The sequence below is a fragment of the Snodgrassella gandavensis genome, assembly GCF_914768025.1.
GTDB classification, from domain to species: Bacteria; Pseudomonadota; Gammaproteobacteria; order Burkholderiales; family Neisseriaceae; genus Snodgrassella; species Snodgrassella gandavensis.
In genome coordinates this window covers 1-40,522 of record NZ_CAJZCE010000019.1, presented here as the reverse complement: position 1 = coordinate 40,522, position 40,522 = coordinate 1, and the positions used below count along the sequence as shown (strand labels likewise).

The window sequence follows — 40,522 nt, the reverse complement described above, 5'->3', positions numbered from 1 at the left end:
TGCCGTCGTCGTCAGGCAGTTTGCCGTCGTCGTCAGGTTGTTTGCCGTCGTCGTCAGGTTGTTTGCCGTCGTCGTCAGGTTGTTTGCCGTCGTCGTCAGGCAGTTTGCCGTTGTCGTCAGGCAGTTTGCTGTCGTCATCAGGCAGTTTGCCGTCGTCGTCAGGCAGTTTGCCGTCGTCGTCAGGTTGTTTGCCGTCGTCGTCAGGCAGTTTGCCGTCGTCGTCAGGCAGTTTGCCGTCGTCGTCAGGTTGTTTGCCGTCGTCGTCAGGTTGTTTGCCGTCGTCGTCAGGCAGTTTGCCGTCGTCGTCAGGTTGTTTGCCGTCGTCGTCAGGCAGTTTGCCGTTGTCGTCAGGCAGTTTGCCGTCGTCGTCAGGTTGTTTGCCGTCGTCGTCAGGTTGTTTGCCGTCGTCGTCAGGCAGTTTGCCGTCGTCGTCAGGCAGTTTGCCGTCGTCGTCAGGTTGTTTGCTGTCGTCATCAGGCAGTTTGCCGTCATCAGGCAGTTTGCCGTCGTCACTGTCCTCAGAGCCGTTGTTGGTTTCGTTTATAATGTCATCACCTGCATCTGCAAGAGTAATTATGGCAGCAGGTATGATTTGGTTTTCAAATATTGCAGATGACTCAGTACACGACGAGCATTCAGCATATGCCATATTAGACGATAACATGGCTGCACCGATTGCCACCGCCAATTTTGTCCCAGTAACTTTACCTCGTTTCCGTACTAGTTCTGATGTGACGGTATAAGCCTGTTCTTTTCTATTCCAAATGAGCTTATATATTTTGTTCATAAGGGCGTCTTTGTGATAAATAAGTTTTAAGTAAAATTGTTAAAATAAGTTAATATTAATTTAATAAAATTAACTTAAAAACATACTATATTTTTGTATGTAATTTTGTCAATTTAGTATGTAATCATTAATCAATTCATGTATAAGCATAAAATGCTTATGACATTTTATTTTTAAAACAAATAGTTGTATTTGATTTATTGTGCGCTTTTGAGTTATTTATCTTTGAAAAACAAAATTTTATACTGAAATTTTTATTTGAATTGATTTTTATTTGATGTAAGTCAAAAAAATATCCTAATTAGGGTTGCACTTATAATACAAAATTGAATAATTATTTCAGCTTCTTGGCATAATTAAAATTGGTTATATGTTAATGTACTTGAGGGTTGATTTGTTTATGCTAAAAAATAAGTAGTAGCAGCTTATGAAACAATCAGACTAATGTGAACGTAAAGTACAGTGAGTCATACGGATTACATTTTATGATTATGCCTTTGCTAATATATGGATGATTGGTTTTACTCTTTTAAACCTTTATATTAATCTGTTACAGATTGTTGATCTGGCTTAGGGTAATGATTATGACGATGGTCAATATATTGGTGGTGGAAGATGAGGATGCAATTTCCACTCTGATTCAATTTACTTTAGAGCAAGCCGGTTTTACGGTGCAAAGTATATCCAGTGTAGAAGAGGCATTGCCGCTATTGCAGTCGCAGTTACCAGATGTGATTTTGTTAGACTGGATGTTGCCAGGAGTTTCTGGTTTACAGTTTGTAAAGTATTTGCGTGATACAGATAGGACTCGTGATTTACCGATTATTCTTCTGACGGCACGGGGTGAAGAAATGGACAAGGAACAGGGACTGAATCTAGGCGCCGACGACTATATTACCAAACCTTTTTCCCCACGAGAGTTGATTGCGCGTATTAATGCACTCCTGCGCCGGCGTGCCCCACAAAAAACCAGTACACCACTGTATATCCATGATTTGGAACTGAATCCACAGCAGCAGCGGGTTCAGGTAAACGGACAAATCATCGCTCTGGGACCAAGCGAATTCAAATTATTACATTTTTTTATGACTCATCCCGACCGGATATACACCCGTCGCCAGCTTCTGGATCTGGTGTGGGGTGATCATGTGTTTATTGAGGAACGGACGGTAGATGTTCATATCCGTCGCTTAAGACGCGGGCTTGAAACCGTTGGTTATGATTACCTGATACAGACTGTGCGTGGCAGTGGTTATCGTTTTGCGTGTAATCAGTAATAATAACTAAATTTATATCGGGCCGGAATATGCATCCTTATGTCTGAACTACGCTGTCATCTGTATTTAATACTGGCTACCCTAATAGTGGTCGTTGTGCTGTCACTGCTGATTGGTGGCGTGCAATTAATGCTGGTAGGGCTGTGTTGCCTATCTTTTATATGGCTGGTAGGTTACTGGTATCATTTAATCAAACTGGTACGTTGGCTGGAGCGGCCAAAGCTGCGCAATGTGCCATATGGAGTTGGTATCTGGAACAATATTTTCAATACGCTGATGTTACAGGCTAAAAGTCGCAAAAAGCGCAAACAGAAATTGGGCGTGGCATTACTGCGTTTTAACCGGATTGCCGAGACTATACCGGAAGGTGTACTGATTCTGGGGCTGGATGGACGCATACAGTGGCTGAACCATATGGCTGCCACGCATTTAAACCTGAATCCAGAGCGCGATAGTAATGGCATACTGGCTGAACTGATTGGAAATGCCCAATTTCAGCAATTTCTGAATGAACAGGCGCCGGAGTCAGTGGATATGAAGCTTACTCTTGATAATAGTGGTAGTGGATTACCCCGAATATTAAATATTATTCGCACGCCGTTTGACGAACAGGCAACACTGATTATTACTCAGGATATTACTGCTGCTGAACAGTTAAATGCTACCCGCACTGCCTTTGTGGCCAATGTTTCACATGAACTGAGGACACCATTGACTGTCATCAATGGTTTTCTGGAAACATTGACTGATATGCCGGAACTACCTCAGGAGCAGCGCCAGTCATTTATTGCCCTGATGAGTAAAGAAGGCGCACGTATGCGTAATCTGCTGGCCGATCTGTTGACCTTATCTCGTCTGGAAAACCAAACCGATATCTCTATGCACAGACAGCCAGTATATCTAACTGCTCTGGCAGAACAGGTGGTGCATGAAGCCAGAATTCTGTCAGCGGGTAAACATTCTTTTGTCTGTGAGCTGGCTACAGACATTTGGGTAAATGGTATTCAGCAAGATTTGTATAATGCTTTCAGCAATCTATTGTTTAATGCTGTACGCTATACGCCGCCACAGGGAACTATTGCCATCCAGTTAAGGAGTGAGCAGTGTCAGCATGATTCCTGGCAGGCAATTTTTCAGGTTAGCGATACCGGATCGGGCATTGCTGCTGAACACATTCCGCACCTGACGGAGCGTTTTTATCGGGTGGATTCCGGCCGCTCACGCCAGAGCGGTGGTACTGGGCTTGGTCTGGCGATTGTCAAACATGCACTGGCTGAACATAACGGTAAATTACAGATTGAAAGTGTGGTTGGCAGTGGCAGTACTTTTAGCGCCATATTGCCACAGATGAAAAACGACAAAGGACTTGACAGCATCGCCACTCATGTCTAAAATGCGCGCTCTCGGGTCGTTAGCTCAGTCGGTAGAGCAGCGGACTTTTAATCCGTTGGTCGAGCGTTCGAATCGCTCACGACCCACCATCTTTCTTTCGTATCTTTCAGTGTTTTACGCATCGTATCTACTGTTATTACTTCCTCCTAAGGTTTGTTTACTGTGCCTAAATTGTGACAATTATCTGTCATAATGTTAGCAACCCACATTGTGTACATTACATTAACCTAATACACAATACCCATGGAGAGTCTGTACTATTTTCGGGCATGTTGATTCAATAATCTGAATTCTGCCTAGCCGTAAGGCTATTATAAAAATAAATGGTTTTATTTAAGAATTGATACTATCTATTATACAAACATTTTTAATGCCAATTTAATATTTGTCATAAAATTATTTGATATTGATAGATGCAGTTTTTACTGCATAAAATCTTTATTATTATGACTAGTAATGGGATTGGTGAGGCCGTTGTGTCATCTTTTCGCTGATATTGAATGCCAGCTTATTTTGGTTTCTTGAACTACAGATAGATTGCAATCAATTCAGCAATCGTTATCTGCTAAAAGAGCAAAAATCAATATATAACTACCCCCTAAAATTGTACAGCCCCACTTAACCGCCAATTTCGAGAATTATGTTTTCAACCAGACAAAGATGTGGACATTTTCAGTGTGGTAATTTTTATTATCAAAGTAACCAAATACACTTATTCCAAAAATAGAAGTAATTCAACAGGGCGCATATTTTTATATTAAGCCAATAGGGTTTTTAAACATTTTTCTCAAGTTAAATAATTAAACTATCAAACTGATAAATCACTTTGATATCTGGATAGTCCACAAAAGCCTGAGGAAACAGATATTCACCTTTAAAAAACGGTACAGATATATAGTTCCATTTAGGCTTAAATGATGGATGAAATTGAGCAATTGAATCAGATAATAATGTTGTGCAATACAGGTGCGGTTCATCTTTACTATTTAAGATAAAAGGTTTTCCACGCTGATTCAAAACAAAAGCAGCAATCTGTTGCTTTTCTTGCTGATTCAGAAACATAGGTCGGATTATAGCACCTTTCTGTGCTAACTCCGGACTCAAAAAATGATCCAGCTCGGAAACAATTACCTGATTTGAGGCAGATTCGCCATCATCTGTCGTTGCATGTACAACCAAAATTTTAGGATGTAATTGGACAATCATACCTATATGTGAATACTCACTTTTACCCAGATAGCTGATCCAACGACTGTCATTGATAGTACCCAATCGCACCACCCAATCACCAATCTTCAGTGAAGGCAAATTCTGAAGCTTACCATATTGAGAAGGTCGATGCCGTTCATAAAAAAATGTAACAGCACCACCCACCAGAATGAGAATAATCAGTAAAAAGCAAATAAAATATTTATGATGTTTACACATATATTAAAAAACCTGCTTAGAGCAGGTGTTCATTATTTAAATTTTCAGTTTCCAGCCATCATCTGTTTTAATTAAACGTATATGTTCTTCTTCGGGTTTTTCTGACTTTTTGAAAGTGACAGTTACCGGAACATCAGCAAATTTTTTATCATTATCGTATTGCGGTTCTCCCACAGATATTTCTTTTACACCGCCATTCTTATTGGCAAATTCTTTTCTATGGGCAATTTCAGCTTTAATTTTACCGGATAGCATCTCCGGCAATCCAGCTTCTTTTTTATCGTTCTCACTAAGATAAATCATAGAAATAGCTGTTTCACTGTCGCCAGCATATACCGCTTCAGTATATTTTTTGGCGGCTGCTTCCGGTGTAGAAGCACCACCGCAAGCAGCAAGTGCTAGGGTAATGCATAAGCCTGTCAGTAAATTAAATATTTTTCTCATACTATGAATACCTATGTATGTTAATAAATGATAATTTAGAATAATGTTAACTCTATATTGATAATTAATCAATATAAATGTATGGGAAATACATAATAATATGAATAGTCAGATACCGTCTTCTATGTACATAGCTTATATACATTTTGTTTTAGGGTTTTATATTCAATCAGCATTATGTTATTTAGTGCTTTATGGGGTCTTTCGGTGTTATAAATTGTTAGCCATTCTTTGGTTACTTTCCTTGCTTGTTCCAGATTATAAAAAGATATAAATCCAGTACCTCCGTACGGTACTAACGGTTAAATCGTTCAATATATCCATTCTGGTATGGGTTGTCTGGTTGAATATAATCTATGGTTATGCCATTATTATTACATTGAAAATTCTAAAACGCCGTTGATTGCGGCTGCTGTCATTCATAAAGTCTATTGACCAGCATTCACCTTGTTTATTGGATACTGATAGTTTTCTGTGCTTTGTGGTGGATGTTTTTTACGCTTTATCCTGAGATTAAGCTTTAATTGACAATTCATCCGATAAACACGTTTATGATTTGATTTATAGCCGAGCTTGCTGATGTGCTTAAAACACTTGGGAAAGCCCCAGCTTAAATGCTTGTCGGTGATCGCACTTGGCACCGAAATAGCTATGGAATCATTCTGTAACTTAGGTTGATAATAGTAAGTATTTCGGCTTAAACCAGCAACAGAGCCGCTCATTACAATAGTGACAGGGTGTTTGCCTGTAGTTGCATAACCCTAGCTTTATGTGTCTTAGTGGGCACTAGCGCTTTTTGATGATTTCTTCCTGAAGCTGAGATTTTAAACTTAGCTCAGCAAATATCTGCTTAAGCTTGCGGTTTTCAGCTTCCAGTTCTTTAAAACGTTTGATATCTGATGTTTCTATATCACTGTATTTTTCCAGCTATTTATAAAAAGTTGAATTACTCATGCCATATCTATGGCAAAGTTCTTTGACAGGGCCGGCTTCAGCTTCTTTTGAATAGATACGGTTTGATGTTCGGCCATTTTTTTGATGTTTAAATCCTCTTGTGGATTTATAGAAAGAATTTTCTACTTTAGGGCTGTACTATTTTAGGGGGAGTTGCAATGAGATATTTACATTATTATTCGTAACTTAAATGACAAAAGCATATGTAATTACCAAGCTGTATAGAAATATTTTCATTAACATAAATTAACTAATTATGTTAATATGATGTAGTGTATGTATATTAAGGTTAATTAGTGATGAAATCAGTTTATCCTCCATTGAAACTTAAAGCTTTAATGCTGGTGGTGCTAGGATGTTTGTCGGCTTATAGTATGGCTGATACTATTTGCCCTGCTTTGGATTCGTGTGAAGTTAATCCAGATGTGAATAATGGTAATAAGGTCATTGTTGCATCTGGGAAATATCGAAATGGAATACCCACTGTAGAGGAATTCAAGAGTTTATTCGAGGACGACGATATCCCGGAAAATACTTATATTCGCGGTTTTACAATATTTAATATTTATGATTTGCCCGGTTCTACTGAACCGCCACGGGTGGAGTTTTCTCCGAATACTGAAATCACGGTAGATACATCGTATCTAAATAATGCTGCGTATGGGCCATTCAGGCAGGATGTAGCACATACCGGCGTGAGTTTTCACACAGAGAGAGCAGATGCACAGTTTGTGCTACCTAAAAATGTTCATTTTAGCTTGCAAGGCCAGCCGAAAGAATTTGATTGGGGTATTACCGGAGTAGAGCTTAGTGGCGGCAATCTGAATTCTCAGGCTGATTTTTCTATTACTGCACCTAATTCACTTGCATATTACATTTCACTTGGTGTGGCCGATATTCATGATTCTGTTATAAATTTAAGTAAGAATGCTGATTATTCATCTGCGATCCGCGTCGAAAGTGTGGAGGAAGATCAAGATGCTATAGTTAATATAAATAACATGAAAATACAAGGAAATGGGTATGGGAATGTTGGTATTGATGTAGCAAATCACAATCTGAAAAATCACAGTATTGCCAATGTTACCAATACGGAAATAAATTTTACCAACCCATTCAGCGCTGGTTTTTTTCTGAATAATGGGAGTGCAGTTAATATTGATGGCAGTACCATAAATTCCGGTATTGGTATCATGTTAGCTACTAATCAGGAAGTAGCTGCTCCACACGTCTTTAATATTAAAAATAGCAGTTTGATTGGGCAGGATGCTTTATTGGGTATTAATGACCATCGCACTTATATAGAAGGTGCTGAGGATGATGATGCAATAGGTGATGAAACAGTTGCGGCGCAACAACCACTTACTTTAACTGCAGATAACTCGCAATTGGCTGGGCGCATTTATATTGATCAGAATCCAAAGCTGGCACCAAAAGTAACGTTTAATCTGAAGAATGGTTCTTCCTGGCTGATTAATGGTAATAGTGAGCTGGATGAGCTGAATATTCACGATTCTAGTATTTCTTTTAGTAAAGGTGGTCAATTCAAGACGCTGACGATTCATGGTGATCTGAGCGGTAGTAATGGTTTGTTTAATCTGAATACCAGTCTGGCTGATCGGCAGGCGGATAAGATTGTGATTGAAGGTAAGGTACATGGTGAGCATAAGATCAGTGTATCTGATAGCCGTAAACGACCAAAAACACCGAATGGTCAGGTAACGCTGGTTGAGTCCAAGGGTGGTGGTGATGGTTCGTTCACTATGGTGCAGGATTATGTAGATGCGGGTAAATACCGTTATTTCTTCCATCAGGAAGATGATAATAAATGGGTTTTAAGCAATGATAAGGGCGCAGCGTCTTCTGGTGGCAGTCATCATGGTGCTGATTATGAAATCAGTGATTTTGCCAATTCGCTGATCAGTATGCGTCAGGCCGCCAATCAGTTTGTGTATCAGCTACAGGAACCGCTGAATGCGCGTCTGGCTAGTCTGAAATCGCAGTCTCGGGGTAATAATAATCTGTGGCTGGACAGTAATTATGCTCATGATCATTTTGATAGTACGGGCACCAGCGATGGTTTGGCTACGGCAGGCTTCAAGCAGAAGTCTTATAGTCTGCAATTAGGTTATGATCATGTTCTGCCATTGGGTGATGGTGAGAATAATCAGACGTATCTGGGTGCTTTTGTGGGACAAGGGCATTCAAGTGTGGACTTTAATGGCAATTATAAAGATGGTAATCTGAAGGCGATAACTACTGGTATTTATGTTGGTTGGCAAAATGCCGGTGGTTGGTTCGCAGATGCGGCTTACCGATACAGCCATCTGAAAACGTCTGCCAGTAAGATGGATAATTCTACATGGCATGCGAATAGTCTGAATGCTCAGTTGGGCAAGGATTTCAATCTGGCTGATAAGTGGGTGGTTACGCCGAAGCTCGGGATGACGGTAGGCCGGTTATCTGGTGATGAGTATACCAACAGTACTACTTTTTATCGCAGTAAGCTGGGAGCCGCAGTTAAAACTTCATTTGCTTTGAATAAGGTAAGTTTGAATCCTTATGTCGGTGCATATTGGCTGCATGATAAAAGTGGGCTGGGTCATGCTGTTGTTGATGATGAAAATCTGCGTATTGCCGGTGCTGGTAACAGTGGTTTGTATGAAGCTGGTCTGGGGGTGGATTTTGATCACAATAATCATGCTGACTTTAAGCTTAATTATGCCAATGGTCAGAAAACCGAACAGAAATTCGGGGTTAATCTGAATTACCGTTATTCGTGGTAAGAGGGGATTTGATTTTAGGTATTGCGCCAGCTTTGCTGGCGCATTTTTATTGTGCCAGATAAATCTGTATTTTTGGTTGCTGCTGTAATACAGCTCGGATGGGCATTTGGTCTGTATCGTTGCCAGCTAATGCCTGCTGAAATACCTGTTGCTGTTTTTTTCCTACTAGCTGGAGATATAGATGACGACTATTGAGAATAACCGGCAGGGTTAATGAAATACGTTTATGTGGGGCAGTGAGAGGCTGCATATCAATAACCATTCTGTTGGAATGCATATCCAGTCCTTTGCTGAGGTTTTCTGCATGGGGGAATAGTGATGCTGTGTGGCCATCTTCACCCATTCCTAATACCAGTACGTCTATTGGTAAGGGCAGGGCTTGCTGTAATCGGGTGTGGATTTCATCAATGCTGTCACCGGGAGCGTCGGCTATGGTTTTCAGGCTGATGAAATGTGCATTTTTGGCCTGATTCTGTAATAAATGGGTACGCATTAAACGCTCGTTGCTGTCTTCATGCACTTTGTCTACCCAACGCTCATCTACTAAGGTGATATGGATTTTTTCCCAAGGTAGGGGGGTGCGGCTTAGTATCTGGAGCAGCTCTATAACGGCAGGTCCGCCGGAAAGTGCCAGTGATGCTTGAGAGCGCTGGGCAACTGCTTGTTGTAGGTTATTGCTGATGGCAGTAGCAAGAGCTGTGTTCATTGCGGTGCGTGTTGGGTATTCATGGGGCTGATACATGGTTATTTCCTCTGTTTGTTTCAATGTGTTTTTACGCAGAAGATGGCAAGCTGTAATGATGGGTTGTGTTCGGTATTTTCTGTTTGTGATTTAAAATTTGTTTTGGGGTATTTAAGCTAGTTCAATTATTCTCGGATAGCGGGTTAATATGCTTTTTAACAGGGTAATTGTTGTTAAATAATTCAATATGTTTGATATTTTTGTTGTCCGGGTGAGCAGGTCAAGGTCAAATCCTTGTGAGGGATTTGACCTTGACGATGATGCATCTGGTTATTTGTTTGGTTACCAGTTAACTTTCAATCCTAGAGAACCGCTTAGCGGTGCTTTTATTCGTGCATTACCGCCGTTGGACCAGGTATGGCCGATTTCGCTGTATATTTTTATGCTCTCATTAATATCGTAGGTGGCACCTATGGCCAGTTCTGTGCTGGTATGCGCAGCACCGGAATGCAATGTCGTTGCTGCGATATTGGCGCTGTAGGTGGTTCGATCTGCTCCATCAGGTGAGTAGAATACGTTAACACGGGTATAAGGGTGCAGGGTACCTTTGCCAAGTTGATAGCTGCCTTGCATGCGTCCGCCTAATCTGAACAGCCATGCATTATTATGATTGTGGCTGACGCTGGTGCGGCCGCTGATATTAGTGTCGTTTAAATCTAGCCACTGATGCATTATTTGTACTTGTGGTTCTATTTTCCAGTTGCTGTTGCTAAGGGTAAATGGTTTACCTGTTTCGATTGATGCGGTGAAACCATGGCCTTTCTGGGTGCTATCGTTATTACCATTGGGTTTGATGTCGACATGATGGTGTGCGCCTTGCAGGACGATATCAAGATAGGCACCGTTAGCATAAACATAATTACTATAGGCTCCGAGGAAGTAGGATTTTGATGTGTTTTTGCCTACTTTGCCATATATGCCGCTGGCAAAGCCATCAACATTCATATCACTATAGATATAACCTAAATAACCACCAATCCGCCAGCCTTGATTGTGCCAGATGTCACTACCAAGTTGCACTCCGACATAGTTGCCGGTGGAGTGGACATCAGAAACACCATCTTGCCGAATATCGGTTCGACCAGAAATGATGCGTCCCCAGCTCATGCGTTCATCTGGTGTTGGTGTGGTGCCAATTCTTTGATGCATATTGCTCAGCATGATGATATCAGTTTGCCGGAGTTGGGCAGCAACAGCAGCATACAGAGGGACTTCTTTTCGGTAAGTAGGTTTTAGTTTTGATGAGCTATTACCTTTTTCTGGTTGAGTCGGGTTATTGGGGTTATTGGGGTTATTGGGGTTATTGGGGTTATTGGGGTTATTGGGGTTGTTCGGGTTGTTCGGGTTGTTTGGGTTGTTCGGGTTGTTTGGGTTGTTTGGGTTATTCGGGTTATTCGGGTTATTCGGGTTATTGGGGTTATTGGGGTTATTGGGGTTATTGGGGTTATTGGGGTTATTGGGGTTATTGGGGTTATTGGGGTTATTGGGGTTGTTCGGGTTGTTCGGGTTGTTCGGGTTATTCGGGTTGTTCGGGTTGTTCGGGTTGTTCGGGTTGTTCGGGTTGTTCGGGTTGTTCGGGTTGTTCGGGTTGTTCGGGTTGTTCGGGTTATTCGGGTTATTCGGGTTATTCGGGTTGTTCGGGTTATTCGGGTTGTTCGGGTTATTGGGGTTGTTCGGGTTGTTCGGATCGTCAGGTTTTGCTAGTTGAGAGCGTAAATACCAGTTGCTGTTCTGACCATTAATATTGCCTTTGTATAAATGATATTCGTAAGCACCGGCATCAATATGATCATTTTGCAGATTAAAGGCGTTGTTGGTGCTGTTACCTGTGATATTGATAATTTCAATACCATCGGTGGTGCCGGTATCAGCACCCAGTCCGTTTGTGTTATTCATTTGTACTATGGTTCGACCGGAGGCATTACCATTAATAAACAATTTATCGGTTGCGCTGTTATTATCCTGTGATATGGTATCTAGGGTAATTGTGCCATTGTTGCCGATATAGTTGCCATTGATGGTTAAGTGGTCACCTGCTTGATTATTACTTAAGATTAGATTACCGGAATTTGTGATATTGCCATTTATTACGGCCTGATGTAGGGATGGGATAAGATTTAATGTTGCAGCAGGGTCGATATTAAGGTTGCTGGTATTTAAGTCACCGGTCAGGGTGAGTGTACTTTGTTGTAGGAGGTTGATATTTTCCCAGTTGCGGATGCCTATATTTCCAGTTGTGCCATTGCTGCTAGATGAACCAGTCAGTGACTGGCTGATATTGAGTGTATCAATCATCCCATCACTATCGCTGGTGTCATCGCCACCATCAAGTACGCTAATAGCTGATGTATCTGCTCCGCTATTGATGTTTAAGGTATCGCTGCCATTACCCAGAATAATTGAGCCGCTTACTTTGGCTCCATTGTTGATGGTGACAATGGAGTTGTCATCAGCGTCGCGAATCGCTGTACCTGAGGTGGCATCGACATTGGCGCCGCTATTAAGGGTGATTATTGTGGTAGTTCCGGGGCTGCCGCTGGTATAAATACCTGCGCCCGTGCCGCCAGTGACTTTCCCTGTTACGGTGACGGTGTTGTTTCCATGTGGGGTGCGGTTGAGTACATCAATGCCGTCTAACGCGCCGGTAATGGAACCACTGGTCTGGTTAATGCTGATATCTGTGCCTGTTTGGTTATTTTCTGCGTGGATGCCATATTGGTGCAGGCCTTGTATGGTGCCAGCAGTGGCGATTGAGGTTGAGCCGGTTCCATTATTGATGACGTATATACCGTTTAGGTTGGCGTTGATATTCTTTGCGTTGATGTTTAGGTTGCCTGCTGTATTTAAGTTTTGTGCAAATATACCGGTGCCATTGGCGGCGATAATGTCGTTGCTGACAGTTATGGAGGTAATGCCTGTACCGTTGTTGGTGGTATATATGCCGTTCATTTTGGCGTTTACGTTATCTGTTTTGATAATTAGGTCTTTGGTATTGCTTTTATTCTCAATATGAATGGCATCGCTGTTGGTTGCGGTGATGTTGCCTTTGGCTGTTATTGAGGTGGAACCGCTACCTTCATTAGTTGCATAAATTCCGCTTTGGGAACCCTGTACATTGTGTGTGTTGATGGTTAGATGCTGGCCATGATTGAATGCGTATATGCCGTTTTGATTGGTGGCGGTGATGTTGCCTTCTGCTGTCACTGTTGTTGAACCTGTGCCGAAATTGGCGGCGTAGATACCATTATTTTTGCCGTTAATGGTTTTGGTATTGATGGTTAGATCTGTTGCGGCGGGGTCGTTTTCTGCATAGATGGCATCACTATTGGCGGAGGTGACATCTCCGTTGATGGTGATAGAGGTGACACCGGTACCACTGTTTTTGAGGTAAAGGCCATCTTGATTGGCATTGATTGTTCCGGTTGTGACGGTCAGGTCTGTGGTGTTATTGTTATTTTGTGCATAGATGCCATTGCTGCCGCTGGAGGTGATGTCTGCTGTGGTGATAGAGGTGGCACCGGTACCATAGTTTACAGCATAGATTGCGTTTGTCTGGCTGTTAATGTTTTTGGTGTTGAGGGTGAGGTTTGTGCCGGCGTTGCTCACGGAGATGCCAAAACCATTGGGTGTTGTCATGTCTGCGGTTGTGGTTATTGATATTGCTGCTTTTCCTGAGTTGTTAAGGGAATATATATTTTTTATATTTGTATTTTTTACGGTGACATTCAAATCGCTGGCGCCAGCATTGTTTATGATGGTTAGTGAATTATTTAATGGTTTGTCGCTGGTGGAGATATTGACTGGGTCTGTGTTGTCGTTTGCGATATAGCCATCAAAATTGGTGGTGTTTCCGCTGTATGTGGATGGCGATGAGTTTGTTTCTTTGGTAATACAATTTTTGTTAGATGAATCAGAGCAGTTGGCATATGCTTCGCTGGTAGTGAAAGCGATAATGCCGATAACTGCCATTAGTTGAACCAGTGTTTTTTTTCTGAAATCTGGCTTTGGTGCGGATGCACTAATATATGCTTTTGTTCTGATTCGCCATGTTGGTTGGTAAGTTTTATTCATTTGGGTTTCCTGATTCTGTATGCTGTAGTGGTGCTGCTGAGGAATACTTGCCTGATATAAATCAATGTAAATGTTTATAAAATAAATCTGCTTGTTGTATTCGACTACAAAGCTAGTTATTAGTCAAAATGTAATTTATTGAATTATTTTAAGAAAATTTTATTTTTATTAAACTGGGTTTTGGGGTGTTATTTTTGGTAGGTTTTAATTTTTATATTTGTATATGGTTTTTATTGGGTAATTGCTGGATGTGGTTAGGTTAATTATTACTGTATATAAGCTGAATTGATTTGGTGGAAATGGGGTAATTTAATTTTGATTTATTTTTTTAGTAATTTTTTACTTTCTTGGTAGTGGTATAGACGCTGCTATCTGGTTTGTTTTCTTTCGGATTTGGTAGGTAATGGTTGCTGTGATTGTGTTATTTGAAAGTGAATATATTTGCAGTGGGGTGTTGTAAGTAAGAATATATAACTGGATTTTATTATGTGTTTGTGTGAGATTTAATCGTTAAAAGATATATGGTGTGTGTCAGTTAATTGTTTATTGTGCAGTTTTTGTGGATATGGGTTGATGATGCTGTTTTTTTAACGGTACGTTGTTTGGCTATCAGATAAGAGGCTGGTGCTTTGCGTGTTAAAATGGCTATTTTGGATTAGAATAAGTAGTTATTTTCTGGTTGATTAATGCCACAGTTGGGTTGATGTTTTTGTCTGGTGGTCACAGGAAAGAACTAGATATTATGGTATGGGAATACATATGAGTGAACAGCATAATGCGTCAGTTGGTGGCGCACACGAAGAGCAACTGGATGAAAATCAGATTATGGCAAATCGTCGCGAGAAGTTGACGGCGATTCGGACGCAGGGTATTGCGTTTCCGAATGATTTTAAGCGCGATGCTTTTGCCGGTGATCTGCATGAGCAGTATGAGCAGTTTGATAAAGATGTTCTGGCGGAAAAGGCTATTCCAGTGAAGGTTGCGGGACGTATTATGCTGAAGCGTCATATGGGTAAAGCCAGCTTTGCTACAATTCAGGATATGACCGGGCGTATTCAGCTGTATATTAATAATCAGGGAGTAGGTGAGCAGTTACATGATGCGTTCAAGCACTGGGATCTGGGTGATATTGTTGGTGCTGAAGGTGAGCTGATGAGAACGAATCATGGTGAGCTGACAGTGCGGGTATCCACTCTTCGTCTGCTTACTAAATCGTTACGTCCATTACCGGATAAGTTCCATGGATTGGCTGATCAGGAGCAGAAATACCGTCAGCGTTATGTGGATTTGATTACTAATGAGCAGACGCGGGATACTTTTGTGAAACGCAGCCGGATTATTCAGGCGGTTCGTAATGTGATGGTAAGCGAGCGTTATCTGGAGGTGGAGACGCCGATGATGCACCCTATTCCGGGCGGGGCAACGGCAAAGCCGTTTGTAACGCATCATAATGCGCTGGATATGGATTTATTTTTGCGGGTGGCGCCTGAGCTTTATCTGAAACGGCTGGTTGTGGGGGGGCTGGAGCGGGTATTTGAAATTAACCGCAATTTCCGCAATGAAGGTATGAGCACGCGCCATAATCCGGAATTTACTATGATGGAATTCTATGAAGCCTATGGTGATTACCAGCGGATGATGGATATGACGGAAAAGGTGATTCGTGCGGCAGCCATTGAGGCTACAGGTAGTGCGGTTGTGAGTTATAACGGTAAGGAAGTGGATTTAAGCCAGCCGTTTGCGCGGATGACTATTGTGGAGGCAATTAAGCATTTTAATCCGCAGTATGCTGATGAACATCTGGTAGATGAGGCATGGCTGAAGTCTGAAATTAAAAAACTGGGTGGGGCTTTACCTGTGGCACAGGGACTGGGCAGTTTACAGTTGGCGCTGTTTGAGGAGTGTGCTGAAGCTCAGTTATGGCAGCCGACATTTATTGTCGACTATCCGGTAGAAGTATCGCCGCTGGCACGTGCTTCTGATACTAAACCTGGTTTAACTGAGCGTTTTGAGCTATTTGTGGTAGGGCGTGAACTGGCTAATGGTTATTCGGAGTTAAACGACTCTGAGGATCAGGCGGCACGCTTTAAGGCTCAGGTGGCACAGTTGGATGCTGGTGATGATGAGGCAATGCACTACGATGCGGATTATATTCGTGCCATGGAATATGGTTTACCGCCAACCGGTGGCTGTGGTATTGGTATGGATCGGCTGATAATGTTGTTGACAGATGCACAGACTATACGTGATGTGATTCTGTTTCCGCAGATGCGTTTAGAGTAAGAGGATTATTGAAGAAAAGCCGCCGGATATACTCCGTGCGGCTTTTGGTTTTTATTAATCTGGTTGTTTGGGTGGAAGGTGTTGTTGTCTGTTGGGATGATGGGTTTGTCCGTTGTTGTTTTCTACGGTGAATTCACCTTCGATAATATCGCTTTGGTCTGGTTGTGGTGTGTTGGAAAAAGGATTGTTGCTGGCGTTGGCTAAAGGCTTACCGCTGATAGGCAGTAGTAGCAGGGCGGCAAATATATCAGATACAAATCCGGGGCTGATAAGCATGATAGCGGCCAGTACATAACGGAGAGGCCATAATAACTGGTAGAGCGATACGTTGCTGCCGGTACGAAGGGTAGCTACGGCGAGAAATAAGCCGGATAGGCCGATATTGCGTAGCATAAACACGCCACAGGCAATAGACAATATGATGAGAAGCAGTGTCCAGCCACCGCCAATTAGGTTGCTAACCAGAATAATGGAAATCACTTCCAGTGCCGCCAGTATTATTAATGCCCAACCCATATATCGCATGTGAGTTTCCCTTTTTAGCTATAACAGTTTTTATAGATGGTTGCAGGATTGGGGAATTCAATATGTCAGGTTACAAAATGGCTATCTGTATCTGTTGGTGGATTGATCTGTTGGCTGGCGGATGTGAGGGAAAAGCTATGTTAATATTGACCATAGGGTAACTAAACCTATTGTGCTTGTACGGATTATTGTTGGGGTTGAGATAGATTAATGAGACAGGTATGGAAGCTGTACGGGATGTTGTGGCAGTTTGGTCTATGTTTAATAGCATGTATGGGATTGTTACTGGGCGGATGTCAGAGTAATACTGCAGCTAAGGCACCGGTAATGAGTGGTAGTGCCCAAAATGGTTTTTATCGTGTGCAGCGTGGGGATACTTTATATCGGATTGGTTTACGTTTTAATCAGAATGTAAATACGCTGGTGCGCTGGAATAATCTGGCTAATGCTAATGCAATTGAGGTGGGGCAGCTGATTCGTGTGCGCAAGCCGGCAGTGGTATCTGGTCGGTCTGCTGGTGTAAAACCGCCGTCTGGCCGTGTGGCAGGTCAGTCTGAAGCGGTGACTACCAGTACAGCAGCTCCTGATATCCGTTTGCAATGGCCGGTACGCGGGAAAGTGATTAGTACGTTTAATGGCCAGACGCAAAAGGGTATTGATATTGCTGGTAGCCGCGGTACACCGGTTAAGGCCGCAGCTGCGGGTACGGTGCAGTATGCTGGTGATGAGTTGCGTGGATATGGTAGGCTGGTGCTGATTAAACACAGTAATAGTACGATGACAGCTTATGCATATAATGACTCGCTTATAGTACGTAATGGGCAGAGTGTGCAGGCGGGGCAGACGATTGCGACGATGGGCGACAGTGGTACTACTGGGGTAAAACTGCATTTTGAGGTCAGGGTGAATAGTCGGGCGGTTAATCCGTTGCGTTATCTGTCTAATTAAATACTGGCTGGTATTGGTGGCTTTTGCCAATGAGCGTGTGCCGGTTAAACCGGTAAGTTGATGGTAATGGTTTTATTTTATAATAGGGCAAATTTGAAGGAAGTGATATGAAAGAACATCGTGCCCGTAAACGCTTTGGCCAGAATTTCCTGCAGGATAAAAGTATTATTCAGGATATTGTGCGTGCGGTACGTCCACAGTCTGCGGATACTGTGATTGAAATTGGTCCGGGACTGGCAGCTATTACGACTCCTCTGGTGGCGGCTGTTGATAAGTTGCATGTGATTGAAATTGATCGTGATATTGTGGCGCGTTTGCGTACTTTGCCATTTGCATCAAAGCTGGTTATTCATGAAGGTGATGTGTTGCAGTTTGATTTTGCCAGTGTGCCGGGTCGAAAAAAAATTGTGGGTAATTTACCTTATAATATTTCTACGCCGTTGTTATTTCGCTTTGGTCAGTATGCTGATGAAATTGTTGATATGCACTTTATGCTGCAAAAAGAAGTGGTTGAACGCATGGTGGCAGGTGCGGGTAGTAATGATTATGGCCGTTTGAGTGTGATGTTGCAGTATTTTTTTGAGATGGAAAATTTACTTGATGTGCCACCACAGGCATTTACTCCTGCGCCGAAGGTAGATTCAGCGGTGGTAAGGATGATTCCACAGCGGGGTCGTATTGGAATTGCGCAGGATTTTAATCATTTTGCTGCTTTGGTTAAACAGGCTTTTCAGCAGCGCCGTAAAACTATTCATAATAATCTGAAGGAATGGGTAGATGATGCAGCATTAATGGCCGTGGAGATTGATCCGGGCTGCCGGCCAGAGAGGATTACGCCAGAGCTTTATGTGGCATTAAGTAATTATTTGTTGCAAAATGGCGCGTCTGTCTGAGTGGTTGATTCAGATGGTTTCAGGATGTGGGGAATGCATGATTGAATTTAAGAATGTCCATAAGTGGTTTAAGGACTTACATGTTATTAATGGTGTGAATCTGACTGTCAGCCAGGGGGAAGTGGTGGTTGTATGCGGGCCGTCTGGCAGTGGTAAATCTACGCTGATTCGTACTGTAAATCAGCTGGAAAAAATTCAGCAGGGTGAAATTTGGGTGGATGGGATTAATGTTGCCGATCTGAAAGCAGATTTAAATCGGGTGCGCACTGAAGTTGGTTTTGTGTTCCAGCATTTCAATCTGTATCCACATCTGACGGTTCTGGAAAATATTATTCTGTCACCGATGAAGGTGAAAAAACAAAGCCGCGCAGAGGCTGAAGCCAAGGCACAGGAGCTTCTGGCTAAGGTGGGACTTGCGCATAAATGTGATGCTTTCCCACAGCAATTATCCGGTGGGCAGCAACAGCGGGTAGCGATTGCACGTGGTCTGGCTATGGAACCACGGGTGATGCTGTTTGATGAACCTACTTCTGCCTTAGACCCTGAGATGATTGGCGAAGTGCTAAAGGTAATGAAAGATTTGGCGCTCAGTGGTATGACGATGATGGTGGTAACGCATGAGATGGGGTTTGCCCGTGAAGTTGCAGATCGGGTGGTCTTTATTGATCATGGAGAAATTGTTGAAGAAGCGGCGCCAGAAGAGTTTTTCCAGCGGCCGCAGCATGAGCGTGCCCGACAGTTTTTGAATCAGTTGTTAACGCATTAGTATTATCTGTTGTGTTGTAACTGGCTGGAAACAGGTGGGTACCAGACTGAGTGTCACAGATTATCTATATAGCCCCGAGTCATTAATTTGATAGGGGGCTTTTATTTTTATGGTGTTATATAAGAAATTAATTGAGGCGAACAACCATTAAGTTGAACAGTTTTATGTGCGGTATTTTAGTATCTATCTAAATCAGTAACCTAAGCGCTGGCAGATGGTGGAGACCAATCCGGCCTGATTGAGGGTATAAAAATGTAAACTGGGTGCACCCTGTTGCAATAAGTGATCGCACATTTCGGTCACTACATCTAGCCCCAGTGCTTTAATTGATGCAGTGTCGTCAGCGTAGGACTGAAGTTTCAGACGTAACCAACGTGGAATTTCTGCACCACAAGTTTCGGAAAAGCGTGCCAGCTTGGAGAAGCTGGCAATGGGCATGATGCCGGGAATAATGGGAATATTCACTCCACGGCTCTGCACTTCATCTACAAACCAGAAATAGCTGTCTGTATTGAAAAAGTATTGGGTAATAGCAGAGTTCGCACCAGCCTGACATTTGCGCACAAAGTGATTGATATCGTCTTCGGCGCTGCGGGATTGCGGATGGAATTCGGGATAAGCAGCGACTTCTATATGAAACCAGTCACCAAATTCCTGACGGATAAGTCCAACTAGTTCATTGGCATAGCGTAAGCCCTGATGTCCGAAGCCTACGCCTGAGGGAACGTCGCCACGTAAAGCCACGATATGGTGAATACCCATGTCTTTATAGGTTTGAAGCAGGCTTGTCATTTCTGCGCGGCTGGCACCTATACAAGCCAGATGAGGTGCGGCAGCCACACCATCATTCATGATATCGGTAATGGTTTGCAGCGTACCGGCGCGGGTAGTACCGCCTGCGCCGTAAGTACATGAAAAATATTCAGGTTGATATTGACTTAGTTGCTTGCGGGTAATAGCAAGTTTACGCCGTCCTTCTTCAGTACGTGGCGGAAAAAATTCAAAGCTCAGCGGGGTGAAACTCATGATTGAACAGCCTCTCCAGTAGTTATGGTTAGATATCTAACCATAACGTTTCAGGCATGCTCAATCAATGTTTTATTGCGTATTTTCTTTGAAAAATCCGTCATTTGTTATGAATAAAATTAATAATCAGTTTTTGGCATTTTTTACTTGTACCAATCAGCAGGACTTATTTTCAGTCTGGCGGCGTGAAAATTGGATACCAAGCTGTTTTAATTTGCGATAAAGATGGGTACGCTCTAGGCCTACTTTCTGGGCTACTTTACTCATGTTATGACCTTCCTGAGCAATATGGTATTCGAAATAGCGTCTTTCCAGATCTTCACGTAATTCACGTAGTGGCAGATCAAAATTAAAACCAGTCATGCTTTCATGGGGGTGATTATATTTGAACTGATTCAGAATGGTACTGATGGCGTTAACGTCGATTTCGTTATGCTCTGCTGTTAGCATCAGGCTTTTGACAACACTGCGTAGCTGTTCCAGATTACCCGGCCAGTCATACTGGCGCAGTTCATTCAGAGCCGCTGTGGTAAATTTTACTGGCGGAATTTTCTGACTTTCTGCCAGTTCGGTCGTAATTTGTTCTACCAAAAATACCATGTCATCTAGTTGCGAGCGTAATGGTGGAATGGCAACAATTAGTGATGAAAGGGTATTAAGCAGTTTGTTATCCTGCAGGGGGTCGGTAATCATTTCCTTGATTGGCCGGCTACAAACACAGATGATTCGTACATTGTAGCGATCTGCTTTGGTCAGGATAAAGCTGATGCTTTGCTGGGTGCTTTTGCCATATTGGGCAATATCACCCAGATAGAGTATGCCGCCGGAGGCTTTCTGCAATAATTCAATGGGTGCGTCAACTATCTGTTCTACTTTTGATGGTTCTACCCAAGGGGTTGCGTTTTTATGAAATGAACGTGCAACCAGTTCAAAAGGTGAACCTAGTTCCCCAGTTAGCAGTACGGGGGTGCTGAACTTGGCTATGCGTTCCAGATGCTGATGCAGCTCTTTGATAGCAGGACTATGCCCGAGTTTGTCTAATGACAAGTTGGAAGCAGCCTGCATCTGTCCATATTTCAGGGCACGATCCACTGTGCTGAGCAATTTTTGCAGGGAAATGGGTTTTTCCAGAAAGTCCAGTGCACCGATTTTGGTTGCTTCTATCGCTGTATCAATGCTGGCGTGGCCACTCATCATCACCACTGGCATGGTTAACTGACCGGATTTTGCCCATTCCTTCAGTAAGGTAATGCCATCACAATCTGGCATCCAGATATCCAGTAATACCATGGCAGGACGGGTTTGCTGACGCAGTTGGCGGGCAGTATCGGCATTTTCGGCCGTGGTGACGGTATAACCTTCGTCTTGTAGGATCTCCGATAATAAGTCGCGGATACCTACTTCATCGTCAACAATTAAAATATCACTGCTTCGCATTTCTATTCACCTGTAAGGGTAAGGTTATTTTGACACAAGCCAGTCCGTTTTTCTGATTACTGATTTGGATCCGCCCGCCGTGTTCTTCAATGATTTTTTTGACTACTGGTAATCCCAGTCCGGTACCACCGGGTTTGTCTGTTACATAAGGGTCAAATGCATGTAATAACATCTCCTGACTGAAGGTTTTGCCATTATTGCTTACGTAGATAATGATGTGTTCGTTATTTAGCTCGGTTAGTATGCTGACTTCGGGTGAGGTATCAGCCGTAGCTGCTTCCACTGCATTTTTTAGCAGATTATGAATAACCTGACGTAATGCTCCGCTGTCGGCATTAACATTCATTGCTATCTTACTCAAATTAACCGCAAATGTACAATTACTACCTTCGTAAAGTACCAAAACCTCGCGTATTAATTCATTTAAATCAAGATTTGTGAACTTTAATGCTGGAGAGCGGGAATAATTGCGGAATGCTTCAACCATATCTTTCATCGCTGCTACCTGTCGAATAATGGTATTGGTGGCACGGTTGAGAATCTGGGCATCCGCTTCGCTGAGTTTGTCACTGAGTTTCCACGCCAGCCGTTCGGCAGATAATTGGATAGGTGTCAGTGGATTGCGGATTTCATGTGCCAGCCGTTGCGCAACCTCGCCCCAGGCCGCTTCTTTTTGTGCGCTTACCAGAGCAGTGACATCATCAAATACCAGTATAGTGCCACCGCCACTGTCTTTGGGTAGTGGTGTGGCCTTGCCAAGCAGTATTAGGGTTTCATCTTTGTGATTATAAGTGATTTGTGCTGGTTTGTTCTGGTGTTCTGTAGCCAGAATCTGCTGGAATACATCTGCCAGCATCGCTGCCCGTGGACTTTGTTCGGCCAACTGGTTTATGTTCTCCCCAAGAATTGAGTTCAGACTTTGCCCGAGAATGTTTTCTGCCATCTGGTTAAAAGTAATCAGGCAATTTTCTGGATTAAGAGTAACTACGCCGGTAGTCAGGCTGTTGAGAATATATTCCAGGTAATGTCTGGCTGCTTCCTGCTGTTCTCGTGAATGGCGCAGCTGGACTGTCATGTGATTAAACAGATCAGTCAGTTTACCCAGTTCGTCATTGCGGTGAATGGTTTGCTGGACATCCAGATCACCTTTGGCCACTGCCCGTGCGCCATCTGCCAGTGACAGAATAGGTGCAACAAACTGGCGGGCAAAATACAGGGCTACCAGTAAGGCTAAAACAATTGCCAGCAGGGTGGCCATCAACAGGGTGGCCAGAAAAAAGGTTTGTAAACTTTTTTTGGTAAAGCTCAGTTCGCCATATTTGGCGCGGGCAGCTTCAATCAGTGTGGCATCCTGTGCAACTTTGGGCGGAATGGGCTGACGGAAAAACAGGGCATTGTCATTGTTATGACCCGGTAAAATCAGCCAGCCCTGAGCATAAAGAATGTTATTGATGCTTTCAATTTCACGTACTGAACCTGTGGTGTGTAACTGGTATATCTGATTTTTATTAAGTTCAGGTGTGGAAAGATGCAGTGGATTATATTCGGCAACAAGCTGATTGCTGCGGAGATTGCGGATATTTAACTGGCTGAACTGTTTGCTTTTGCCATTACTTTCGAGAACCGGTAAGAGTGGTTCTTCCATACCACTAGCGGCAATCAGGGCGATCTGGATATTGGCTGCCCGGCGGACACTGTTGTCTAGTTCATAATCCAGCGCGGATTTACTCAGGCTGATACTGCGGTTGAGTGCTTCTTCAGTATCGTTACCAAACCATGAGTGAATACTGTGTGAAATAAACTGTGCAGATACCCCAAACAGGAACAGACCAGGTAATACGGCCACCAGTGTAAACATAGAGGCCAGACGCATGGCAATTTTGGAACCGAATTCATGCCGGTGCCGGCTCTGTAATAGTTTCCACCAGTAAGAACCGGCCATTAATGCCAGTGTAAGCACTAATAGTGAAGCAAAGCCAAACGCAAACCAGAAATATTGCGATAAAACACTGGTATTGCCAGTGGCGACGGCCAGAACATACAGGGTTACTACGCAGAGCACTGCCATGACCAGTATTAGCCGTCTCATTATGATTAATCCACGTTGATAATAAGACGATGCCAGCCAGAATCTAGCTGCCAGCTATGAGAGGTTAGTGCATTGATTTGAAATGGTTTTGGTAGCTGGCTGATGCTTAGGCTCAGGCGTACATCAGCACGGACTTCTCCTGCTGATACACCACTGAGTGTACCGCTGCTGAGTACACGCCAATTGGCAGCTGCGCCAATGGCTCTAAGTGCGGTATCAAGGCTGTTGTATTCTGTAGAAAAGGTCGACCCCATACTAACACGATAGCGATTGGTAAGTGGGTGATAGGCCAGCTTGTACTGAATAAGATTATCACCCGCAATGAGGTTGTTAATCCGGTTGCGGTAGGAAGCAAGGGTAGGGGAGGTAAGCTGATAGTTCAGGTCAAAATTTAATGGTACACCCTGTGTCAGTGCCTGTTTTAGCTGATCGGGTAGCTGGGTGTTAAAACGTGTATTGATGGAAAGCTGGCCATTGCTGGTAATGTAAGCCTGCGCACGCGTAGTGATGATGCCCTCTGCCTTTACTACAGTGGTGCTCAGGCAGAGGAGACAGGCAAAAAATAGACTAGATTTTATCGATAAGCGCGTAAAAAAAGCCATCTTGTTTGCTGTCCGGTAACAATACACGTGATTGACGCTGGCGGGCATCCGCATGTCGGGTTAAAAAATGGGTTAGCTGTTGCTGATTTTCTTCCATAAAAATCGAACAGGTGGCCAAAAGCAGACGACCGCCTGATTTTAATGTTTGCCACAGACTGTCCAGTAATGCTTCCTGCTGTAACGCAGTTTTCCGGCTATCCTGTGGCTGGCGTAGCCATTTGATGTCTGGATGACGTTTTACTACACCTGAAGCTGTGCATGGTACATCAGCCAGAATGGCATCAAAAGTGTTGTTATCATACCATGAGTGCAGCTCTTTTGCGTCAGCACAATGCAAGTGTGCCTGTTGCTGCAAGCGTTGCAGGTTGTCCTGTACACGCTTTAGACGCAACGGATCAATATCCAACGCGGTGACATCACAGTCTGCCCATTCGAGTATGTGGCCGGTTTTGCCACCGGGAGCAGCACAGGCATCAAGAATACGCTCACCATTTTGCGGATTAAGCATGGGAATAGCCTGCTGGGCACCGAAGTCTTGGACAGACACGTGGCCGGCTGCAAAGTCTGGCAGCTTCTGTACAGCTACTGCCTGCTGTAGCATGATGCTATGAGTATCCAGAATTCTGGCCGGAATGCCTGCAGCCGTTAGTTTCGCCAGATATTGTTGAGCATCCGTATGACGACGGTTGACCCGCAATGTCATGGGCGGATGTTGCGTCATGGCTGTGACCATGTTGTGCCAGTGCTGGGGATAATGCTTTTTCAGGTAATTTAACCACCATGCAGGCAGGTTGTAACGCGCTTCATCCTGTTTGAGTGCGCTGGCCAATAAGGTTTCGCGTTCACGCAAAAAGCGCCGTAACAAAGCATTAACCAGCTTCTGGTAACGGCCTCCGTGCAGCTGGCGGGCATGATTAACGGCTTCATTAACCACGGCATGGGCTGCATTGCGGGTAAAGTGCAGTTGATATAAAGCAATGACGAGAAGGTAGCCAATTTCTGCTGGCGGTAATGTTTTCGTCATTTGTTGCACAAGTTGTTGCAGCAGGCCTAAATGACGCAGGCTACCATGACTGAGATCCTGTAAGGCACCTTTATCCGCAGCCGACAGTTCTGGATGCTGCATTACCTGAACCAGAACATCGCTGAGATTATGTCCGTTTAATACTTCACCGATGGCGTGAGCCGCCAGTTGCTGGGCACGCGCCATGCTCATGTATTGGTCTCCACTGATGCCAGTACAGTACCTTGTTGTAAAGTATTACCCGCCTGAAAGGCGGCAACAGGCATGACCTTGCTGCCAGCTTTCTGGATTTCCTCAATACTGATGGCGCCACAGCCACAGGCAATAATCAGCTCGTGCTCGTTACTGTGTAATACTGTGCCTGGTGCCCCAGTATGCGAAGTGACTTGTGCCCGCCAGATTTTAAGTGGTTTGTCCTGCCAAACAGTCCATGCGCCTGGTACTGGATTAAAGGCACGAATTTTGCGGGCTATTTCCGTGGCGGGACGTGTCCAGTTGATTTGTGCTTCAGCTTTGCTTAATTTACGAGCATAGGTTATGCCAGTTTCACTTTGTGCCGTGGGTTGTAACCGAGTAATTTGTTGTAAATCTGCAACAATTGCATTCGCACCCAGATGCATCAGCGCATCGTGTACTTCAGCAGCCGTATCATCAGAATCAATGGTGTAAATATGCCGACTGATTACTGCACCAGTATCCAGACCAGCATCCATTTGCATAATACATACACCGGTTTCTTGATCACCAGCTTCAATGGCGCGCTGTATTGGTGCTGCGCCACGCCAGCGTGGCAGTAGTGACGCATGAATATTTAGACAGCCATATCTGGGAATATCCAGCACTGCTTGCGGTAATAGTAATCCATAAGCAGCCACCACCATTACATCTGCATTCTGCTCTTGTAATACTGCCTGCGCTTCAGCCGTTTTCAGTGTGCTTGGCTGAATTACGGTAAGACCATGTGCCAGTGCAGCTTTTTTGACTGCGCTAGGCTGTAACTTTAATCCACGACCGCAGGGGCGGTCTGGCTGGGTTAATACCAGCGGTACATCAAAACCGGCAGCAACAATAGCATTAAGTGCTGCCGCGGCAAAATCAGGCGTTCCAGCAAAAATAACAGAAGGCTTCATGCAATAAATCCACAAAAGACACCATCACTATCATTTGAAGATGGTGGTACAAATATCAGGGCTGACAACAGGTTATTCACATTTTTTCGCGTGCGCGTTTTTTCAGTTTGGTTCTGATGCGATTCTGTTTCAATGGGGATAAATATTCGACAAATACTTTGCCAGCGAGATGATCCAGTTCGTGCTGAATACAGATAGCCAGCAGACCATCCGCTTCTAGTGTGAATTTTTCACCATGTTCATTATATGCTTCAACAGTGATGCGTTCTGAACGGTGCACGAGCTCATAAATACCGGGTACAGAAAGGCAGCCTTCTTCGTATTCAGTATCACCTTCTCTAGCGGTAATAACCGGATTAATAAATACGCGCAGTTCGTTACGTTCCTCAGAAAGATCCATCACTACTACACGTTCATGAACATTAACCTGAGTTGCGGCTAGTCCAATACCGCGTGCTTGATACATGGTTTCAGCCATATCCTGTACCAGAGTGCGAATTCTGTCATCAAATTGAGTCACAGATTGCGCAACAGTATGTAAACGCTCATCAGGATATTGTAAAATGTTTAATAGAGCCATTGTGTGTTTAATTCCTTGTTCAATTTGACCTGATTACATGATGGCAATATGGATTTTTTAAAGATTGTTGATATGGATTCAGGTAAACTGGCACTAATATCCATACTATGTAATATAACAACCATTTAAAACAGTAATCTTTCTAGGGATACTTTACATGCATAAACATATTATAACCTTGCTGTGTACATTGGGTATGGCAATCTCTGCACCCGTAATGGCCAAACTGAAATTACGTCCGGATGCACCAACACAATATGTAGTGAAAAATGGCGATACTCTATGGAGCATATCCGGTAAGTATCTTTACAGCCCGTGGCAATGGCCGCAATTGTGGGGGGCTAATCGTGCCCAGATTCAGAATCCACAGAAAATCTATCCAGGGCAGGTTTTAAGCCTTCGTTATGTTGATGGTCAACCCCGCCTCGATTTTGACAACAGTGGTGATATTCCAACTGTTAAGCTGCAGCCACGGGTGCGTAATATTTCTTCCGGTTATGGCATTAATACTGTAGATGTCGATTTTTACCGTATATTTATGCAGCATCCGCAAGTGATTAACAAAGAGCAAACCAGAAAGGCACCACGTCTTGTCAGAGGGCCTGAAAGTCGCATTATGTTTACAACAGGTGACCGTGTGTATGCTGATCGCCCACTGGAATCAGGTCGCTATTTGGTTTACCGGATTGAAAAAAATATTACCGATCCGGATACACATAAATATCTGGGGCAACAGGTACGCTTCAGTGGTGAGGTAGCGACTCTGACAGGCAAAAACAATGCTTTGGCTGAACGCAGTCCAAGTGATGCTGCCAACTTGCCCAAAGATGAATATTATACGCGCTTGAATCCGTTGATTAAACTACCTACCCGTACTGCGCAGCCGTTGGTGGTTACCAATGTCGCATCGGAAATTAATAAAGGTGATTATCTGTTAAAAGTAACCGATGAGCAGGATTCTTTCCAGATGATGCCACACGCACCTAGTACTCAGGTTAAAGGCAAAGTCATTTCTGTTATGGACGGAACTCAGGAGGCAGGAACTTACCAGACAATTACCCTGAATTTGGGGAGCAATGATGGGGTCGATAAGGGCACAGTCGTGAGTCTGTATAAAAAGAGGCGCCAGTTTACAGCCGGTATATCTACTGATCCTAGTGCATCACGTAGTGTGCTTAAATACCTGAGTATCCCTGCAGAGGAAGTTGGGCTCGCACTGATTTATCGTGTTAGTGACAAACTGTCATCGGCTCTTATTATAAGTACATCCGATTCAGTAAAAGTGGGGGATATGGTGTTGAATCCTGGTCACGATCTGGATGATGTTACCGATGATCGGAGTCATGTATCTAATTCATCAAAAGATTTGCGCTAACAGATGTGGCAGTAGGTAAATTATGGATAATGGCAATTCAAATAATATCTGAATTACATATTGCTAATGAATTGTTTTGAATATAAAGTGCGGATTTTTCCGCACTTTTTCTTTATATGCTTTCTAGAAATACGGACAGATTGCTGTAGAAATAAATGGTCAGACAAATATGGATAGTTAAGGTAAATCAGGCTAGTGCCTACTAAACTGTTTTAATAACAGCAGTGATTTGAGCGTAGAATAATAAAACAGAATGGCAAAGTGGTTAAGCTAATTATTTTGTACAGAATGATTACTTGTGTTTAAAAGAGATTGATAAGAACTTAGCTTGATTGTTGTGTAAAATTAAGCTAAATTAATCAAATGCTTGTTTATAACCATTGTAAAAATAACAATGGTGATCATTTTATCGCTCTATCTATTTTTATTATTTTACAGATACGTCAACTACATAGGTTTAATTTCTGGCTGAAATGTTTTAGAATATACGGTTTGTTTGACTAAATTTGCCAGATATATCAGTTATCTGAATAAATGAGTATCTGATGAGGATAGGTTTGGTGCCGATAGGGGCCGGCAAGTAATTTTGAATTTCAGCCGGATACATAGGCACATTCATGCAAAGTATTCCTGTTTGTATCAATATACTGAACTGCAATTCATATTCAAAATGATCAACTGATATATTTTGATAATTCATTAACCCCAGGCTGGTAAATCACGGTTTCAGCTGATTGCAATATATAGCTGTAAGTTGTGATTGGCGGAAAACTGAGTGTGTTGGTTATATTTGTCTACACACAAATGTATTCAATCATTTTGAATAATCCACCTTTTTCATTGTTACAATGCCAGCCTGTTTTCGTTTGTAATTTTTACTCGGGATAATATGAGCTGTTTCACTCCCATTGTCGAGAACCAGACTAGCCACAAACCATTATTCTATGCCAATAGCTTAATTCAGTATACGATACTGTGTGATTTTGACGGCACCATCAGCGAACAAGATGTTACTGATACCTTACTGAACCATTTCGGCAATGAAAAATGTGCCTTATTGGAGCAGCAATGGTTGGATGGCATGATTGGTTCGCGTGAATGCATGCGTCAACAAATTGCCAATATGCAAGCTAGTCAGGCTGAATTGGACAGTGTGCTGGCACAAATCAGAATTGATCCTGCATTTAGCGCATTTATTGATCTGGTACGAAATGCAAATATAAATGTGCACATTGTCAGTGATGGGCTGGATTATGCAATCCAGTCGATTCTGAAGCGCTATGGTTTTAACTTCTTGCCTATTTTTGCCAATCGTCTATTGCATGATCAACAGCAGGGCTGGAAACTGGATTTTCCTTATGCCAATCAATACTGTCTTAAAGCCAGTGGCAATTGTAAATGTCAGCATCGCCGGCAGTTGGTTGGTTTTCAGAAGATTTTTTATGTTGGTGATGGTACTTCGGATTTTTGTGTGGCAGATAAAGTAGATCTGGTTTTTGCTAAAGATAAACTTATTGATTTTTGTCAGCAACAGGGCATTCAGTATGTGCCAATTAATGATTTTAGTGATGTTGTTGCCATTTTGCCAAACCTGATTAAAGCACCGGTTGAAAATTGCTGCCTGTTTCCGGCATAACGCTTTATAAGCTGATTTGTAATTATGATTCAAGATTCTTCCTATTTTTTACCCGGTAATCGCAATGGCGTGCTCCTGATTCACGGTTTAACCGGTACACCAAATGAAATGCGTATTCTGGCCAAAGGGTTGCATCAGGCCGGTTTTACTGTGTATGCAATGCAGCTGGCTGGTCATTGTGGTGATGAGGCTGATTTGTGTCAGACCACCTGGCATGACTGGTATGCCAGTGTGCAGGAAGCAGCGCGCTTTTTACAGCAACATGTTGATTGCCTGTTTGTGGCCGGATTATCAATGGGCGCGCTACTGGCATTGAAGCTGGCTGCTGATCAGCCAGAACTGGTAAAGGGTGTTGGTGTCTATGGGGTAACGTTTAGCTATGATGGCTGGTCTATTCCATTCTGGGCAAAACAGCTTTTTGTTTTGTTACCCTTTTTAAAGAAACTACATTTATTTCAGAAAACCTCTTTTATTGAAAAACCACCATACGGACTGAAAGATGAACGTATCCGTGCAACTGTGGCAGCCAGTATGTTCAGTGGCGATAGTGCCAGTGCCGGTCTGGCTGGCAATCCGTTTCCGGCATTGGCGGAAATGCAGACACTGGCCAAACTGATGCGGCGGCAACTGCCACAGGTAAAAGCCCCCTGTTTGATTATGCATTCCGGTCACGATGATATTGCCAATATCAATACCAATGCCCGTCTGGTCGAAAAGCATGTTAGCGGAATGACCCAGCTTGTGGTGCTGGATGACAGTTATCATCTGATTACCATTGACCGGCAGCGGCGTGAAGTCATTAATCAGTCAGTTGCCTTTTTTGAAAATATTGCTCAGTCAGCTTAAGTGAATATTCATCTTGTAGCAGAAAGAAATATTATATGAACCTGATTGTATTCATGCTATGGTTGGCCAACATCTGTTTTGATACGCTTGGCCAAACTGCATTTAAATATGCAGCCATAGCACCGGATAACCGCAATGGTTGGTATTACTGGGTCGACCTGTTCAGCAATTACTGGTTGTGGATTGGCATCGGTTCTTATGTTGCTGAGTTTTTATTGTGGTTGGCGTTTTTAAGTCAGGTGCCTTTGTCACAGGGCATATTACTGGGCTCAATTAATATTATTGTACTGATGTTGGTTGGACGGGTGCTGTTTCAGGAAAAACTTACCCGTTTCCGGCTGATAGGCATGTTCTGTATCACCATCGGGGTAGTACTGGTAGGAGCGTCATAATGCGTAAATTTTATTTAATTGGTTTTGCGCTCTTATTATTGTTCGATACGCTAGGACAAAGCAGTTTTAAACTAACTGCTATTCATGCCCAGCCCCTTGAAGCCAGTCTGGACTGGATTATCCGAGTATTCACTCAGCCATGGGTCTATATTGCCATTGCAGGCTATATTGGGGCATTTTTTACTTGGATGGTGTTACTCAAGAAAGCACCAGTAGGCCCGGCGTTTGCTGCTTCGCATCTGGAAGTGGTCACAGTAATGCTGGTTTCAGCTTTTCTGTTTCATGAACATATCACTGCTATCCGTATTATTGGTGCAGTATTTATTGTGGCTGGCATCATCTTTTTGGCTCTGGCTGAAAAAGAAATTATCCAAACTGAACACTGCAAAGATGATGAAGCGTGTTAAATTTTCTGGGTCTGAGTTTTAGTGCCATTTATGCTCAACTATTATGAAAATCCGCCTACTGCCGGTTTACCATTGAAATGGCGTGACTGGTTGCCGACACAGCAATCACTGCCAGACAGTGTCAGTACACAATTAAATTTGTCGCCATTACAGGTAACCTGTTCCGGTACGGCGGCACTGATCGTTGCCTTAACTACGCTGGCACAACAACACCCCCAGCGCAAAACCGTAATTGTCCCGGCTTATACCTGTCCACTGGTGGCTTTGGCCATTCATCATTGCGGTTTGCAGATACAACTATGTGATTTAAAGCCAGATAGTATTGATCTGGATACTGCACAACTTACTACCCTGTTAAATGAGCATGTATTGGCTGTCATACCCACCCATCTAGGTGGTCGGGTAACGGATGTAGGTACCGTTAAACAACTGGCACAGCCATACCAAATTAGTGTAATAGAAGATGCGGCGCAGGCATTGGGTGCTGAAGTAGGCAAACATGGTGATGTTATATTGTTTAGTCTGGCGGCCGGTAAAGGACTAACCATGTATGAAGGTGGTTTGCTAACCGCAGCTGATACACAGTTACGCCGCAGTTTGCAAACCACCGCTAACAGGTTATTACCATTGCAGCTTAAATGGGAAGCACTGCGCACTCTCGAACTTTTAGGGTATACAGCCTTATATAATCCTACTGGGTTGCACTTTGCCTATGGACACGGCCGGCGCAAAGCCCTGCGTCAGCAACAATGGATTGCCGCAGTAGGCGATGATTTTGATTTTGCTATCCCTTTGCATCGGGTTAGCCGCTGGCGGCAGAATGTCGCTGCGAATGCTTTACAACGCTTACCGACATTTTTATATACCTTGCAACAACAGGCGCAGCAACGTATTCAGCAGTTGCAGAGCATTACCGGCGTACAGGTAATTATTGACCAGCATGGACAGGGAGTATGGCCATTTCTGATGGTGTTATTGCCCACCGGCCAGCACCGCGATGCAGTATTAAACCAATTATGGGCTAGTCCCTTAGGCGTTACCCGTTTATTCATCCATACACTGGCACAATACGATTACCTGCGGCCACTCGTACCAGCTATGGCCATGCCCAATGCTGAAGATTTTGCTGCACGTATGTTAACCATTACCAATAGTCCATGGCTTACTGATGCACAATTTTCCCGAATAGCTGAAGTTATTCAGAATACCGTTTGTTGATGCTGAGCTAAAGCAGCAAGCAGTTGCTGGTTAACCGCATGGTGTTGTTGCTGCCATGCAGCCAGCGTGGCTGCCGGAATCGGTTCCTGCTTGTCCATGGCACTGAGCAGACGTTTGAGCAGGTTGGTGTATTGCCATTGCGATACTTCACCGGTAATGTCGCTACCAATAATGCGCTGATCCAGCGCAGCAATTACAGTCAATAAATGCACCAGCTGCATACGACCCTGATCCCAGTTGGTTTGCACCACATCCTTACCCAGCACATCCTTATCAATTGAAACATATACTGATTCACTGGTTTGTTGCTGTGCCTGAATAAATGCGCTAACCAGCTCTTCTGGCGAAGCAAAGGCACGAAAAGCCTGTTGTAGGCCGATTTTTTTTGCCCAGCCAACCTGAACATCCATACACCAGTAAGTTAATTTACCTTGAAGTAATGGTGTCAGCCGGTTTTCCCAGCAGTGGGCAAAGCCAATATCATTTGAAGTGATACCCAGTACATGCACATGGCTGACAAAAGGCAATTGCGCCACATAGCTTACCCACGAACCACAGTGAATCCCGAACAGATAGCGCATATTGTCCGGATGATTATCAAAAATAACTACCTGTATTGGATTAGTAGCATTGAAATACTGCTGTAAACGTTTAATCAGTAATAGTGAAACATGGTGGTAATCGCCGCTACCCATCAGTACCGTACCATAGCACGCTGGTAACTGTCGTGTCAGTTCTGCCTGTAACTGTTTGAATTTGGCTTGTGCACAGCCAAAACGAATAGCTTCCTGCCATTGCCCCAGTTCAATTCTGAAAGCATCTGCTATTGTGCCCATACTGTGGTCAAAATCCAGAATTACCGGTTTATTCATGTTTTTTACTATCCTGACTATGTTGCTTACTGACTTCCTGCCAAGTTTTGTCCTGCTCAAAGCGGCTACTGATCTTGGATAGTAAGGTTCTTAAAACCGGGTTGCGTACATAGACCATATGCTTGGTAAAAGTGAAATGTGCACCTAAAGATGCTTTCACTTGTGGATCAGTCCAACCGGCTACATAAAAATCCAGTCCGTGCTGTCTAGCGTAATCCAGATTATAAAACCAGCTCAGATAATACAGATTCAGCTTCCGAGCCTGTGGATAAACAAAGCCAATATATTTATCTACCAGCATATTATTGAGAACAAAACAAATATTGTATCCAATCAATTGCTGTTGATAATGATAGGTAAAAATTCGGGCTTGATTGCTGCTGTCCTGTAACAGGCGCACAAAAAATTCCCGGGTTAATAAATCAAAATGAATTTCACTTTGATTGTAAACATTCAAATATAACTGATAAAACTGCGCTAAAACGTCCTCATCCTGAAAATACGCATCACCGCTGCGTAGACAACCAGTTTCCACCAGTGACTGCGTTTTCAACTTACGTCGAAAATTTTTGCGGCGTTGATAAGATAAGCGGCTCAGATATTCGTCAATATCATTAAAATCAATAGGCACCCACGCCAAAGCCTGACCTTCCACTGCAATAAATCCCTGTTGCTGCAATGATTGAATCAGTGTGGCTGCATAATCATTTGCCTGAGTATCCAGTAATGGTGACTGTTGCGGAATATCTTTCACAATCAGCAGCGGGTATTTTTTGCCATAATTCTGCTTTATTTCTAAAGCTAATTGCTGTGCTGATTGGTGTTGAGTGAACAAAGCATATTCAGATACCGTTGTCCCAATAAAACAGGTAAGAGGTTGCAGAAACCGTTGCCACCAACGAAATAGTGGCCAATGACGAATTTTTTGCTGAAAAGCAGAATCAGCGGTAGTGAGTAAATTAAAGCGTGCAGCAAAAGCGGGTACATCACTCGTTAGTTGCCATGCAGTAAAATCTTGTGGAGGACTGGCCAAAAAAGTTTCGACCAGTTCATCCGGTTCCAGTTGAGTCAGATAATTCATAACATCCTATACGGCAGCTGGCTTAAATACTAGCCGAGCTGCCATCTTACGTGGCTTAAGCGTTTAATTCTTTTTTAGCACGCGTAATCAATTGATCCAATAATTCAATACCTTGATCAATTTCCTGTTTCGTAATATGCAATGATGGGGCAAAAGTAATCACATTCTTGTAATAACCGCCAATATCCAATACCAGCCCCATTTTCTGGCCTTGCCATTCCAGATCGCCAGACATACCGATATCTACCATCTTATCTACCAGCACTTTATTTGGTGTAAAGCCGTCTTCAGTACAGATTTCGGCACGCAACGCCAGTCCCAGACCATCTACTTCACCGATTTCCTTATGGCGCTGTTCCAAAGTTTTCAAGCCTTCAAGGAAATAGGCACCGCTTTCCATAACCATTTTCTCATAATCGGTTTCTGCCATCATTCTGAATACTTCGAGACCCACAGCCGTACCCAGCGGATTTGAAGCAAAAGTAGAATGAGTAGAACCAGCAGGGAATACCTGCGGATTAATCAGCTCTTCCCGTGCCCACAAACCACCGAGAGGATTCAAACCATTGGTCAATGCTTTAGCGAACACCAGCATATCTGGTTGTACATCAAAGTGTTCAATCGACCATAACTTACCAGTGCGATAAAAGCCCATCTGTATTTCATCGACCACCAGCAAAATACCATACTGATCCAGAACTTTTTTCAGTCCTTTAAAATAGTTACGTGGCGGCACAATATAACCACCAGTACCTTGCAGCGGCTCTATATAGAACGCCGCATATTCGGCCTGACCTGCTTTCGGATCCCACACACCGTGGTATTCCGTTTCAAACAAACGGGCGAAATCAGCTACCAGATGTTCTCCATATTCTTCTGCTGTCATACCTTTAGGCCGACGGAACGGATAAGGAAACGGAATAAACATTGCACGGTCAGCAAAATGACCATAGCGACGGCGATAGCGGAAGCTTGAAGTAATAGAAGATGCACCCAGCGTACGACCGTGGTAGCCACCTTCAAACGCAAACATCAATGACCGGCCTTCAGACGCATTACGGATAATTTTCAGAGAATCCTCAATACACTGAGAACCGCCAACATTAAAATGAACCCGACCATCACGCCCAAATTTGCGCTTCATATCCTCAGCAATAGTTTTTGCCAGCTCAATTTTGGTTGGATGCAAATACTGGCTTGCACACTGCGGCAAAGTATCTACCTGCTGCTTTAACACCGTATTCAGGCGTTCATTAGCATAACCAAAATTACAGGCCGAATACCACATCTGCAAATCCAGATAGGGCGTGCCATTTTTATCATACATATAGCTGCCTTCGCAGCCATCAAAAATTTTCGGCGGATTAACATAATGTACCGTATCACCAAAAGAACAATACTTTGCTTCATCAGCGAGCAACTGCGTATCATCCCGACGATTTTCAATTGTTTGAGCACTAGGCTTACTCATCATTAATTCCATTCTTTCCAAATAAAAAGCTTATAAAAAGTACATAATCAATACTATTATATCCTGCTAAAGCATAACACCTGTAGAAAACAACACACTGATAGCCATATAAAACCATTACCTACTGCAGATTAAATTATCTTAGCATTCAAAGTAGAAGCATAAAATCCAAAATACAGCGTATTTAACAGCCATAACAGAATAAAATGTCTACCAATACATAGCGTCACCAAATTTCATCATCCACAAGGATTAACACAATAAAATAAAAACAGTACATCATATGCTATAGAGTAAAAAACTGTATTTTTACTAATATTTCTCAATCAGTTAGACTTAAATATTAATAAACAAGCAATTAGTCCGGCTACAATACGTCCGCATACCAACATACCTATGAACACAGAACCTAACCGTATCCCCCATCCACGCTGGCTATTACTTGCCCTTGCCGTTGGCGGTTTCGCCATCGGCATCACCGAATTTGCCACCATGAGCGTTTTACCCTATATCGCCAGCGGCTTAAATATCAGCGAACCCACAGCAGGACATCTAATCAGTATTTATGCCCTTGGTGTTGTTGTAGGTGCTCCAGTTATTGCCATATTTGGCGCGCGTTTCAGTCGGCGCAGTCTGTTGTTAGTGCTCATGGCATTTTTTGCTTCAGCACATCTAGGCACCATGCTCGCTCCGAACTACAACAGCATAATGTTATTTCGCTTCTTAAGCGGCTTACCACATGGAGCTTATTTTGGCGTTGGTGCGTTGGTTGCCGCGGCCATGGTATCACCAGAAAAAAGAACACAGGCTGTGGGGTTAATGATGATTGGCTTAACCCTTGCCACCACCATCGGCGTGCCCTTAAGCAGTTGGCTGGCACAGGCAGTAGGTTGGCGCGTCGTCTTTCTCATAGTTGCCTTACTGGCTGCTATCACCGTCATCTTAGTAGCTCTTTTTTTACCACCAAACTGCATGCAGGGTGGCGGCAGCAATGCCGTGCGCGAACTCAGTGCACTCACCAATCGTCAGATTTGGCTCACACTAGCCATAGGTGCTATCGGCTTTGGCGGCATGTTTGGCATATATGCCTACATGGCTTCAACCCTCGAAAACATTACCGGTATGTCACCCAAAAGCGTGCCACTGGTTATGTGTCTATACGGCGTAGGCATGACCCTAGGCAACATCATCATACCGCGTCTGGTTGGACGCCATGTAATGTCAGGACTAGCATGGTTACTGGCATGGTCGGCAGTCATGTTAGCCTTATACCCTTTTGCCCTACATTATCCATACTGGATATGCATACAAGTCGTTCTCATCGGCATGAGCGGTGCCGTAGGTACCTTGTTACAAATTCGTCTTATGGACGTAGCCAAAGATGCCCAAACTCTGGCCGCAGCACTGAATCATAGCGCTTTCAACGCCGCCAATGCCCTCGGGCCTTATTTGGGAGGTTTAACTATTGCCGCAGGCTGGGGCTGGAGCAGTACCGCTTGGGTTGGTGTTGTGCTAGCAATAATTGGCTTAATCGTATGGTGGTTTACCGTACGTGACGAACAGCGTACCAATGCAAAAAATCAATTGCCACAATAATTCGTTCCATATCCTCAATAAAGCAGATGGCCATTCTGCCCAAAAATATATCAGGTTACATAAACATGAATGTCTGAATAAAATTACAATGTAAAAACGCGTAACTCAAGTTGCAAATGGCTGTTATCATTAATATTCTGTTTATATAGGTAAAAGTAATTTAATTATTAACAAACCAACCGGCAAAGGGTGGTAATTATGACTGATAAACAATTGCAACCAGAGACAGAAACGCCTGATACCGAGCAAACTGAAAAACAAAGCAATATCTGTACCGACAAAAATAGCAAACACAAAAAATTAACCAAAAAGAAATACTACAAAGAGCTCGAAAAACTTCAGGGTGAAATGGTCGCCCTGCAAGAATGGGTGAAAGCTTCCGGGCAAAAAGTTTGCATCATCTTCGAAGGACGTGATGGTGCAGGCAAGGGTGGTGCAATTAAAGCAATTACCGAAAGAGTCAGCCCACGCATATTTCAGGTAGTAGCCTTACCAGCACCGAGTGAACGCCAGAAAACACAAATGTACATGCAGCGTTACATTCCCCATTTACCTGCAGCCGGCGAAGTTATCATCTTTGACCGTAGCTGGTATAACCGTGCTGGTGTAGAGCGTGTTATGGGATTTTGCACAGAACAGGAAAGCAAAGAATTTCTCGAAATCATTCCTTTTATGGAAAAGGCCATCATCAATTCAGGCATCATCCTGCTCAAATACTGGCTTGAAGTAAACATGGAAGAACAGCACCGACGCATGCTTGGTCGAATTAATGACCCGCGTAAAATCTGGAAACTCTCTCCCATGGATATCAAATCTTACAGTCGCTGGTACGACTACTCCCGTGCCCGTGACGAAATGATTATGGCTACCGATACCTCATGGGCTCCATGGTATGTCGTCGATTCCAACGACAAAAAGAAAGCGCGTTTGAACATCATCAAACACATACTCAGCGAAATTCCATACAAAAAAACACCACGGAAAAAAGTCGAACTGCCAAAGCGGCAGGATAAAGGCAATTATCAGGAGCCCAATTACCCTTATCGTTACATTCCGGAAAAATACTAAATACATCACCAGCCACACTGGCTGGTGTTCTTTCTCAAATCTTAATACCTATTCTGAACTACTTGCGAAAATCACCCCATAACACCTGCATCGCAGCAATTGCCGCCAGCGAAGCCGTTTCCGTACGCAATACCCGTGGCCCCAGACTAATAGCAGCGAAACCATGCCTGATTGCCAGCTCCTCCTCAGCATTACTTAACCCACCTTCCGGGCCAATTAACAACGTTACTGCCTGTGGCTGTGCAAACTCATTTAATGCCTGTGGTCGGCATAAACTCATCAGCAGCTTCAAATCATCAGTAGCCAAACCAGCCAATGCATTAGCCAAATCCATCACCGGCCGAATTTCTGGCACCATCGTCCGTCCGCATTGCTCACATGCACCAATCGCAATATCCTGCCAGCGTTCCAGCTTTTTCAACGCCCGGTCACCACTTAAACGCTGACTGCTACGTTCCGTCAGCACCGGCTGAATCAGCGTAACTCCCAATTCCACAGCTTTCTGGATAGTCATATCCATCCGCTCACTGCTTGAAACCGATTGTAGCAACGTAATCGCCAATGGAGACTCAAGCGTAACAATCTCACTACCACGGATCAGCACATCCACATTTTTCTTACCCATAGCTGTAATTTCAGCTTGATAAACAGTGCCAAGACCATCAAACAGCTCAATCAGCTCGCCCGGCTGGCAACGCAAAACCTGTACATGGCGCGCAGTTGCATCCGGTAAAGAAAAAGTCTCTGAATGACAAATACTAGACGGAACATAAAAACGAGGCATAATAATGAAAAAATCCAATAATAATCAAACAAGCCAAATAGCAAGATTAGAAATTAATAAAATAAGCTGTTTCCTGATTAAACCAGCCCTAACCACAATCAGCAACGTATCAGTTTTATTGATCGGCAAAAATAAAATTCTGCCATACAGTCATTTATATATTGTTTCAGAAAAAGTAAAAACAAAAGCACTAGCAAATAAGGCAACAACCATACTGAAACAGCAAAACCATAATTAATAATAGGCCTATCTATAAGTAACAGCATAAACAAGCTTAATAAGATATAGAAGTAACATATATAGAATTTCCAAAATCACAAACTATACAACGGCAACATATTAAGTCCTGACGCGACAACTAAAACAGAGATATGGCATGGATAAAAAGCAGCAGAGTAATCAGAAATACAGGAATAACAGATTAATCAGTACTAAAGCATGACTGAGTAAAGGGAAGAATTTAAATAGACAGGCGTAAATGGAGTCAAAGCGTGTCAAAAATAAAATCTTAAAAAACAGTCATATGATGAAATAAAGAAAAATAAAGGGGGAAAGTAGTTGACAGCGTTTTAGGTGAGGCGTATAGTTCGCC

35 protein-coding genes and 1 tRNA gene are annotated in these 40,522 nt (G+C 43.3%); 17 read left to right on the top strand and 19 right to left on the bottom strand.

The features are described from left to right. On the bottom strand, positions 1–787 hold a 787-nt coding region (locus MJ764_RS10855; RefSeq protein ID WP_239326946.1), incomplete at its 3' end, for an ESPR domain-containing protein. Positions 788–1,371: 584 nt separating this feature from the next. On the opposite strand from MJ764_RS10855, the gene phoB reads away from it, so the two are divergent. The 3 genes from phoB (at position 1,372) to MJ764_RS10840 (ending at position 3,545) form a co-directional block, all read left to right on the top strand. Further along, the gene (gene phoB, locus MJ764_RS10850; protein ID WP_239326944.1) at positions 1,372–2,064 is read left to right on the top strand and encodes a phosphate regulon transcriptional regulator PhoB; all 693 of its coding nucleotides are present in this window, start codon (positions 1,372–1,374) and stop codon (positions 2,062–2,064) included. A 39-nt stretch (positions 2,065–2,103) separates the two neighbouring features. Beyond that, the gene (gene phoR, locus MJ764_RS10845) at positions 2,104–3,456 is read left to right on the top strand and encodes a phosphate regulon sensor histidine kinase PhoR (RefSeq protein ID WP_239326942.1); all 1,353 of its coding nucleotides are present in this window, start codon (positions 2,104–2,106) and stop codon (positions 3,454–3,456) included. A 13-nt stretch (positions 3,457–3,469) separates the two neighbouring features. Then, positions 3,470–3,545, top strand: a tRNA-Lys gene (locus MJ764_RS10840). 703 nt (positions 3,546–4,248) lie between these two features. Here the strand turns inward: MJ764_RS10840 and MJ764_RS10835 are convergent. The 4 genes from MJ764_RS10835 to MJ764_RS11685 all read right to left on the bottom strand — a co-directional run bounded on the left by MJ764_RS10835 (position 4,249) and on the right by MJ764_RS11685 (position 5,692). After that, entirely contained in the window at positions 4,249–4,884 is a 636-nt protein-coding gene (locus MJ764_RS10835) for a YiiX/YebB-like N1pC/P60 family cysteine hydrolase (RefSeq protein ID WP_239326940.1), read from the bottom strand. 36 nt (positions 4,885–4,920) lie between these two features. Continuing rightward, a complete protein-coding gene (locus MJ764_RS10830) occupies positions 4,921–5,328 on the bottom strand; it encodes a DUF4878 domain-containing protein (protein WP_239326938.1) in 408 nt (135 codons plus the stop codon). A gap of 122 nt (positions 5,329–5,450) precedes the next feature. Beyond that, on the bottom strand, positions 5,451–5,585 hold the full coding sequence (locus MJ764_RS10825; RefSeq protein WP_420853958.1) for an integrase core domain-containing protein: 135 nt from the start codon (positions 5,583–5,585) through the stop codon (positions 5,451–5,453). 38 nt (positions 5,586–5,623) lie between these two features. Beyond that, a complete protein-coding gene (locus tag MJ764_RS11685; RefSeq protein ID WP_420853957.1) occupies positions 5,624–5,692 on the bottom strand; it encodes an integrase core domain-containing protein in 69 nt (22 codons plus the stop codon). Positions 5,693–6,581: 889 nt separating this feature from the next. Here MJ764_RS11685 and MJ764_RS10820 point away from each other — a divergent pair. Then, a complete protein-coding gene (locus MJ764_RS10820; protein WP_239326936.1) occupies positions 6,582–9,068 on the top strand; it encodes an autotransporter outer membrane beta-barrel domain-containing protein in 2,487 nt (828 codons plus the stop codon). 46 nt (positions 9,069–9,114) lie between these two features. Here the strand turns inward: MJ764_RS10820 and pgl are convergent, their stop codons facing one another. Further along, the gene (gene pgl / locus MJ764_RS10815) at positions 9,115–9,810 is read right to left on the bottom strand and encodes a 6-phosphogluconolactonase (protein ID WP_239326934.1); all 696 of its coding nucleotides are present in this window, start codon (positions 9,808–9,810) and stop codon (positions 9,115–9,117) included. Positions 9,811–10,092: 282 nt separating this feature from the next. Next, on the bottom strand, positions 10,093–13,881 hold the full coding sequence (locus MJ764_RS10810; RefSeq protein WP_239326932.1) for an autotransporter outer membrane beta-barrel domain-containing protein: 3,789 nt from the start codon (positions 13,879–13,881) through the stop codon (positions 10,093–10,095). 759 nt (positions 13,882–14,640) lie between these two features. Between MJ764_RS10810 and lysS the strand changes: the two genes are divergently transcribed. Continuing rightward, a complete protein-coding gene (lysS, locus tag MJ764_RS10805) occupies positions 14,641–16,164 on the top strand; it encodes a lysine--tRNA ligase (protein WP_239326930.1) in 1,524 nt (507 codons plus the stop codon). Between the two features lie 54 nt (positions 16,165–16,218). Here lysS and MJ764_RS10800 read toward each other — a convergent pair whose 3' ends face one another. Beyond that, positions 16,219–16,689, bottom strand: a complete 471-nt coding sequence (locus tag MJ764_RS10800; RefSeq protein ID WP_239326928.1) for an FxsA family protein — start codon at positions 16,687–16,689, stop codon at positions 16,219–16,221. 327 nt (positions 16,690–17,016) lie between these two features. On the opposite strand from MJ764_RS10800, the gene MJ764_RS10795 reads away from it, so the two are divergent. The 3 genes from MJ764_RS10795 to MJ764_RS10785 all read left to right on the top strand — a co-directional run bounded on the left by MJ764_RS10795 (position 17,017) and on the right by MJ764_RS10785 (position 19,296). Further along, a complete protein-coding gene (locus MJ764_RS10795) occupies positions 17,017–17,637 on the top strand; it encodes a peptidoglycan DD-metalloendopeptidase family protein (RefSeq protein WP_239326926.1) in 621 nt (206 codons plus the stop codon). A gap of 107 nt (positions 17,638–17,744) precedes the next feature. Beyond that, a complete protein-coding gene (gene rsmA, locus MJ764_RS10790) occupies positions 17,745–18,530 on the top strand; it encodes a 16S rRNA (adenine(1518)-N(6)/adenine(1519)-N(6))-dimethyltransferase RsmA (RefSeq protein WP_239326924.1) in 786 nt (261 codons plus the stop codon). Between the two features lie 37 nt (positions 18,531–18,567). Beyond that, a complete protein-coding gene (locus MJ764_RS10785; protein ID WP_239326922.1) occupies positions 18,568–19,296 on the top strand; it encodes an amino acid ABC transporter ATP-binding protein in 729 nt (242 codons plus the stop codon). Positions 19,297–19,488: 192 nt separating this feature from the next. Here the strand turns inward: MJ764_RS10785 and metF are convergent, their stop codons facing one another. The 7 genes from metF to def form a co-directional block, all read right to left on the bottom strand. Continuing rightward, the gene (gene metF / locus MJ764_RS10780; RefSeq protein WP_239326920.1) at positions 19,489–20,322 is read right to left on the bottom strand and encodes a methylenetetrahydrofolate reductase [NAD(P)H]; all 834 of its coding nucleotides are present in this window, start codon (positions 20,320–20,322) and stop codon (positions 19,489–19,491) included. 156 nt (positions 20,323–20,478) lie between these two features. Next, positions 20,479–21,759: a sigma-54-dependent transcriptional regulator gene (locus tag MJ764_RS10775; protein ID WP_239326918.1), complete on the bottom strand. Its 1,281-nt coding sequence runs from the start codon at positions 21,757–21,759 to the stop codon at positions 20,479–20,481. Then, on the bottom strand, positions 21,746–23,848 hold the full coding sequence (locus MJ764_RS10770; protein ID WP_239326916.1) for a sensor histidine kinase: 2,103 nt from the start codon (positions 23,846–23,848) through the stop codon (positions 21,746–21,748). Before MJ764_RS10770 ends, MJ764_RS10775 begins: the two co-directional genes overlap by 14 nt. A gap of 5 nt (positions 23,849–23,853) precedes the next feature. Next, entirely contained in the window at positions 23,854–24,450 is a 597-nt protein-coding gene (locus MJ764_RS10765; RefSeq protein WP_239326914.1) for a DUF4390 domain-containing protein, read from the bottom strand. Continuing rightward, positions 24,416–25,666 (bottom strand): 16S rRNA (cytosine(967)-C(5))-methyltransferase RsmB, encoded by a 1,251-nt coding sequence (gene rsmB / locus MJ764_RS10760; protein WP_239326912.1) that lies wholly within the window; start codon positions 25,664–25,666, stop codon positions 24,416–24,418. Before rsmB ends, MJ764_RS10765 begins: the two co-directional genes overlap by 35 nt. Next, positions 25,663–26,604 carry a methionyl-tRNA formyltransferase gene (fmt, locus tag MJ764_RS10755; RefSeq protein WP_239326910.1) on the bottom strand — a complete coding sequence of 314 codons (942 nt, stop codon included), beginning with the start codon at positions 26,602–26,604 and terminating at the stop codon, positions 25,663–25,665. The genes rsmB and fmt overlap by 4 nt, the downstream gene beginning before the upstream one ends. A gap of 76 nt (positions 26,605–26,680) precedes the next feature. Beyond that, the gene (gene def / locus MJ764_RS10750; RefSeq protein WP_239326908.1) at positions 26,681–27,184 is read right to left on the bottom strand and encodes a peptide deformylase; all 504 of its coding nucleotides are present in this window, start codon (positions 27,182–27,184) and stop codon (positions 26,681–26,683) included. A gap of 157 nt (positions 27,185–27,341) precedes the next feature. Between def and MJ764_RS10745 the strand changes: the two genes are divergently transcribed. The 6 genes from MJ764_RS10745 to MJ764_RS10720 all read left to right on the top strand — a co-directional run bounded on the left by MJ764_RS10745 (position 27,342) and on the right by MJ764_RS10720 (position 33,058). After that, entirely contained in the window at positions 27,342–28,559 is a 1,218-nt protein-coding gene (locus MJ764_RS10745; protein WP_239326898.1) for a LysM peptidoglycan-binding domain-containing protein, read from the top strand. An 889-nt stretch (positions 28,560–29,448) separates the two neighbouring features. Further along, complete coding sequence (locus tag MJ764_RS10740; RefSeq protein WP_239326896.1) at positions 29,449–30,195, top strand: MtnX-like HAD-IB family phosphatase; 747 nt, start codon at positions 29,449–29,451, stop codon at positions 30,193–30,195. Positions 30,196–30,219: 24 nt separating this feature from the next. After that, positions 30,220–31,041: an alpha/beta hydrolase gene (locus MJ764_RS10735; protein WP_239326894.1), complete on the top strand. Its 822-nt coding sequence runs from the start codon at positions 30,220–30,222 to the stop codon at positions 31,039–31,041. A 35-nt stretch (positions 31,042–31,076) separates the two neighbouring features. Then, positions 31,077–31,433: a DMT family transporter gene (locus MJ764_RS10730; protein ID WP_239326892.1), complete on the top strand. Its 357-nt coding sequence runs from the start codon at positions 31,077–31,079 to the stop codon at positions 31,431–31,433. After that, positions 31,433–31,840 (top strand): DMT family transporter, encoded by a 408-nt coding sequence (locus tag MJ764_RS10725; RefSeq protein ID WP_239326890.1) that lies wholly within the window; start codon positions 31,433–31,435, stop codon positions 31,838–31,840. The genes MJ764_RS10730 and MJ764_RS10725 overlap by 1 nt, the downstream gene beginning before the upstream one ends. 30 nt (positions 31,841–31,870) lie before the next feature. Then, the gene (locus MJ764_RS10720; RefSeq protein WP_239326888.1) at positions 31,871–33,058 is read left to right on the top strand and encodes a DegT/DnrJ/EryC1/StrS family aminotransferase; all 1,188 of its coding nucleotides are present in this window, start codon (positions 31,871–31,873) and stop codon (positions 33,056–33,058) included. On the opposite strand, the gene MJ764_RS10715 is transcribed toward MJ764_RS10720, so the two are convergent. Genes MJ764_RS10715 through MJ764_RS10705 form a run of 3 tightly spaced genes read right to left on the bottom strand, consistent with a single transcriptional unit; the run spans position 33,040 to position 36,485 of the window. Next, positions 33,040–33,930 (bottom strand): hypothetical protein, encoded by an 891-nt coding sequence (locus tag MJ764_RS10715; protein ID WP_239326886.1) that lies wholly within the window; start codon positions 33,928–33,930, stop codon positions 33,040–33,042. The two genes, MJ764_RS10720 and MJ764_RS10715, sit on opposite strands and share 19 nt — an antisense overlap. Continuing rightward, positions 33,923–35,011, bottom strand: coding sequence for a GNAT family N-acetyltransferase (locus tag MJ764_RS10710; protein ID WP_239326884.1), 1,089 nt, complete (start codon positions 35,009–35,011; stop codon positions 33,923–33,925). Before MJ764_RS10710 ends, MJ764_RS10715 begins: the two co-directional genes overlap by 8 nt. Before the next feature lie 55 nt (positions 35,012–35,066). Next, a complete protein-coding gene (locus MJ764_RS10705; RefSeq protein ID WP_239326882.1) occupies positions 35,067–36,485 on the bottom strand; it encodes an aspartate aminotransferase family protein in 1,419 nt (472 codons plus the stop codon). Between the two features lie 393 nt (positions 36,486–36,878). On the opposite strand from MJ764_RS10705, the gene MJ764_RS10700 reads away from it, so the two are divergent. Together MJ764_RS10700 and ppk2 are read left to right on the top strand one after the other, a co-directional pair. Next, positions 36,879–38,078 carry an MFS transporter gene (locus MJ764_RS10700; RefSeq protein ID WP_239326880.1) on the top strand — a complete coding sequence of 400 codons (1,200 nt, stop codon included), beginning with the start codon at positions 36,879–36,881 and terminating at the stop codon, positions 38,076–38,078. Between the two features lie 198 nt (positions 38,079–38,276). Further along, the gene (gene ppk2 / locus MJ764_RS10695; protein WP_239326878.1) at positions 38,277–39,146 is read left to right on the top strand and encodes a polyphosphate kinase 2; all 870 of its coding nucleotides are present in this window, start codon (positions 38,277–38,279) and stop codon (positions 39,144–39,146) included. Positions 39,147–39,204: 58 nt separating this feature from the next. Here ppk2 and MJ764_RS10690 read toward each other — a convergent pair whose 3' ends face one another. Then, positions 39,205–39,930 (bottom strand): 16S rRNA (uracil(1498)-N(3))-methyltransferase, encoded by a 726-nt coding sequence (locus MJ764_RS10690; RefSeq protein ID WP_239326876.1) that lies wholly within the window; start codon positions 39,928–39,930, stop codon positions 39,205–39,207. 4 nt (positions 39,931–39,934) lie between these two features. On the opposite strand from MJ764_RS10690, the gene MJ764_RS10685 reads away from it, so the two are divergent. Beyond that, complete coding sequence (locus MJ764_RS10685; RefSeq protein ID WP_239326874.1) at positions 39,935–40,168, top strand: hypothetical protein; 234 nt, start codon at positions 39,935–39,937, stop codon at positions 40,166–40,168. Positions 40,169–40,522: the final 354 nt, after the last annotated feature.

Bases quoted from the DNA above. Each gene is read 5' to 3' on its own strand.
- phoB (WP_239326944.1), top strand. From the start codon at position 1,372: ATGACGATGGTCAATATATTGGTGGTGGAAGATGAGGATGCAATTTCC.
- phoR (WP_239326942.1), top strand. From the start codon at position 2,104: ATGTCTGAACTACGCTGTCATCTGTATTTAATACTGGCTACCCTAATA.
- MJ764_RS10835 (WP_239326940.1), bottom strand. From the start codon at position 4,884: ATGTGTAAACATCATAAATATTTTATTTGCTTTTTACTGATTATTCTC.
- MJ764_RS10830 (WP_239326938.1), bottom strand. From the start codon at position 5,328: ATGAGAAAAATATTTAATTTACTGACAGGCTTATGCATTACCCTAGCA.
- MJ764_RS10820 (WP_239326936.1), top strand. From the start codon at position 6,582: ATGAAATCAGTTTATCCTCCATTGAAACTTAAAGCTTTAATGCTGGTG.
- pgl (WP_239326934.1), bottom strand. From the start codon at position 9,810: ATGTATCAGCCCCATGAATACCCAACACGCACCGCAATGAACACAGCT.
- MJ764_RS10810 (WP_239326932.1), bottom strand. From the start codon at position 13,881: ATGAATAAAACTTACCAACCAACATGGCGAATCAGAACAAAAGCATAT.
- lysS (WP_239326930.1), top strand. From the start codon at position 14,641: ATGAGTGAACAGCATAATGCGTCAGTTGGTGGCGCACACGAAGAGCAA.
- MJ764_RS10800 (WP_239326928.1), bottom strand. From the start codon at position 16,689: ATGCGATATATGGGTTGGGCATTAATAATACTGGCGGCACTGGAAGTG.
- MJ764_RS10795 (WP_239326926.1), top strand. From the start codon at position 17,017: ATGAGTGGTAGTGCCCAAAATGGTTTTTATCGTGTGCAGCGTGGGGAT.
- rsmA (WP_239326924.1), top strand. From the start codon at position 17,745: ATGAAAGAACATCGTGCCCGTAAACGCTTTGGCCAGAATTTCCTGCAG.
- MJ764_RS10785 (WP_239326922.1), top strand. From the start codon at position 18,568: ATGATTGAATTTAAGAATGTCCATAAGTGGTTTAAGGACTTACATGTT.
- metF (WP_239326920.1), bottom strand. From the start codon at position 20,322: ATGAGTTTCACCCCGCTGAGCTTTGAATTTTTTCCGCCACGTACTGAA.
- MJ764_RS10775 (WP_239326918.1), bottom strand. From the start codon at position 21,759: ATGCGAAGCAGTGATATTTTAATTGTTGACGATGAAGTAGGTATCCGC.
- MJ764_RS10770 (WP_239326916.1), bottom strand. From the start codon at position 23,848: ATGAGACGGCTAATACTGGTCATGGCAGTGCTCTGCGTAGTAACCCTG.
- MJ764_RS10765 (WP_239326914.1), bottom strand. From the start codon at position 24,450: ATGGCTTTTTTTACGCGCTTATCGATAAAATCTAGTCTATTTTTTGCC.
- rsmB (WP_239326912.1), bottom strand. From the start codon at position 25,666: ATGAGCATGGCGCGTGCCCAGCAACTGGCGGCTCACGCCATCGGTGAA.
- fmt (WP_239326910.1), bottom strand. From the start codon at position 26,604: ATGAAGCCTTCTGTTATTTTTGCTGGAACGCCTGATTTTGCCGCGGCA.
- def (WP_239326908.1), bottom strand. From the start codon at position 27,184: ATGGCTCTATTAAACATTTTACAATATCCTGATGAGCGTTTACATACT.
- MJ764_RS10745 (WP_239326898.1), top strand. From the start codon at position 27,342: ATGCATAAACATATTATAACCTTGCTGTGTACATTGGGTATGGCAATC.
- MJ764_RS10740 (WP_239326896.1), top strand. From the start codon at position 29,449: ATGAGCTGTTTCACTCCCATTGTCGAGAACCAGACTAGCCACAAACCA.
- MJ764_RS10735 (WP_239326894.1), top strand. From the start codon at position 30,220: ATGATTCAAGATTCTTCCTATTTTTTACCCGGTAATCGCAATGGCGTG.
- MJ764_RS10730 (WP_239326892.1), top strand. From the start codon at position 31,077: ATGAACCTGATTGTATTCATGCTATGGTTGGCCAACATCTGTTTTGAT.
- MJ764_RS10725 (WP_239326890.1), top strand. From the start codon at position 31,433: ATGCGTAAATTTTATTTAATTGGTTTTGCGCTCTTATTATTGTTCGAT.
- MJ764_RS10720 (WP_239326888.1), top strand. From the start codon at position 31,871: ATGCTCAACTATTATGAAAATCCGCCTACTGCCGGTTTACCATTGAAA.
- MJ764_RS10715 (WP_239326886.1), bottom strand. From the start codon at position 33,930: ATGAATAAACCGGTAATTCTGGATTTTGACCACAGTATGGGCACAATA.
- MJ764_RS10710 (WP_239326884.1), bottom strand. From the start codon at position 35,011: ATGAATTATCTGACTCAACTGGAACCGGATGAACTGGTCGAAACTTTT.
- MJ764_RS10705 (WP_239326882.1), bottom strand. From the start codon at position 36,485: ATGATGAGTAAGCCTAGTGCTCAAACAATTGAAAATCGTCGGGATGAT.
- MJ764_RS10700 (WP_239326880.1), top strand. From the start codon at position 36,879: ATGAACACAGAACCTAACCGTATCCCCCATCCACGCTGGCTATTACTT.
- ppk2 (WP_239326878.1), top strand. From the start codon at position 38,277: ATGACTGATAAACAATTGCAACCAGAGACAGAAACGCCTGATACCGAG.
- MJ764_RS10690 (WP_239326876.1), bottom strand. From the start codon at position 39,930: ATGCCTCGTTTTTATGTTCCGTCTAGTATTTGTCATTCAGAGACTTTT.
- MJ764_RS10685 (WP_239326874.1), top strand. From the start codon at position 39,935: ATGAAAAAATCCAATAATAATCAAACAAGCCAAATAGCAAGATTAGAA.